The following is a 57,671-nucleotide window of genomic DNA, read 5'->3' on the forward strand; positions in this document are numbered from 1 at the left end:
ACGTTAGCGTTTGCTAAACATGTAAGAGAACAATATCCTCACATTACAATCGGAAATGTTTATCCGAACATTTGTGAATTACGAGTGTTTAAAACAGAAGAAGAAATTGAAATCATAAAAGAAGCTATTGCTGTTACTAAAGAGGGCATTTATAACGTACTGAAGCATGCAAAAGCAGATATGATGGAATATGAATTAGAAGCTCATTTTGATTTTACGCTGAAATCATCTGGTATTAAACATCATGCGTTTAATACAATTTTGGCGAGCGGTAAAAATGCTACTGTGTTGCATTATGAAGATAATGATGCAAAAGTGGGGCAAAGTGATTTAGTACTGCTCGATTTAGGTGCTCAAAAAGACTACTATAATGCTGATATTAGTTACACATTCCCAGCTAGTGGAACATTCTCTAGTCGCCAAAAACAAATATATAATATAGTGTTAAAAGCATTAAAAGAAACAACGGAACTTATTAAGCCAGGTTTAAAATTCGCTGCATTAAATGAACATACAAAAAAAGTGCTAGCAGAAGAATGTAAAGCAATTGGTTTAATTCAAGTAGACGAGGAATTAACTAAATATTATTATCATGGTGTCAGCCACTTCCTTGGTTTAGATACGCATGATGTAGGAACATATAAAGATAGAGTATTAGAAGAAGGTATGGTCATTACGATTGAACCAGGTCTATATATTGAAGAAGAATCAATTGGAATTCGTATTGAAGATGATATTCTTGTAACAAAGGATGGGTATGAAAACTTGTCAAAAGATATCATTAGAGAAGTTGAAGAGATTGAAGAGTTTATGAGAGAAAATAATGTGAATGTAAAAGAAGATGAAGTTGTTACGAAATAATAATTAGAAGAGGCGCTCAATTTTGGGTGCCTTTTTATTTTGTTCATTTTACATCTCCATATTTTCTTGAAAATCATTTTCTATAATGATTTTGAAATAGAAAAAGGAGGGATTTACCATGAAGAGATTTGTATTAACAGCAGTTATAGTCTCTGTAATATCTTTAATTACTGCATGTTCTGCGACCACAAATACAACAAATGATCATAAAAATATGAACGATAAAAAAACAACACAGACTGAAACGGCTACAAAATCATTGGAAGTTGTAAAAGGGCCAGAAGTTACTTTAGTAGCGAAAGAAGAAAAACAAAAGCTAAGTAATGGTGTTATTGTTCCAGTCTGGACATTTAATGGCTCATCCCCAGGTCCAGAAATTCGGGTGAAAAAAGGTGAAAAAGTTAAAGTGACATTAAAAAATGAATTATCTGCACCGGTATCTATTCATTGGCATGGGTATCCTGTTCCGAATAACATGGATGGAATTCCAGGCGTGACACAAGATGCGGTTGAATCAGGAAAAAGTTTCACCTACGAATTTGAAGCGAACGTACCAGGAACGTATTGGTATCATTCGCATCAAGATTCTGTAAATCAATTAGATAGAGGCTTGTATGGAGATCTTGTTGTAGAAGATACAAATGAAAAGTATGATAAAGATTACACATTAATGTTAGATGAATGGGTCACAGATAAAGAAGAAATTAATAAGCAGTTAAAAGAAATGACTAAAGGGCAAACAGAAAAAGCAGATGGTAATAGATCTAGTAAGGATAATGAAAATACGAAAAAGAATGATGATATGAAAGGCATGGATCATTCCGGTATGGACATGGGCAGTGATAAAAAAGACGCTGGTAATATGGCAGGAATGGACCATGGAAATATGAAGATGGAAGGTCATGATATGAGTATGTATGATTTATTCACAATCAACGGTAAAAGCGGGGATTTAGTGGAGCCATTAAAAGTGAGTAAAGGAGATAAAGTTCGTCTCCGCCTTGTTAATGCTGGCTATCTATCACATGATATACACGTTCACGGTCATGATATAAAAGTAATTGCGACAGATGGCCAGCCAATAAATGATCCAAAAGCTATAAAGGATAAAGTAATTTCAATCGCACCAGGGGAACGTTATGATGTTGAATTTACTGCTAACAATCCTGGGAAATGGTATGTTGAAGACCATTCAGAAAATAAAGGTGCAAAAGGAATGAAAGCTGTTATTGAATATGATGGCAACAAAGAGATGAAGGACAAAGCAAACGAAAAAGAAAAATTATTAAAATTAGACATGACGAAATATGGATCTAAAAAAATAGGAAGTTTCACGTTAGACCAGCAGTATACTACCACATATAATATGGACTTGAATACGCAAATGAATGGAAATGAAATGGTATATACAATTAACGGAAAGGTATTCCCAGATATTGACCCAATTCCAGTGAAAAAGGATGACTTAGTAAAAGTAAAATTAGTAAATCGCTCTAAAGCAGACGATCATCCGATGCATTTACACGGTCATTTCTTCCAAGTATTAAGTAAAGATGGAAAACCGATAGAAGGTTCTCCAATTGTTAAAGATACTTTGAACTTAAAACCAGGAGAAGAATATGAAGTAGCCTTTGTAGCAGACAATCCAGGTGAATGGATGTTCCACTGTCATGATTTACACCATGCTTCAGCAGGAATGGTAACAGAAGTAAAATATAAAGATTACAAATCTGATTATGTTCCAAACCCTAATATTCCAAATAAGCCAGAATAATATAAAATTCATGTAATTTATTATGATATAAAGCAGTTATCTTATTGGATAGCTGCTTTATTAATTTTGATTGCAAGTGTTAATGCATGTTTTGATCGTGCCCTGAGGAAGATGGGGGAGTATGATCTGGGAATGTCACGAATACAGTAAGAACAATTACTACGCTAATGGAAAGTAATAATAGAAACCGTCGGTGGATATAAGTAGAAAAGTTCTCTGATAACAATTGAATCATACATGACATGGTAATAGTTATGGTAAGTAAGAGGCTAATAAGAAGTATACTATGAGCTTGTTGAGTGCTTAACATTTCTGTAATCATTGCTCCCATCATACTTGCCATTAATCCAGAGAACATTCCTTCTAAGGCAGTATACAGGTGAAAACGTAGACCGACTAAAAGACAGATAAAACCACTAATCAAAATAGCAAGCAAAGTAGAATATAGTAGTTCACCTTTAAAGAGAATACCTAAATAAAAACCTATACTTAAACCGATACTCATACTAAAAGACATGATAAATACCATATACTCCATTAGGGTACCCTTACGTTTAGAAATATACGATGTAATAATAATCGAGATACAACAAAGTGTTAAGGTAGTTAATGTATAAGCAAACATCATGATACCTCCCTGTCCTATCATTCACTTCATCATATGTTCAAATGGAGAGTACTTATGCTTATATATATCTGCAAATTATCTGCACAATTTAATGAATGTAAGCAAGTAGTAATAAAGGAAAGAAAGGACGCTTGATTTTTTTTGGCGTCTTTTTTGCTTGTAAGCATGTGAAAGAAATTGTTATATAATGAGTTTCTATTGTGAAGCCATAAAGAATAAGCGTATAATATTATAGGTCTCACATTTGTGAGGCAAACCGCGAATGATAAATAAGATTGTTATTTTATCATCGTCTCTAAACATATACACAATGAAAGTAACACTGGAATACAGATAGGGAGTTAGAAGATGAAATTAATTATTGCCGAGAAACCAGATCAAGGTTTGGCTCTTGTTTCACAATTTAAATATCGCCGGAAAGATGGATATTTAGAAGTAGAAGCAAATGAGTTATTTCCAAATGGAGCGTACTGTACATGGGCAATTGGTCATTTGACGCAGTTATGTAATCCAGAACATTATCATGCTGAGTGGAAAAAATGGTCGCTCGATACATTACCGATGATTCCAGAGCGTTTTCAATTTGAAGTAACAAAGTCAAAGTATAAGCAATTTAATGTAGTGAAACAGCTGTTACATAATCCTCAGGTAACAGAAATTATACACGCAGGCGATGCTGGGCGTGAAGGGGAACTAATCGTACGAAACATTATTAATCTTTGCAACGTGCAAAAGCCGATGAAACGTCTTTGGATTTCATCTTTAACGAAGCAAGCTATTTATCAAGGGTTTAAAAACTTACTTGATGAATCAGATACGATTAATACGTATTACGAAGCATATACAAGATCTTGCGCCGACTGGGTCGTTGGTATGAATGCATCGCGTGTCTTTAGTATTTTGCTAAAGAAAAAGGGAATGAATGATGTGTTTTCCGCTGGTCGTGTACAAACACCAACATTGGCGTTAATCGTAAAGCGTGAAAAAGAAATAGAGAACTTTAAGTCAGAGCCATTTTGGGAAGTGTTCGCAACCTTTAATATAGAAGGAAAGAAGTATGAGGGGAAATGGGAGAAAGATAATGAGTCCCGCTTAAATGATCCTGATTTGGCAAATAAAATTGCAGCGTTTTGTCAAAATAAACCGGCTGTAGTAAAAGAAATGAAAACGGAGCGTAAAGAGTTTCAGCCGCCGTTTTTATTTAATTTATCAGCACTGCAAGCGACAGCGAATAAAGCCTTTAAATTTTCACCGAAAAAGACGCTAGATATAACGCAAGCACTATATCAAAAAGGGATAGTCTCTTATCCGCGTTCGGATTCTAACTATGTTACACAAGGAGAGGCAGCGACGTTCCCTGATATTTTACAGAAGTTAAGTCAGTTTGATGAATATAAAGGTTTATTGCCGGCACCAATTGAATCAATTATGAACAACAAGCGCTATGTGAATGAAAAGAAAGTTACAGATCACTACGCAATTATACCGACAGAGCAAGTGACAAATCCAAGCAAACTATCAGGTGATGAAAAGAAAATTTACGATATGATCGTAAGAAGACTTATTGCGGCGCATTATGAAGTAGCAATCTTTGACTACACAACGATTACAACGCTTGTAGACGAACGTGCGGAGTTCATTTCGAAAGGAAAACAGCAAATTCAAGAAGGTTGGCGTAAAGTTATTTTCCAAGACGATAAAGATGACGAAACGATTCTTCCAATTGTAGCTGAAGGTGAACAAGGGAAAGTTGTAAAGGTGAAAGTGAAAGAAGGAAAAACACAGCCACCGAAACGTTATACAGAAGGACAACTTATTACGTTAATGAAAACGGCCGGTAAGTATTTAGATAATGAAGAACTTGAGAAAGTATTGAAGAAAACAGAAGGTCTAGGTACAGAGGCAACTCGTGCAGGTATTATTACGATGCTGAAGGATCGTAAATATATAGATGTACAGAAAAACCAAGTGTATGCAACCGATAAAGGGAAAGTATTAATTACAGCAATCGGTGATAAAATACTAGCTTCACCAGAAATGACTGCGAAATGGGAGCAGCGCCTTGCGGAAATTGGAGAAGGTACAGCTTCACCAGCTACTTTCATGGAACAGACGAAAAAATTATCAGCTAAAATTATTGAAGACGCGGTAGAAATGTCGGAGAAGTGGGACTTCACTGGATTACATGTTGAATCGATTGAACGAAAAGGATCGAAATTTACAACAGGTAAAAAGGTTGGGAACTGTAAAAAATGTGATGGCGATGTTATTGACAAGTCCACATTTTACGGTTGTTCAAACTACAATACAACACAATGTGACTTTACCATCTCGAAGAAGATATTAAGTAAAACAATTTCGCAAAAAAACATGACAAAGCTCTTAAAAGGTGAGAAGACCGATTTAATTAAAGGCTTTAAAAAAGGCGAGAAAACGTTTGATGCGAAGTTAGAGTGGAAAGATAATAAGATTAATTTTGTGTTTGAGAATTAAGGGGTTTCAACAAATAAAAAAGTGTATTACTAAACAAAAAAGCTCTTTTCCGAGTAAAAGGTTCAGTAACAGGTTAGGGTTGAAAAAATATTGATATAAAAGAAAAAAGCATGACAATTTTATGTCATGCTTTTTTCTTTTATAATTACAGACTTTTGTGTACTAATACTAAAAAATATTTAAAATAATTGTTTGAAAAGATGGTATTAAATAGGATGTTTATATTATCTTTATCATTTCTTTTATATAAAGGAAAAATAAAAAATTAGAAAATGAAAACAAGCAATTAAGAGAACAACTGAAAGTAACTTACACCGATGTTTATAAAAAGTTATAGAGCATTTCTTTGAATGAGGAATGCTTTATATTTTTTTCTTGAAACAAAATCTGCAATAAAAATATTATTTAAATTGATAAAAATTTATTGTAAAACGATAAAAAATATATTAGAATCAAAAACAGAATAAATAAGTGAGGTGCTTTTTATGGGAAAAGTAACAACGTTATTTTTAAAAATAGTTGTTATTCTTTTAGGGGTCCCAGTTCTTGCTCTGTGCATCTTTTTGGTGCCAGAGATGGCGAATCTTGCAGTAAAATTGCTTCCACAGTTTGCTTTTATACAATATCTCGTTTTCATTGCATTTGATGCATCGGCTATACCTTTTTATTTTGCTTTGTATCAGGCTTTCAAACTCTTATGCTATATTGACAAAAATAAAGCTTTCTCTGATTTATCTGTAAAAGCTTTAAAGAAAATCAAATACTGTGCCATCATAATCAGTATTTTGCATGTGCTAGTTTGGCCGCTCTTCTATATCTTTGCAGAAGTAGAAGACGCATCAGGAGTTATCTTTGTCGGATTGGTTGTTCCTTTTGCTTCGATGGTTATCGCAGTCTTTGCGGCTGTTCTTCAAAAACTTTTACAAGATGCAATTAATATCAAATCAGAAAATGATTTAACGGTCTGAGGTGAATAACAATGGCGAACCTTTCTATATTGAAAAATGGAAAGGCAAAAGCGATTCGATTAGCCACTTTAGAGGCAATTTGTAAGGCTTTAAAATGTCAGCCTGAAGATATTTTAGAATACAAAAGTGAAGAAGACAGTTAAATATTGTGGAGGAAACTTAATATAACAATTATTAGGAGAGGTATAACTATGGACATTAACAATTTGATTATTGAAAATATTGATAAGCCTCATGAGTTGGAGAGAATGTATAGAAAAGACCCGAAAGCTTTTAAAAAGTCATTCTCACACGCATGGGAACAAAACCCTGATTCTCAGGTTCTTGGTGTTTGGTATGAAAGATTGCATTTCAAGGAGACAGCAAATACAGAAAAAACTTCCTTGCTTCAAAAAGGTTTCTTATTCATGGGTGTTTTAGCTATTCTGGCCGGGATAAGTACCAGAATCATTTTCCACTTTGTCGAACAGGAAGCAATTGCTCCAATTAACCTGGCTTTTGGTATAATGCCCTTTATTGCTGCCTATTTTGTTTACAATAATATTCCGAAAAAAAGTGTTATTTATTCCCTTGCAGCGCTGTTCCTAATTTCCGGGTTTTATCTTAATATGTTGCCATTAAATTATAAAGATAGTATTATCCTTGCTTATTTACACCTTCCCATATTTTTATGGGTATTGGTAGGTCTTGCATTTACAGGAAATGAATATTCAAAAGGCAGTACAAGGTTAGCTTATATTAAATTTAATTTGGAATATTGTATTCTCTACGCCAGCATGGCAGTTAGCGGAATGGTACTAGCAGCATTAACAATGCAGTTATTTAGGTTTGTTGACTTGAATATAGAAGACTTCTATTTTAGTAATGTTGTTTTATTTGGTGCTGCCGCTCTTGCTATTGTGGCTACATATCTGGTATCAATGAATCTTAAACTTGCTAAGAATATTACACCATATATAGCTAAAATTTTTAGTCCTCTTGTCCTGATCACATTGTTGATCTATCTTATAACGGTTATATGGGTCGGGAAAAATCCATTCTTGGACCGCAATTTCCTGATAGTCTTCAACGGAATACTCCTTGGTGTATTGGCCGTTACCATATTTTCCATTATCGAGAGCGATTCAGACAAGAAAAAGAACATTTCAGATTATATAAATTTTGCTTTAATTGTTCTTGCGCTTATCATTGACAGTGTGGCTTTGTCAGCCATCGTGTTCAGACTTTCTTCTTATGGGATTACGCCTAATAGACTTGCTGTTTTAGGAGTAAACATACTTATCTGGGCAAACCTTATTTGGATTATGCTCTCCTATATGCGTTTTCTACAAAACAAATCCGGGCCTTTAACTATCCAAGATGCCGTGACTAAGTATTTGCCAATCTACGGACTTTGGGCAGCTTTCGTTACATTTACTTTTCCTATAATTTTTAATTAGAAAGGATCTGTTAATGTAACGAAAAGTCAATCTTCTATAACGTATAAAATTTTTAGAGCCGATTGATTTATTATAATTGGTATTATTACGTTTGTAGTTTCGGTTATTTCATTTGTATTGATAAATAAGAAATAAGTGTTGTATGTAATCTTTCCATAATAAAAAACGTCCCATTTTGGGACGTTTTTTATTATGTGTATTGCTGGTTTTTCTTAATAAGCAACAACACTTGTGAAATACAAGCAAGTACGGGCAACTCAATCAACGGTCCAATAACAAGTGCAAGTGCGATAAGAGGCTCATCTGGAAAAGCGGTCACAGCAATAGCAAGTGCAACAGGCGAGTTTCTTGCTAACGTTGTTAAGCTTAGACTTACTGTATCTTTATAAGATAAATGCATGATGCGCCCGATAAATTGTCCTAGTAAAAAATTAATGATGAAGAACAATAGAACAGGAATCAGTAATAATAAAACGACATTCATATTTTGTAGTAAATATTTACCTTGTGATGCAAACATCGCTACAATTGCTAAACTTAAAAATACAATTTGAGCAGAGCTGAAAAATGGAATGATTTTATTCTCGAGTGCGTCAGCTTTTTTCATTTTATTCATAATGAATTTTGTAGCGTGTGCAAGTAAAAATGGTAAGACGATTACAATAACAATACTTTCTACTAAAACTGCAACCGCCACAGTCTTCATTACACCAGCAAATAAAAATAAATAAATTGGAAGCAGTAATACTTGTAAAATTAAATTTACGGGTAAAATTGCTGTAGAAAGTGCTACATTTCCTTTCGCTATTTCAGTAAATATTAAGTACCAATCTGTACATGGAGTAACCATCAACATTATAAATCCAACCCAAAGTGCTGGGTGGTCTGAAAGAAATAATGCACCTAATCCCCAAGCAAGGAAAGGTGTCCATAAAAAGTTAATGGTAAGGCTTGTTCCAGCAAATTTTAAATTGCGAAATCCATTTTTTATTTCTTTTAATGGGATGCTGAGGAATAATCCATATAGCATGAAAAATAAGGAGGGGACAATGAATTTGTCTGAATACGTATGTATGATATTAAATTGTCCGAGTGCGATGCCACATGTAACAGCAAAAAGAATAATAAAAGTTTGAATCTTTTCTATAGTGCTCATGAATAAATCCTTTCTATATATGAATTTTCCTCTCTAAGTTTATTATACAAGTAATAAAGATGTATTTGGTGTTCAATTGTATTTTAGTTAGTATTTTTAATTCGAGATTTTGGTTTTTATTAAAAGTTACTTGACTAAAGTAAGTGACCATATTACAATCACTTACATAAGGTAATTAAATAACGAAAAGTTGTAATAGCTTAACTTAAGGTATCTATTGGAACTTTTTCTTAGAATAAGAATTTTTATGATGATGAATAATGAATATGAAAAGAAAGATTAGGTGAAGAAAATGGGACTATTTAGCTCATTATTTGGTAAGAAAGAAGAAAATACGAATGTAGAGGAGAATAAAAAAATGTCAAAAGTATTATTTGTTAAAGCAAACGATCGTCCAGCAGAGCAAGCAATTAGTTCAAAAATGTATGAAACATTTGTAAGTACTTATAAGGAAGTAAATCCAAATACAGAAATTACGGAGTTAGATTTATTTGCATTAGATCTTCCTTATTACGGAAATATCGCTATTTCAGGTGGATATAAACGTAGTCAAGGAATGGAGTTAACAGCTGAAGAAGAGAAGGCCGTTGCTACAGTAGATCAATATTTAAATCAGTTTTTAGAAGCTGATAAAGTTGTATTTGCGTTCCCATTATGGAACTTCACAGTGCCAGCGCCTTTAGTTACTTATATTTCATATCTTTCTCAAGCTGGAAAAACATTTAAATATACAGCAAATGGTCCAGAAGGTTTAGCTGGTGATAAGAAAGTAGTTGTATTAGGTGCTCGTGGTTCAGATTACTCTTCAGAACAAATGGCTCCTATGGAAATGGCAGTTAATTATGTAACAACTGTGCTTGGATTCTGGGGAATTACAAATCCAGAGACAGTTGTAATTGAAGGACACAATCAATATCCAGATCGCTCACAACAAATTGTTGAAGAAGGTTTAGAAAACGTTAAAAAAGTAGCTGCAAAATTTTAATTTAGGATAGCAAAAGAGAAAAACCAACATGGATGACCATGTTGGTTTTTTAGTCTAGTTTCTATGTTAAAAAATGTATATTTATAAAATAAAAGAAAAGTTTGAAAATAGTATTGCAAAATATTATATATCAAACTATAATGAGTTCAAGAATAGTTGATACTTAAATTAAATATTCAGAAAATTCAATTAGTTAAAATTGGAAATGAGATAAGGAATTTTGAATGGGGGTTTTATTATGACGAATAAAGTACCGTTTTCGTTCATAGTAGTTATCGGATTAATGTTATTTGCACTATTTTTTGGAGCAGGGAATTTAATTTTCCCAGCTATGCTTGGTCAATCAGCGGGTGAGAATGTATGGATTGCAAACGCTGGATTTTTAGTAACAGGAGTAGGATTGCCATTACTTGGTGTATTAGCATTTGGAATTTCAGGTAAAGACGATTTACAGTCATTAGCAAGTCGCGCTCATCCGGTATTTGGGATTGTGTTTACAACAGTTTTATACTTAGCGATCGGTCCGTTATTTGCAATACCAAGAACAGGGAACGTTTCTTATGAAATTGGTCTTAAGCCTTTTATGCCAGAGGGATTAGGTTCTACACCTTTAATTCTTTTTACAATTATATTCTTTAGCATCACTTGTTTTTTTTCGCTAAATCCTGCGAAAATTGTCGATATTGTTGGAAAAATATTAACGCCAATTAAATTAACATTCATCGGTATTTTAGTAATCGTTGCTTTTATTCATCCGATTGGAGATATGCAAGCACCAGTTGAAGGGTATACATCACATGCATTTTTTAAAGGATTCCAAGAAGGATACTTAACAATGGACACGCTTGCATCGTTCGTATTCGGGATCATCATCATTAATGCAATTAAAGAAAAAGGTGCGAAAACGAAAACACAAATTATGGTCGTTTGTGCAAAAGCAACAATCATTGCAGCATCTATCTTAGCAATGATTTATACAGCACTTTCTTATATGGGAGCTTCAAGTGTTGCGAAGCTTGGACATTTAGAAAATGGTGGAGAAGTATTAGCGAAAGTTTCGAACTACTATTTCGGATCATATGGTGGAATATTATTAGGATTAATGATTACAGTTGCTTGTTTAACAACTAGCGTGGGACTTGTATCAGCATGTTCTTCATTTTTCCATAAGTTATTCCCACAAGTTCCTTACAAAGTAATTGCAATTACGCTATGTGTGTTTAGTGCCATTGTGGCGAATGTTGGATTAACGCAATTAATCTCAGTTTCGGTTCCTGTATTAACAGCGATTTACCCACTAGCAATCGTGTTGATTTTCTTAACATTCTTCCACTCGTTATTCAAAGGAAGAGCTGAAGTTTATCAAGTGAGTTTAATCGTAACGTTTATCATCAGCTTATTTGATGGATTAAGTGCAGCTGGAGTTAACATTGAAGTGGTAAGCCGAGTGTTCACTAAATTCCTTCCGATGCAGGAAGTAGGTTTAGGCTGGATTTTCCCAGCGATTATCGGTGGATTTATCGGATATGGTATTAGCGTTTTAAAAGTGAAAAATCAAGTTCAACCAACAGCTAGAGCAAATAAGAAAATAGGTTAAACAAAAAAAGTTATAGAACTTGTTTCTATAACTTTTTTTGTTAATATTGATAAGGATAGAAAAAATAAAGTAGTAGGGGAAATAGAATGAAAAAAACAATTGATCATATCGGAATCGCAGTTCGTGACATAGATAGTACGATACGCTTTTATGAAAAGGTTTTGTTAGGAACTTTAATAGATCGATACGTAAGTGAAGCATCCGGTGTTGAAAGTGAAGTAGCTATTCTTGAAGTAGATGGTGATAGAATTGAATTACTTGCGCCGACGAATAATACAACTTCTCCAATAGCACGATTTATAAAGCAAAAAGGTAAAGGTGTTCATCACGTTGCCTATCGTGTCGATGATTTAGATGTAGCTTTAGAAGAGTTAAAAGAACAAGGTATTCGAACGTTAGAACATACACTTCGAATTAATAAACATGGTAGACGATTAATTTACCTTAACCCAGCGGATACAGAGGGAACGATTATTGAGTATTGTGATTATCCGGAAGAGAAATAAATGAAAAGGTGTTACGTAATAACGTAACACCTTTTCATTTATGTATTTCACGCTTTCTTCACAAATGATTCACGATAACTTTTCTTCTTCGGAAACTTATATAAATATATTTTATGCTATAATAATAATCAACTTTAAAAATATAAGTAGTATCCATGAAGGTAGCTACTATTATATTGAAAGTATAGAGGTGAGAAATAAATAGAGAGTAATACGATATAGAACCTTATATTTAATCAGGTTAATATTTTATCGAAAAATAAAACTTAGAAAGTAAAAAGTAATGAAAGTGTAGTGACGAAAAAGAAAGAAGTGAAATGAGTGTGAAAGTAATAAGAAGGTTAGGGGCATGGGTATTAATAGCGTGCGTGTGTATTATATTGATACCAAAAAGCGCATCTGCTCATGCGTATGTTGTGAAATCAAACCCTACGGAAAATGAAACGTTAAAGAAAGCACCATCTGTTGTGAAAATTGAATTCGATGAGGATATACAAGTTTCACGATTTAATACATTGTTTGTAAGAGATTCCTCAGGTAAAAGAGTAGATTTAAAAGATGCTCATATAGATAAAAGTAATAAAAAATTATTAGAAGCTGGGTTAAAAGAGAATCTCAAAAATGGTCTCTACTCTGTTCAGTGGAAAGCTATTTCAGCTGATGGACATCCAATTCAAGGAGTTATTCCATTCCGTATTGGGTCAGCAGAAGCGGGAACAGATGATATAAAAGTAGAAGAGATGGGCTATGTTCCCAAAATCGATATGATTGTGGAACGCGGAATTTTATATACAAGTTTCTCACTATTTTTAGGAGTTCTATTCTTTAATCTTATTATTTATAAAGGGAAGGGAATTGAAGTTCAATCAAGGAGTAAGAAAGTAATATGGATATCATTATTTGGTATATTCATTAGTTTACTATTCAATTTACCATTGCAAGCGAAAATGAACGCTGATGTTTCATGGCTAGAAGCATTCGATCTTTTATTATTAAAAGAAACATTACAGTTATCTGTTTTTGGCTATGTATGGATCACTCAAATTGCTCTTATTAGTACGCTCATGATTGTTACATATTTTGCGATGAAACGTGAGAAGCTCTCGTCTTTTAAAGTATGGAGCATTCCACTTGTATTGTTCATTAGTTTACTTATAATGAAGGCCTTAAATAGTCACGCATATGGTTTAAAGTTTAAAGAAATTGCTATCGCTATGGATTTTCTACATTTATTTGCAGCTTCATTATGGATTGGTGGTCTGTCATCGATTATTCTTCTTTTACGTAAAGAGGATGACAAATGGACCATGTATTGGGATGCAATTAAGCGTTTTTCACCATGGGCAACAGGTGCTGTCATTGTGATATTAATAACAGGTCTTTTTAATAGTACATTTTTTATTCCAACGATCCATTCGCTATTTGATACGAAGTATGGATTAGCCTTATTAACAAAGATACTTTTATTCGTTTGCATGGGGTTATTAGGGATTTTTCATTATGTGAAAGGGAGAATGAGAGCTCAGAAAAGGTTAGGAGCTTCAGTGAAAGTAGAGTTTATTGTTGGGATTATCGTTTTCATAATCGTAGCATTTATGACAAACGTACAAACACCGCCGATGCCCCCTACTGGACCTTTTACAGAGAGTAAACAAGTAGATAATGGATATGAACTTACTTTACATGTAAGTCCTAATAAGGTAGGACAGAATACATTCCATATTAATGTAAAGGATGAGACTGGACAGCCTGTTACCGATATGGAACAAATCGTATTGACGACTGAATCATTAGATATGAATATGGGCAAAGGTTCATTTAAAGTTTCGGCAGTTTCACCGGGAGAATATGAAGCGGAAGGGATGTATATTAATATGACAGGAAACTGGAATATACATGTTCATGGATTAACAAAATCTCTGGATAGCTTCGATTTAGATTTTAAATTTATTGTAGGTGGCCGCTAGGGACTTCTTACTTATAGATAGTCAAAAAGGAGTTATAAGAAAATGAAACGTATAAAAAAATTAGGAACAACAATGATAGCAACTATAATTGCAATGGGAATTTTTTCGTTACCTGTTAGTGCTCATGTAACCGTAAAACCAGCAACTTCTGACGTTAACTCTTGGGAGACTTACACAATAAAAGTACCCGTTGAAAAAAATGTAGCAACAACAAAAATCACACTGAAAATACCGTCTGGAGTTGAGTTTCAACAGTATGAGCCAGTGTCAGGATGGAAAGTAGAAGAACAAAAAGACGCAGCTGGAAAAGTTAAAACTGTAGTATGGGAAGCAACAGGAGAGGGGATTTTACCTGGTCAGTTTCAGCGATTTACTTTCGTTGCTAAAAATCCAGATAAAGAGCAAAAAATAGCTTGGGATACATATCAACAATACAAAGACGGAGAAATTGTTGAATGGACAGGCGATGAGAAAGCTGAGAAGCCACATTCACTTACGACGATTACAAAAGGCACATCACTCACGGGAGAACATGGAGAAGTGTCTAGTGTGGAAAAGAATGAAGGTAAAAGTAATATGCAAACAATAGCAATTGTCTTATCTATTTTAGCGATTGCATCATCGGTGGGTACGTGTATTTTTGTAGTACGTCGTAAAAAGTAAGATATAAGAAAGAGCCTACAAGCAGTAGGCTCTTTCTTATATCTATTTATTTCACTTCAACTTGCTGCCCTACAGCAAGTGTTTTCGGCTTTATATTTACAAAACAAATACTCACCACAATAAATAATAGTCCAATAAATAGGCTAATTGTAATGGCCTCATGTAAGAAAATTGAACTTACAATAATAGCGATAAGAGGGATAAGGAATGTATAAGCTCCAACTTTACTCGCTTCACCAGCTCCAACAAGTGTGAAGTAAGCAAGCCACCCCATTGCAATAACGAAGAATGAAATAAAGAGTAGTACACTTACAAAAGGTATACTCCAAGCGATGTTAGACCAACTTTCAAATTCTGAACCGAATCCGATTAAGCAAAATCCACCAATAATAAGTTGAAGTGTTACCATCCAAATGGCATTAACGCGGTGTCCAGTTTTCTTAATAAATACTGTGCCGAGTGCCCAGCCGATAGCGCATCCTAAAGCAAGTAGCACACCAATAATAGAAATATGTCCAGTTAAACTACTAGAGCTAATAACCCCTACACCAATAAATCCGAGAATAAGTCCGAAAACTTTCAAGCCATACATTGATTCTTCAAGCCAAATCCATGAGAAAATGCCGAGTAAGACTGGTTGGAGAAATACGATTGCGGAGAAGAGTCCGGCGGGCATATATTGAAGTCCGACAGTTTGTAGTCCGTAAAATAAAATGATATTGAGTAAAGATGAAATAAAGTATAAATGCCAAGTTTCTTTTAAATTTAATTGTTTGTATTTTGGTAATGCGAAAATAAGTAGGATAAATCCTCCTATTAATGTTCTAATCCCTGCAAAGAGTACGGGTGGTGTGTAATGCAGAGCAAATTTAGATAACGGCCAATTGATTCCCCACATAAAAACGAGAAAGGTAAGGATTATGGCCGTCTTAGTTCGAGAAAGCTGTGTCACTGTGAGACCTCCTTGTTGTTATTCATTTCACTATGATATGATATCGACTATGATAAATAAAATGAATCTTTTTTATAAGGAGTATAAGTGATTAGTTATGACCATTACACAACTTCAAGTTTTAATTAAAACGGTTGAATTAGGGAGTTTTACGAAGGCCGCCGGGGTGTTAAATATGACGCAACCAGCTGTTAGTCATGCGATTTCAAGTATTGAGTCAGAGTTAGGAGTTACTATACTTATACGTGATAAACGAAAAGGGTTAATCGTTACGGATGTTGGAAACAGAATTCTTGTACATATTAGAGAAATCTTGAATGGTGTTGAGAAGATTGAACAAGAAGTGGCGATGGAGAAAGGGCATGAAGTTGGAACGATTCGTATAGGAAGTTTTCCAAGTGCCTCAGCGTATTTCTTACCGAAAATGATTAATATCTTTCGTGAAAAGTATCCCAATTTACAATTAGTTCTTTGTGAGGGAGCACTTAAAGAAGTTGAAGATTGGTTATTATCACGAGTTATCGATATTGGAATTGTTATTTTACCGAATAAAGATATGGAAATAGTCCCAGTAACGAAAGGGAAGATGGTTGTAGTTTTAAGGGACGATCATCCCCTTTGTAAGAAAAGTTCTATTACGATAAGTGATTTAGAGAACGAACCGATTATACTATTTAAAGGTGGATATGAACCGCCGATTATTGATATGTTCAAACAAGCAAACGTGCCACTTCGAGTTGAATATGCGGTTTCGACTGTAACAACATCTTTAAATATGATTCAAGAAGGATTAGGAATTGCAATATTAGCTGAATTATCTTTAACGAATTTACCAAAGAACGTGCAAACGCGAGAATTGGAGCCGCAAGTGTGGAGAGAGATTGCTTTAGTTGTTCCTTCATTAAAGGAAGCTTCACTTGCTGTTCAGTTATTTATTGAAGAATTTCAAGAGTTATTTGCAGAATAAGATAAGGTGTCTCATATATTGTAATGAGGCACTTTTTTTATTTACCTAAAAAAATCTATAAAAAGGATTGACTTATCTTTTTGTTGTAACTATAATGATTACATCGAGGTGGTGATAACGATGAAAATTAGTAGCCGCTTTTCTATAGCTGTTCACATTTTATCTATTTTGAAAAACAATCCATCTTCAGTTTGTACGTCGGACTATATGGCCGAAAGTGTAAATACAAATCCGGTAGTAATTCGCAAAATAATGTCTTACTTGAAACAAGCTGGATTTGTTTACGTAAATCGTGGACCAGGTGGTGCGGGATTATTAAAGGATTTACATGAAATCACATTGTTAGATGTATATCACGCAGTGAATGTAGTAGAAGAAGACAAACTATTTCATATGCACGAGAAACCAAATCCAGATTGTCCAATTGGAGCAAATATTCAAGCTGTGTTAGAAGTTATTTTAATTCAAGCACAATCCGCGATGGAAGAAGTTTTGAGAAATATTACGATGGAGCAGTTGTTTGAATCTTTGCAAGAGAAAATGAATTCGTAAAATAATATCTATATTTTTTTGTTATTATTGTAACTATATTGATTACAACTATAAAGGTAAGGTGTAAAGATATGACTGTAAAAATGAAAGTATACTCAGACTTTATATGCCCGTTTTGCTTTTTAGCAAAAGGTCCATTAGATGAAGTAGCGAAAGAGAAAGATGTAGAAATTGAATGGATGCCATTTGAATTGCGTCCAAGTCCATATTCTAAAATAGATCCTTGGAATGAGCCAGATAAATTAGGTTCATGGGATGCTTTCATACTTCCTACTGCAAAGAAATTAGGAATTGAAATGCGATTACCACGTGTTTCACCGCATCCATATACACATTTAGCTTTCGAAGGATGTCAATTTGCGAAAGAACGTGGACTTGGAAATGAGTATCATCACCGTGTATTCACAGCATTTTTCCAAGAAGAACAAAACATTGAGGATATTGATGTTTTAACGAAATTAGCGGTAGAAGTAGGGCTTCCTGAAGCTGAATTTAAAGATGCTTTAGTAACTCGTAAATATAAAGAAAAACATCAAGAAGCAATTCAACATGCATATGATGAAGCGAATATTATGGCTGTCCCAACTGTAATGATTGGAGATGAAGTCATTCAAGGGCTTGCTAGTAAAGAAACGTTACAAAGAGTAATTGATAAAGAAATCGAGAAGGATAAAACAAATTCATTTGAAGGAATGCAATGTAATACGGATGGCTATTGCTAATTCGTTTGTCATGGAGGAATCAAATTAATTTGTTTAAATAAATTATAAAACATACATTTGGAGGAATTAAAATGTCAGCAACTACAACAAATTTAAAAGAAGCAATCGTAAACCGCCGTTCAATTCGTAAAGTAACAAAAAGCGCTACAATAACAAAAGAAAAAATTGAAGAAGTTTTAAAAACGGCTTTACACGCACCAACTTCTTTCAATATGCAAAGTGGCCGTATGGTCGTATTAATGGATGGAGAGCATGAAAAGTTTTGGGATATCGTAAAAGAAACACTAAGAGCCCGCGTACCAGCAGAAAACTTTGAAGCAACTGTAGAAAGACTAAAAGGCTTCCATGCAGGTGTAGGAACAGTACTATTCTTTGAAGATCAAGCAACAGTAGAAAAAATGCAAGAAAATGCCCCATTATATAAAGAGCAGTTCCCATTCTGGTCTCATCAAGGAAATGCAATGTTACAACATACGGTATGGATGCTATTATCTGCTGAAGGAATTGGAGCATCATTACAACATTACAATCCAATCGTAGATGCTGAAGTGAAAGAAACTTGGAACATTCCAGCAGAGTGGAGCTTAGTAGGACAAATGCCATTTGGTGAACCAAATGAACAACCAGGAGAAAGAACATTCTTACCTACTGAAGATGTAGTGAAATTTTATTAAGAAATACAATATATAATGAGAAGGAAGCTGTGATTAGAAACAGCTTCCTTTTTTTGTATTGGTGTTAATTTATGTGCATTTAGGGAAGGAATATAAGAAATAATCCAGTGAGAAGGGAAGTAGAAAAATGAATGATGATAAAAAATATACAGTGGTAGGTACTGATGTTGAGGAAATAAAACGTTTAAATAAAAATTCAGGGTTAACCTATAACCAAGCGAAGGAATTGTTAGCGAAGCGAATGGAAAAAAAGCAATGATTTGATTGGAATAATTAATTGTATCATTTAGCATTTTGTCTAGAGAGAGTTAAGAAGATAACTCTCTTTTTTCAATATGAAAATTTAATAGTGAGCAACTTGTAGATTGGAGGGAACAACATAAAAAAATGGGTAAAGGTAACGTTGTCTATCGCAGGAGGGATTGTCCTATTGGCATGTGCCGGAGGATATACGTATATAAAAATTATTTTCCAAAGGAACCTGAGCGAATTGTATATGATGAAGAACGAGTGTTAAAACCGATACATAATCAGCTTCAAGGAGTCAACATAGATAATGTAAAGATAAAAGCAAAAGAAGTTGTGAATGCCACTGTAGATGAGCTTCAAAAATGGTCGAGGATGGGAAATTATCATATGAAGAATTAACGAGTATTTATCTCTTTAGAATACAGGAACATGATCAAAATGGAATAGCATTAAATGCTGTTACAGAGATTAATCCTAATGCGATGGAGGAAGCACGAAAGTTAGATAAAGAGAGAGCGTTAAATAAGAAATCGAACTTATATGGAATTCCTGTCATCGTAAAAGATAATGTACAAACGGAAAAAGAAACGGCAACATTATTTAATTCAATGGTAGGTTATGACGAAAAAGATACTATGACAGAAAAAACGAAAGATAAAGATAGAATTGATAAAGTAGTTTTTAGAAAAGTATTAGACAAAAAAATCCGACAATAAAAAAGAAAAAAAGGATTCTTCCCAATTAGTAAGAAAGATTGTCTATAGAAGCTCATAAAATGTAATAGTATTACAATGAATAAGTGTGTGTTGTAATATATCCAATTCCATCCATTGAAGGGGGAGGTTAATTCTTAATGAATGAAGTGAAAAATTTCTTTCGAAGTAGAGGGTTTCAACGGTTTCTCGTTTTAATAATATTAGCACTTGTATTATATGGATTAAAAAGTATGATCAATTTAATCCTAATTACGTTTATACTGACATTTTTAATGGATCGGTTTCAACGCTTTATTTCAAAAAAATTGAAAGTGAATAGGAAGGTCGTTATTGCTTGTTTGTATATAATATTAGTGACATTTATTGTCACAACATTGTATAAGTATTTACCGGTACTAACGATACAAATTTCACAATTAATTTATCAATTTAAATTGTTTTTTCAACATCCACCTGATAATGAGATGATTAGATACGTACTTTCAGCAATTAATGAAATGGAAGTATCAAAATATATTGAACAAGGTGTGGATGTCATTTATCAATCAATAGCAAACATAGGAAAGGTAAGTTTGCAAATATTATTGTCTCTTATTTTAAGCTTATTTTTCTTATTAGAAAAAGAGCGAATTATTTCATTCACGTCCAAATTTAAAGATAGTAAATTAAAGATTTTTTATGAGGAGATTGCATATTTCGGCGAAAGATTTGCAAGATCGTTTGGAAAGGTGATTGAAGCACAGTTTTTAATTGCGGTTGTAAATGGTGTTCTCACTGTAATCGCACTTGTCATTTTAGGATTTCCGCAGCTTCTTGTATTAGCTGTCATGGTCTTTCTACTCGGTTTGATTCCAGTTGCTGGTGTTATTATTTCCTTGTTTCCACTTTGTATAATTGCCTATAACGTCGGTGGGGTTATGTATGTTGTATACATACTAGTATTCATTACAGTAATCCATGCTCTTGAAAGTTATTTTTTAAATCCAAAATTTATGTCTGCAAAAACGAATTTGCCTGTTTTTTATACATTTATGATTCTTATCTTTTCAGAGCATTTCCTCGGAATATGGGGGCTTATTATCGGGATTCCAATCTTTATCTTTTTATTAGATATACTTGACGTAACTAATGATGAACCGATTAAAGATAATAAATGATAGAAAATGTAACCGATGTTTTCTCTTGGTGAAAACATCGGTTATTTTTTCTTTGGAAATAGTGTTTTTAAGAGTATTAAGGATGTTACAGCTAGTAAGGAGGGTTCCAATCGGCCAAGAATCATCCATGAAATCACTCCTTTCTGCCATGGAGAATAGTAACGTTTATATTGAGGGGAAATAAAAAGCAATCCAATATAAGTTGGATTGCTTTTTTTACTAGATATTTGATTAAAGTACAGGAGCCAGTGTTTCTTTTAATACTTGAACAGAATGATCGAATTTTAATTCTTCTTCTTCACTTAATTCAACTTCTAAAATTTCACGAACACCGCCGCGGTTTAAGACAGCAGGTACGCCGATATAAACGTCTTGTTGGCCGTATTGACCTTCAAGATATGCTGATACAGTTAATACGCTGTTTTCATTGTTCAAGATTGCTTTCGTAACACGCAGCAGTGACATACCAATGCCGTAGTATGTAGCACCTTTTCGTTCAATAATGTGGTAAGCTGCGTCACGAACATTTATAAAGATTTCATCTAAATCTTTTTGGTTATATGTGTTGTCTTTTTCAAGAAGTGTTTCTAGTTTTTGAATACCAACTGATACGTGACTCCAAACTGGAAGTTCTGTATCACCGTGCTCTCCAATAATATAAGCGTGAATGTTATGAGGGCCAATATCGAAGTACTCACCTAACATATAGCGGAAACGAGCAGAATCAAGTGTTGTACCAGAACCGATTACTCGTTCTTTCGGTAAACCAGATTCTTTCCAAGTTACGTAAGTTAAAATATCTACAGGGTTAGTTGCGATTAAGAAGATGCCATCAAATCCGCTGTCCATAATGCTACGAACAATTTGTTTGAAGATTTTAGCGTTTTTCTCGACTAAATCTAAGCGTGTTTCACCTGGCTTTTGTGGTAATCCAGCTGTAATTACAACAAGATCTGCGTCTTTACAATCTTCATAACTACCTTTCCAAACTTTTGTTGGAGCTGGTGCGAAAGGTACGGCATGGCTTAAGTCCATTGCTTCTCCTTCTGCTTTTGCTTCATTTACATCAACTAAAACAAATTCTTCAGCGACAGCTTGGTTAATCATACAGTAAGCATAGCTACATCCTACTGCTCCTGTTCCTACTAATACAACGCGGTTAATACCTTTTTTCATTTCAAAATTCCTCGCTATTTCGTTAATTTTATTACGTAAGATAATACGTCTTACTTCTATAGTTTCGTATCTATTTTATTACATTTTATAAAAGATATTCAAGTAATTGAAAATATATCCGTCCAATTACTTGACCGAAACATAGGAACCCTGCTAAACGAATATAATTCAGTAAAATCCTTCATAAAAGGGGAATTGGCATGGGGAATCCATTATCGATGGAAAAAATGCTTCAAATTATCCATGAGGGGCTTGCCAAAACAAATAACCCCAAAAGGATTACAATTGCTGGTGCGGGGATATCTGGATTAGTTGCAGCATCTTTATTAAAAGAAGCTGGGCACGAGGTAACGATTATAGAAGCAAATAACAGAATAGGCGGCAGGGTGTATACAATTCGTAAGCCATTTAGCACAGGATTATATTTTAACGCAGGCCCTATGCGTATTCCGGAGACTCATGATTTAACTTTAGCTTACATTCGTAAATTTAAACTAAAGTTAAATCTTTTTATTAATAAAACTTCTTCAGATATAATCTATACGAATAATATTAGAACGAGATTGAATGTGTTTGAAAATGATCCAAGTGTACTCGGATATCCAGTTTTAGAAACAGAAAGAGGGAAAACGGCAGAAGAATTAATATTAGTGGTATTAGAACCGATACTTAATTATATTAAGAAAGATCCTAATAAAAACTGGATTATTGTTGAAAAAAAGTATAAAACATATTCACTCGGTTCTTTTTTAACCGAGTATTATTCTGATGGAGCAATAGATATGATCGGTGTACTTCTTGATATGGAAGCATATATGGGAATGTCTTTAATTGAAGTATTACGGGAAATGATTTTTTTTACTTCAACGACAAAATATTATGAGATAACGGGCGGGATGGATGCATTACCAAATTCATTTTTACAACAGCTAAAGGATAATATTTTCATGTCATATAAAGTAGAAAAAATAATACAAGAAGATAATAAAGTGATGATGCAAGTAAACCGTGAAAAAACGTTAGAGCGATTTATAATAACGGGTGATATTGCCATTGTCACAATTCCATTTTCAGCTTTGCGCTTTGTAGAAGTCCAGCCGTATCATTTATTCTCTTATTTTAAAAGGCGGGCAATTCGTGAATTGAATTATATTGCAGCGACTAAAATTGCGATAGAGTTCAAAAGTAGATTTTGGGAAAGAGCGGGGCAGTGTGGTGGGAAATCAATTACAGATTTACCTATACGCTTTACATATTATCCGAGTTATGGCATTCATACACCAGGGGCAGCTATCGTTTTAGCAAGTTATACGTGGGCAGATGAGGCGTTAACATGGGATAGTCTCTCGAATAGAGAACGTATTCGTTATGCATTAAAAAATTTAGCGCAAATATATGGTACCGTGGTTTATAGTGAGTTTGTAACAGGTGCTTCTTTTAGTTGGAGTCAAAATCCGTATTCTTGCGGAGCATTTACAGCTTTTGAGCCAGGACAAGAGCTTGAACTGTTTCCATATATTACACCAACAGCTGGAAGAGTGCATTTTTCAGGAGAACATACGACGTTAACACATGGATGGATGCAAGGGGCAATCGAGTCCGGAATTAGAGTTGCTCATGAAGTGAATGAAAATGAAACGATAATCTAGCAGTTTTGTTTACAAATAGTTATTCTTTTAATAAAATGATAAATATAAATCGTAATAATTACGCTTTGAAGAAATTTGAAGTAGGGAAATGGATGGTCGGTCATATGAGTAAAGTAGAAATCCATATATTAGGTGGTTTTTTAGGTAGTGGAAAATCAACGTTACTGCAAAACCTATTATTAGCAGAAAAGAAGAAAAATCGAAAAGTTGCTGTTTTAATGAATGAAATAGGTGAATACTCGGTAGATACAGATATTATTGGAAAAGAGAATGTGTTAAGAGAACTTCTAAAAGGATGTATTTGTTGTACGTTAAAAGAAGAGCTTGAAATACAATTACATTCACTATATCAACAAGAAAGACCGGATGTAATTTATATAGAAACAACAGGTGTCGCACATCCAATTGAAGTGTTAGATGCATGTGTATCACCAATTCTAGCACCTTTCCTTGAAGTGAAATCTATAGTAGTCGTATTAGATGCAGTGAGATGGTTAAATCGAAGTGTATTAAGTGCAAATGTACAACAACTATTACATGAGCAATTGAAATATGGAAGCCATATACTCATTAATAAATCAGATTTATTAACAGAGGAAGATAAGAACAAAGTATTTGAAGACGTAAAAGCAATCAATAATCATGCGAAATTGTATGAAACAAAGTATTGCAATATATCTTTGAATGATATAGAAGAAGCTGAATTTGGAAGTAATGAAGAGCATGAAACATTACATGTAAAACAGCATTTGCATATACAAACGATGACATATCAATTTACGAAATCAATCGATCAAGATAAATTATATGAATGGCTTTCAAATTTACCTGATGGCATTTATCGTGTGAAAGGTTTCGTGAAATTCCATGGGGATAAATACCCACACTTATTACAATATTCATTTGGGGTACCAACTTTATTAGAACAGGATTTTGGTTTCCCGACAAACTTGGTGATAATAGGGGAAGGGCTAGATAAGAAACAATTGGTTGAAGGGTTAGAGAAAGTAGAAAATAATTAAGTAGTTGATCTATCAATGTTTTTATGTAAGCTGCAAATAATCGACTTAAGGAATTAAGTTAATTATTTGTAGCTTTTTTCGTGATGATTACTGTAATGAAACAGTAATTTCATTTGAACAACGGAATATATATTGATTGTATGTCCGTTTCCATTTAATAGGAAGGTGATTATAGATTTATGCCGAATGTAGAGGTTACTACAAGAGTTTTCCATTATCAATTTTAAAGTCATAATTACGGACAGGGGAATTTGGCGTGTTTGATTCTAACAGAAAGTAAAGTATGGGGAGGATCACAATGTCGATGAAAAAACGTAAATGGCTAAGAACGGTGGTTACTGGCTGTGTTTTAGGGTCGCTATTAGTAACAGCAGCTTGTTCAGGAAAGAAAACAAGTACAGAAGATGAAAAAACGATTAAGGTAGGGGTTCTTGCTTCATTAACAGGTCCGCTAGAATCGTATGGAAAACAAACGGTAAATGGATTTGAATTAGGGTTAGACTATGCAACAGGTGGAACAGGGAAAGTGGAAGGGAAGAAGATTAAGTTTGTTGTAGAAGATACAGAAACGAAAGCTGATGTAGCAGTTAAGAAGGCTACAAAATTATTAGAAGAAGAGAAAGTTGATTTTTTAGTCGGGTCATCTAGTTCAAGTGATACATTAGCAGTTTTACCACTAGCTGAAGAGTATAAAAAGATTATGGTTGTAGAACCGGCAGTTGCTGATAGTATTACCGGGAAGAACTGGAATAAATATATTTTTAGAACAGGAAGAAACTCTTCACAAGATGCAATTGCAGGGGCTGCCTCAATCGCTAAAAAAGATGTGAAGATTGCGACGTTTGCTCCAGATAATGCTTTCGGTCGTGAAGGAATTGCTGCATTTAAAGCTGGTGCGAAGAAGTTAGGTGCAAATATTGTAAACGAGCAATACGCGGATACGAACTCAACGGATTTCACTGCAAATATTCAAAATATTATAAGCTCAAAACCAGATTATTTATTTATCGTTTGGGCAGGTGCGAATTCTCCATGGAAACAGTTGAAAGATATGAATGTGGAAGCGCAAGGTATTAAAATTTCTACTGGTGCACCTGATATACCAGCATTAAAAACGATGGATGCGTTAATAGGGATGCAAGGATTTTCTGTTTATTATCACACACTTCCTAAAAATAAGGTGAACGATTGGTTAGTAGAAGAACATAAAAAACGTTTTAATGGTGCTGTTCCAGATTTATTTACAGCGGGAGGAATGTCCGCGGCGATTTCTATCGTCGAAGCTTTAAAGAAAACGAAGGGCGATACGGATGTAGATACACTTATTAAGAAAATGGAAGGAATGGAATTTGATACACCGAAAGGCAAGATGAAATTTAGAGAGAAAGATCATCAAGCATTACAAACTCTGTATTCTATAACGTTGAAAAAGCAAGAGGGTGTTGATTATCCTGTACCAGTGCTAGAGAGAGAATTAACGATGAAAGAAACAGAACCATCAGTTCAAAATAAATAAACTGAATTTTCAGTTCTATTTGTATAAAGAGGGAATCCCCTCTTTATACTCATTTCTTTTAAAAGTTTAAACACAATCGCTTTTAAGGGAGGAATCTTGTGACACATTTGTTAGAGACGAAAAATCTTTGTGTATCTTTTGGTGAACATCATGTTATTAAGGATGTTAATGTAACGGTACAAAAAGGAAAGCTCATTTCAATTATTGGGCCGAATGGTGCTGGAAAGACCACTTTATTCAATTTATTAAGTGGGCAAATTTCTCCGACGAAAGGTGAAGTTTATTTTAAAGGGCAGGATATTACAAAGCTATCAATTTCAGATCGAACGCGCTTAGGAATTGGTCGTTCTTTTCAGTTGACGAATATTTTTCCAGAGCTAACAGTGCTTGAAAATGTGCGTTTAAGTGTTCAATCATTCGTTCAAGATTATTATAGTTTCTTTCCGAATTCAGCTAAGTTAAAGCAGCAAACTGGAGAGGCGAGACGTCTTTTAAAAACCGTACTACTTCACGAGAAAGGGGACGTATTGGCAAAAGATTTAGCTCACGGGGAAAAAAGAAAGTTAGAGCTTGCTATGTTGTTAGCGTTAAAGACAGATGTATTACTACTTGATGAGCCGACGGCAGGTATTTCAGTTGAGGAAGTTCCGGCTATATTACAAGTAATCGAAAATATTAAAAAGAATCCAGAGAGCACAATTGTACTTATTGAACACAAAATGGATATGGTGCTAGGTTTATCAGATCATCTTATCGTTTTATTTCATGGTGAGTTATTGGCTGAAGGATTACCGGAAGAGATGATGAAAGATGAACGTGTACAAAGTGCTTATTTAGGGGGATTATACAGTGGCACTATTACAAGTGAATAATATTGAGACGTATTTAGATCAGTTTCATATTTTACAAGGAGTATCCCTCTCGGTTGAGAAAGGGACGATTACTGTATTGTTTGGAAGAAATGGAGCTGGAAAAACAACAACATTGCGCTCAGTTATGGGATTTCACCGGATAGCAAATGGAGAAGTTTATTATGATAGTACAAAAGTAAATGGACTATCTACACATTTAATTTCAAGAAAAGGTATAGGCTATGTGCCGGAAAATCAAGGGATTTTTCATGATTTAACGGTAGAAGAGACATTCGTACTTGCTAAGGGGAAAAACAGGGAAGAAGCGGAAGAGAAGCTAGAATGGATGCTTGAACTTTTTCCAGACTTAAAGCAATTTTGGTATAAAAAAAGCGGACTTTTAAGCGGGGGACAAAAACAAATGCTGGCGATTTCAAGAGCATTTATCAATAGTGATGGACTATTGCTTATTGATGAGCCGAGTAAAGGGCTGTCTCCAATTATGATAGAAAAATTAATGGTAGCAATTTTGAAAATGAAGGAGAAAACGACTGTTTTACTTGTTGAACAAAATTTCATGATGGCTAGTCAAATCGGTGATTACTTCTACATTATGGATAATGGGCGTATTGTGCATAACGGTTTCATGGAGGAACTGCGAGAGGATAAGGAAACATGTCATAAATATTTAGGTATTTCTTAACATTGATACGGGGGGATAGAACGTGGATGTGCTAATTAACTTATTTGTAAACGGCGTTTCGACAGGGATGCTTATTTTTTTATTAGCGTCTGGTCTATCACTTATTTTCGGTTTAATGAGCGTACTGAATTTTGCACATGGCGGTTTATTTGCATGGGGAGCATTTACAGGCGTTTGGTTATTCAATGTGACAGGGAGTTATTTATTAGCGCTAATTGGAGCAGTCGCTATGGGGATGTTTCTCGGTTTCATTTTAGAAAGATTTCTTATTAGGCCAGTGTATGGAAACCATGTTCGGCAGCTTCTCGTTACGCTCGGAGGAATGCTCGTTCTTAGCGAGTGCATCAAAATATTTTGGGGACCAAATCCCATTGGGGCAAAATTACCGTTATGGTTACAAGGAAGTTTTACATTTGGAGGCGTTATACTAATTAAATATCGCCTATTCGTCATTTTAGTTGGGATACTAATTTACATTGCTTTACTATTACTGCTGAAAAAAACAAAGATAGGACTAATGATTCGCGCGGGTGTAATGGATAAAGAGATGGTTCAGGCCCTTGGTATTAACGTAAAAGCGATATTCTCGTTTGTCTTTTTATTAGGAGCGGGGATGGCTGCGTTAGGTGGTTTCCTACTTGCACCATATTCAGGCGTTATTTTCGCTGAGATGGGCATGCAGTACGCAATTTTAGCTTTTATAGTAGTTATCATTGGAGGATTAGGTAGTGTACAAGGTTCGGCGATAGCTTCTTTAATGGTCGGTTTAGCCGGAGCTTTTACAGCGTATTTTATCCCAGATTTATCGCTTGCAATCAATATGTTAATGTTACTATTTTTCTTGATAGTGAAGCCAACGGGGCTCGTTGGTGAAAAGGGGTGAAGTGGTGAACAGCATATCGGATCGAATCAAAGTATACTTTGGATTATTTATGCTCATTTGTTTAAGTGTATTTCCGTTCGTAAATGATTCACGGAGCTTGTTAATTTTGTTCACTCAAATCTTCATCTTTGCTATTTTCGCTATGAGTTTTGATGTGCTGCTTGGATATACAGGTATTGTTTCATTTGGTCATTGCATGTTCTTTGGTATAGGAGCATATGGGGTAGCACTATTATTTGATCGGCAAGGAATATCGATAACGAACTTTTTTATAGGAATAGCAGCCGCTGTAATTATTTCAGCTATTGTAAGCTATATAATCGGTTTGCTTTCGTTACGTTTGAAAAGTCATTTTTATGCAATGTTAACGCTCGCTATTTCCCAATTGTTTTTTGTACTTGCTGAAAAATGGCGTTCACTGACTCATGGAGGAGATGGATTTACATTTGGTGTACCAGATATATTCCGTGATCGTTTTACGTATTATTACGTAACACTTATATGTTTAATTGCTATTCTTATTTTGTTACGATTGTTCACAAAATCTTCTATTGGAAAAGTATTAAAGGCAATTTCACAAAATGAACAACGTGTTGAAGCACTTGGGTATAAAGTTCTTCATTATAAAATTATCGCGAGTGTAGTGGCAGGGATAGTAGCTGCGATTAGCGGAGGATTATTCGTTATCACATTGCGTTTTGTAAATACGACGGTATTTTCAATTGATATGACGCTAAATGCATTATTGATGACAATGATCGGAGGAGTTGGAACGTTAATCGGAGCCATTGCTGGAGCTGGGATTATTGAATCACTGAAATATTATTTATCAGAACTAGCGACTGAGTATCCGATTTTTGAACGATGGACGATTATTCTTGGTTTGTTGTATATTATCGTGCTTCTAGTTTTTCCGAAAGGATTGGTTGGAACGTTTAAGAAGTTGAAGAATTTAAAAAGAAGTAAGAAGGAGAAAAGCACCGGGGTGGAGCAGAACGTGTAAAGTCTAATGAAATGTATGGATAATGAGGCAAGTCTCCAAGATGAAAAGGGATGTCCGAGTAGTTGAACTTTTTAACTAGGTAACATCTCTTTTTATTTTGTTGAGCTGTACGATAATAAATGAAATTATATCGTCGATTTTTCGAATATATCGACCACAACTCGAAATATATAAGCGATTCGACAAGGGATATCGATTTGCCGAAAAAATATAACGAGTATAACGGCCTTATTTGTTAAATAGTTCACCTGGAATCTCTTTTTCTAAGTCTTGAGCTGTAAAGAAGTTAATAGATAATTTTTCAATCGCCACATCTTCAATTGGTGCTAATTTATCATTTTTAATCGGTAAAAAAGCTATACCATTTCCTTCAGCAATAAATTCTTCAATAAGTGAATAAGAGTCTAACTGTTGAAGTTGACGCTGAGATAGATTGTTTTCTTTTAGAAATTGTATTGTCCGATTTCTAAAGGGGCACTTCGTATCGTTACTAACGAAAAATAGTTCCTTTGAATAGTCGACTTTACACTTTTCTTTTGCTTTTAATAAGCTAATAGAAATTGTTGTACTGAATACTTTGTTAAAGGTTGAATCTAGATTATCCTCATAAGTTATGACCATATCAACTTTTTGTAACAGTTTTTGGAGATGGCTACTACTTTCTATATATACTTGATAATTTCTGAAATTTTCTTTAATACGTACACTCAAATAACTAGCTAAAATAGATTGTGACGTCGCTATTCGGTAAGAAGTGTTCGTTTTAATTTCATTTTTAGCTTCCTCTAATAAATTCAATATTTTATTCGTATAATCTAACAAAATGTCACCTGAAGGTAGCAGTGAAATCCCCTTGTTATCTCTATGTAATAAAGGTGTTTCTAATTCTTGTTCTAATTTTTTGATTCGCTCAGTTACATTTGGTTGCACATAACCTAACTCTTTAGCAGCTTTACTAATAGAGCCTTCATTAGCTACAGTTTTAAATATGATAAGATCATTTATTTCCATTCATTTCAACCCCTTATTTGGTATCATTATAAATGATACCAAGCATAATTTATACCTATTTTACACCGATCCAATATCGATTTATCATTATGTATATAATATCGAAAGTGAGTGATAAACATGATTGGGATGCAATATAAGGTCATTTTGCCAAAAGATTATGATATGGGGATAATTAGACAAAGGGTAAAAAATAATGGATATAAAACAGACGATTTTCAAGACCTAAATTTTAAAGCATATTTAATTACTGAAGCAGGGGAAAATGAAAATTTATTAAATTGTTACGCTCCATTATATATATGGAATAACCATGAAGGGATGAATAGATTTATCTTTGATGGTTATTACGACAATATTTTAGACTCATTTGGATGGCAACAAATTAATATTGGTGTTCCTTTAGTTGTTAATCTAAGTGATGATTTTCAGGAGAGTAGATATGTTGTTGAATATGCAGGAAGTATCTCTCAAAGTAAATCTTTGATTGGGACTCAATTTAATACTGTGCATCAAAATGCGCAAGATACAGAAAAGAATTTAGGGAATATATTAGTTTATAATCCAGATAAATGGGGATATAGTCAATTTAGTTTTTATGAAGAGAAGCCTGAAATTAATGCAATGAACGGTATTACAATTTATGAGATTTTACACATCTCACGATAAAGATTATAAAAATGATTGTACGGAAAAACTCCATTGTAAGAGAGGTTCTTTCTGCTGTATATCAGAGTGAAGAAAATATATGTAATTTTCACTTGCATTACTATCACTTGAGTGGTAAAGTGATAGTGAGATTAACGATAGGAAGTGATAAAACATGCGTGAAAATACGATAGGATCGTTAATCTGGTTACGATTAATACGATTTACGAACCAAAGTAATCAGATGTCAAATGAGTTTTTGAAACGTTTTGATTTGACGACAGCTCAATTTGATGTACTTATGCAAATACGAATTTATCAACCACTTACACAAATGGAGTTAGCGGAGAAGGTTACCGTTACACAAGGTGGTATTTCTCGAATGTTAACACGCCTTGAAAAAGAAGGATATATTGTACGAAAACAAGAATGGAAAACGAAAACGATTAGCCTTACTGATAAGGGTGAAGCGGTATTAGAAAGAGCATTACCAGAGCAACTTGCATTTCAATCATCATTTTTTGATGATGTATTGAATGAGGAAGAACAGAAAATACTATACGAGTTAATGACAAAAGTTCATAAGCATAGTGAAAAAAAAGAATTACCACACGAGTAATTTTTTTTACACCATCAATTGACTAATCAAGTGATGGTTAGAGGAGGAAATATTATGTATACAATTCCAGGACATCACCACATTTCGATGGTGACAAAAAATGCACAAGTGAATAATGACTTTTATCAAAATGTGTTAGGGCTACGCCGGGTGAAAAAGACAGTAAATCAAGATAATCCATTTATGTATCATTTGTTTTATGGTGATTTAACAGGTAGTGCAGGAACTGAATTATCATTTTTTGAAATACCGAATGTAGGTAGAACAGTTCGTGGTACAAATGCAATCACACAAATAGGTTTACTCGTACCTTCGTCAGAGAGTCTTACATTTTGGAAGGAACGTTTTGAATCATTCCAAGTGACTCATGGAGAAATTACAACATACGCGGGCCGAGATGCTCTGCACTTTGAAGATCCGGACGGTTTACGCTTAGTGCTACTAAATAATAAAAGTGAAGAAGTGCCTGAATATTGGACTGCATGGGATGAATCTTCTGTAGAGAAAAATCATCGTATTTTAGGTATGGGAACAGTTGAAATGACAGTGCGCAGTTTAAATAAATTATCAAAAACATTAACAGATTTGTTTGGTTATAAAGAAGTATCTCGTTCAGACGATGAGGGGATTTATCAATCTATCGCTGGCAAATCTTTTGGAGAAATTTTGGTGAAACAGCAAGAGGGAGAGAGCGAAAGACCTGGCAAAGGAAGTATTCATCATTTAGCTATTCGTGTGAAAAATGATGAAGAACTGAGTTATTGGAATGAAGCAGTGAAAGATAAAGGGTTTCAATCAACAGGGATTATTGATCGTTTTTATTTTAAAAGCTTATATTTCCGTGAATCAAATGGAATTTTATTTGAGATTGCGACGGATGGACCAGGATTTACTGTAGATTCAGCAGTTGAAGAATTAGGAAAAGGGCTTGATTTACCACCATTTTTAGAAGAGAGAAGAAAAGAAATAGAAGAGAAGTTAGCACCACTTAATTAAAAGGGAGAGAGCAACTATGGAAAAATATCGAATTGATACAAGTAAAGGAATTGAATTTGGACTATATTCAATTGGGGATCATATTTTAAATCCGCATAATGGTTCGAAAGTTAGTGCGGAAAAGCGAATCCATGAATTAATTGAAACAAGTAAATTGGCGGATGAAGCAGGACTTGATGTGTTTGCTGTCGGTGAAAGTCATCAAGCACATTTTACAACGCAAGCTCATACAGTTATTTTAGGGGCTATTGCACAAGCTACGAAAAACATTAAGATTGCGAGTTCTGCGACAGTATTAAGTACGTCAGATCCGGTTCGTGTATATGAAGACTTTGCCACAATTGATTTAATTTCTAATGGTCGTGCTGAAATCGTTGCTGGTCGTGGATCTCGTATTGGAGGATATAGTTTACTTGGTTACGATGTAAATGGTTATGAAGAATTATTTGAAGAGAAGATGGATCTTTTATTAAAAATAAATAAAGAAGAAAGTGTAACATGGAAGGGGCAGTTTAGAACGCCACTTGAGCATGCGGTAATTATACCGAGAGCTAAAAATAACAATATGCCAATTTGGCGTGCTGTTGGGGGACCACCTGCTAGTGCAATTAAGGCAGGACACGCTGGCGTACCAATGATGCTTACGACACTTGGTGGTCCAGCAGTTAATTTTAAAGTTTCAGTTGATGCATATCGTGAAGCTGCTGAACAAAGTGGTTTTGATCCAGCGACATTGCCAATTGCGACTACAAGTTTATTTTATACAGCAGAAAATTCACAAGATGCCCTTAGTGAATATTATCCTCATATTAATGCTGGTATGCTTGCACTACGTGGTGGCGGGTATCCAAAACAACAATTTACAAATGCAGTAGATTACCGTGACGCGTTAATGATAGGTAGCCCGCAACAAATAATTGAAAAAATGCTTTACCAATATGAATTATTTGGACAGCAACGTTTTATGGCACAAATTGATTTTGGCGGTGTACCATTTGATAAGATTGAGAAAAACATTGAATTGATTGCTACTGAAATTATGCCGGCTGTTAGAAGATATACAACGAAATAATGATAAAAGTACCGAGAATATAATCTATTCTCGGTACTTTTTTATATTTATCCCACTATTTAGCGGCCACCCGATTGGCGTGAGCTAATATTCAATGCGGGATGGATAAATTCAAACTGAATACAATTTGAAAAAATGACAAAAAAACGAACTTTTTGTCTAGGGAAAGGGAAGTTTTTTTCTATTTGTGAATAACAATATTATTCGTTTGAATTTTGAAAATGCATTTTTCTCTTGACAAAAATTAAGTGTTTTCTGAGAGTGGTTTCGAGGACGTTTTTTTATAAGAAAGTCAAGTGTATGAAGAGAAAAACGTAATTTCTATTGATAAATGAGTTTGTTTTATGTTTGAAAAATACGTTTTTATAATATGAAAAATTTAATTCAAAAAAATTACAAATGACATATTTCAGACAAAATGATGTCAATAATACGTCAAAAATCAGCTGAATTTATTATGTGAGTATATTATACAATTCGATTAACGAATAAAACACTACAGAAATAGTGAAAAGGTAAATCGTGTAAAAAAGTTCTTTTGTAATTATCAAAAAAACTGACAATTTATATTTTCAAAAAGTACATAAACGAATTTATCTTTTGTATTTCCAAATGATTGGATTGTTCATTATGAAGTGAATTCATACAATTCAATCGATATTACGATATAAAAACTATGAAGGAAGTGAGTTTAGCATGGATACGCTCGAATTGGCACGAATACAATTTGCATCTACAACGATTTTCCATTACTTTTTCGTTCCGCTGTCTATTGGCTTAGCTTTTATCATCGCGTTAATGCAAACGTTATATGTGGTAAAGGGACAAGAAGTTTATAAGAAGATGACAAAGTTTTGGACACAAATATTCCTTGTTAACTTCGCAGTAGGAGTTGTAACAGGTATTTTACAAGAATTTCAGTTTGGTATGAACTGGTCAACGTATTCACGTTTTGTTGGTGATGTTTTCGGACCATCACTTGCAATTGAAGGTTTATTAGCATTTTTCATTGAGTCTACATTCCTAGGTTTATGGGTATTCGGTGAGGATAAACTTCCTAAGCGAATTCACCTTTTATGTATTTGGCTCCTTTCAATTGGAACAATGTTATCAGCATTTTGGATTTTAACTGCAAATGCATTTATGCAAGCTCCTGTAGGATATGAAATGGCAGCAGATGGGCGTGCACAAATGAATGATTTCTTGGCGATTATTCAAAATCCACAATTATGGGTGCAATTCCCACATACAATTACAGCGGCACTTGCAACAGGTGCATTCTTTATTGCTGGTGTCAGTGCATGGAAAATTACAAAACAACAAGAGACTGAGGTGTTTAAGAAGTCTTTCCGAGTTTCTATCGTTGTTGGAACGATTTCAACAGCATTGGTATTATTCTTCGGTCATGCACAAGCGCAAAATTTAATTAAGACACATCCGATGAAAATGGCTGCAGCTGAAGCATTATGGAATACGAGTGAGGACCCAGCACCATTTACAGTATTTGCGAAAATTGATACAGAGAAGAAAGAAAATTCGTTTGAAATTCAAATTCCTTACATGCTAAGTCTATTGTCATACGATAAATTTAGTGGTCAAGTAGAAGGAATGAATCAAATTCAAAAGCAATATGAAGAAAAATATGGACCTGGAGATTATATTCCGCCAGTACACACAATGTTTTGGAGTTTTAGAGCGATGGTAATGAGTGGAACGTTCATGTTGCTTCTTGGAGCATACGGATGGTTCTTATCAAGAAAAGATCGCTTAACTGAAAAACCTTGGTATTTAAAAATAATGGTATATGCAATTGCACTACCGTTTATCGGTAATACAGTAGGGTGGATTATGACTGAAATGGGACGTCAACCTTGGGTTGTCTTCGGTGTTATGAAAACAAAAGATGCTGTATCTCCAAACGTTACATTTGGAGAAGTATTATTCTCTCTTATTTCATTCACATCACTATATTTAATTATCGGAGGAATTACTATTTACTTATTCGTTCGTATCATTAAAGGTCATGCGAATAAGAAAGCGAAAAAGGATTATCAAAGCCATGATCCATTTGATAAGGAGGAAGATTATGTTATCTCTTAATGAATTGTGGTTTGTAGTTATCTCAATCTTATTTGTAGGCTTCTTTGTACTTGAAGGTTTCGATTTCGGTGTAGGTATAGTTTCAAGATTTTTAGGAAAGAACGATTTAGAAAAAAGAATTTACTTAAATACAATTGGGCCATTTTGGCACGCGAATGAAGTGTGGCTTGTTTGTGCTGGTGGCGCTATGTTCGCGGCATTCCCGCACTGGTATGCAACTCTATTTAGTGGGTTTTACATTCCTTTTGTATTTATGCTTCTTGCTTTAATTATAAGAGGTGTTTCCTTTAAATTCCGTGCGAAAATAGAGAATCATAAATGGAAAGGTTTTTGGGATTGGGGCATGTTTATTGGAAGTCTGCTACCGCCTATCCTTTGGGGAGTTGCAATTGCAAACTTTATGGTAGGTGTACCAATTGATGAAAGTAAAAATGTTGTAGGTGGATTCATGAAGTTACTTCATCCATTTGCGTTACTTGGAGGAGTAATGTTTCTTCTTCTATGTATTGTTCATGGTTTACAATTTCTTACTATACGTACAACAGGAAAACTGCGAGAACGTGCACGTATTGCCGCAACAAAAATCGCACCTATTACATTAATAATTCTTCTTGTTTTTGCAGGTGTAGGGTTATGGAAAACAGATATTTTCGTTGCACATGGTTCAGAGTGGATAATGGTTCCGATTGGAGCTTTCGTAGCGTTATTTGTATCTACGTTATTAAATAAGAGAAGAAGAGATGGTTGGGCTTTCTTTATGACGAGTTTAACAATCATTTTATTAAGTGCGAGTGTGTTTATCGGCATGTTCCCGCGTGTCATGATTAGTTCATTAGGAGCGGCGAATGATTTGACAATTTATAATGCGGCATCAGGGCCTTATGCATTAAAATTAATGAGTTATTTTGCACTTGCTATTTTACCGTTTGTTATTGGTAGTCAAATATGGAGTTTCTATGTATTTAGACAACCTGTTAAGTCAGAAAAAGATTTGGAGTACTAATGAAAAGAAAAAGAGGACTTCCATCGTATCCTGGTAGCCGAGTTTTATATGTAGCATTAAGTTTTATTAGTGTTTTAGAGGCGTGTAGTATTATTGCACAGACAGTCTTTTTAGCACGAGCGATTACCTTTTTATTTCATGGAGAAACAGTGCAAGCTGTACTAAATGAAGTTGTTTATTTTGGAATCACGTTTGCAGCTCGTCAAATATTAGTGCGAACATCACAAATATTGGTTGAGCGTTTCGCTGAAAAAACGGGATTGGCATTACGTAAACAGTTAATAGAAGCATATTTTACATTAGGACCGAGATTTGTCCAAACGAACGGGACCGGTCATCTGGTTACCTTATCGATTGAAGGGATAGAGAAATTCAAAACATATATTGAATTAACGATCCCTCGAATGATTCGAAGTTGTATCGTTCCGGCGCTTGTTGTTTTATATGTTTTTACACTAGATATAGAGTCAGGAATCATTTTAGTTGTAACGATTCCGATCGTTATTATATTTATGATTCTATTAGGATTAGCAGCGCAGAAAATGGCTGATAACCAATATGATACGTATCGTGTTCTTTCAAATCACTTTGTAGATACACTAAAAGGATTAGAAACATTAAAGTATTTAGGGAAAAGTCAGGAGCATGAAGGCAAAATTGAAAAAGTAAGTAAAAGATATAGAAAAGCAACACTTCGCACTTTGCGAGTTGCTTTTCTTTCTTCTTTTGCACTAGATTTCTTTACGAGTTTATCAATTGCCTTTGTAGCAGTAGGTTTAGGTATTCGTTTAATAGACGGATCGATTCTTTTATTGCCGGCTCTTACTATTCTAATTTTAGCTCCCGAATATTTTTTACCAATTAAGCAAGTTGGAGCGAACTATCATGCTACATTAGATGGACAAATAGCAATGGAGCAAATTGAAGAAATCGTAAAACAACAAAAAGCTATGGAACCGAAAGAATCAAATGTAGATATAGCGTGGAATTCTTTGAGCAGCATGAAATTACAAAATATAAAAGTTAATAATGAAGAATCTGAAAAGGCCATATTAGAAGAGGTTCATTTCAATTGGAAAGGGAACGGTGCGATTGGCATTATTGGCGAAAGTGGAGCAGGGAAATCAACGTTAATAGATGTGTTAGCAGGATTCTTACATCCGTCCGATGGAAATATGATTATAAATGGTGTGGAAATTGATACATCTACTCGTGATAGTTGGCAAAAAAACATTGCTTATATTCCGCAACAACCTTATATTTTTCCACTTTCATTAAAAGATAATATTTGTTTCTATGAAACAAATATTACTGATGAAGAAGTTGAGAGAGTTATAGATGAGGTAGGTCTTCGTTCACTTGTTGCATCGCTTCCGGATGGGATGCACGAAAGAATTGGGGAAGGTGGACGTATGCTAAGTGGCGGACAGGAACAACGTGTTGCGATGGCACGTGCACTTTTGAGCAATAAACCAATCATTTTATTAGATGAGCCTACGGCACATCTTGATATTGAAACTGAATTTGAAATAAAACAAGCGATGTTACGTCTGTTTAAAGGTAAGTTAGTATTTCTTGCAACACATCGTTTGCATTGGATGAAACAGATGGATCATATTGTTATTTTAAATAAAGGCAAGATAATAGAAAGTGGAACATATGAAGAGCTTTTAGATAAAGAGTCATTACATTTTCATGGGAAAGGGAGGAGAGAGAGATGAGTAACTGGATTAGACCTTATATAAAGAAAAATAAAGGTAGGATGACTTTGACTATTTTCCTCGGGCTTCTTGGAGTTAGTTCAGGTGCGATGTTACTTTTCATTTCAGGTTATTTAATTTCTAAATCTGCTCTCAGACCAGAAAATGTAATGGCTGTATATGTTCCAATCGTTGCAACGCGTGCGTTTAGTATAGGGCAAGCTGTCTTTCATTATGTTGAGCGTTTAGTTGGGCATGATGTCGTCCTTCGTATATTAGAAAAAATGAGGACAAAACTATATAAAATTGTAGAACCGCAGGCGTTATTTTTTCGCTCGCGATTTCAAACTGGTGATGTATTAGGTGTATTGTCTGAGGATATAGAGCATTTACAAAACCTATATTTGCGTACGATATTCCCTAGTATATTAGCACTAGTTGTATATAGCATCTTCGTTCTTGTTATCGGTGCATTTGACGTAGTATTTGCACTTATCGCAGGGTGTATGTTAGCTGTTATCGTTTTTCTTATTCCGTTCGTATCGCTACTCTTGATGAAACGACATCATGTTACTTTGAAACGAGGAAGAAATCGTTTGTATCAGCAACTGACAGATGCTGTATTTGGGTTATCTGATTGGCAGGCAAGTGGTAGAAAAGATGAATTTATTAATGAGTATGTAGCGCAAAATGCTCAGTTGTTAAAGACAGAGAAAAGAGTGAAACGCTGGTACCATATTCGAGACAGTATCATTCATTTAATAGTAGGTATTGTCGTCATTTCAATGATTATGTGGACTGGAAATCAATCTGCAAGTGAACAGATTGCCCCTACAGTTATCGCAGCCTTCGTATTAATGACATTATCTGTGACAAATGTGCTTATTCCTGTATCGGATGCTATCGATCGAATTCCATCATATGTAGAATCTGCTCATAGGCTTAATAGCGTAGAAAGTGATAGCGTTCTGCAAGATGGAAATGAGTTACCTGGAGATAAAGATTTCGTTGCACAAAAACATATAGATATTGAACTGAATAATATATCGTATAATTATCCGAATAGTAATGAACCTGTATTAAAAGATGTATCATTACACATAAAGGCAGGAAAGAAAATTGCTATTTTAGGTAGAAGTGGAACAGGGAAATCTACTTTATTAAAATTGTTAACTGGTGCGCTACGTCCGGTGAATGGCCAAGTTCTATTGAATGGTGAACAAGCTCATACGAACCTTTTGTCAAAATATATTTCTGTATTAAACCAAAAACCACATTTATTCGATACGACTATTGGAAATAATGTGCGAATTGGTAAACCAGATGCTACTGATGAAGAGATATGGAAGGCTCTAGAGAAAGCACAACTAGCTTCACATATTGCTTCTCTTCCTGATGGATTACAAACAAAAATGCATGAAATGGGTATGAGATTTTCTGGCGGGGAGAGGCAAAGGGTAGCTTTTGCAAGAACTCTTATGCAAGAAGCACCAATCATTGTACTTGATGAGCCGACTATCGGTTTAGATCCTAAAACGGAATTGTCTTTAATAGAAACGATGTTTTCTGCAACTGAAGAAAAGACAGTTATATGGATCACCCATCATTTAGTAGGGATTGAACATGTCGATGAAGTTATTTTCCTTGATGATGGTCAAATCGCTATGCAAGGTAGTCATGAACAGTTACTGAAAGAAAATGAGAAATATCGTAGGTTATACGAGCTTGATAAAGGTATATAAGAGTGAAATGCAAAAAAACACAAATTCTTGATAGTTCAAGGTTTGTGTTTTTTTACGCGTATTCGTGGCATCGTTGTAAATGATGTAGTAGTGAGATGAGTATGTAATGATTAAAGTTTAGCTTTATATTGTGAGAAAGGGTGTTTAAAACCTATCCATTCAAGGCAATACTTGAGCCATAGTGAATGGATTGTTGGAAGGCGTGATTATATGTTTGAAGAAGATGGTATCATTTTAATTATGGAACCTGCTGATGAACGGAATTTGAGGAGATTTATTTTTACAATACCGAAGTCAGTGTATGAAAAAAAGGAGATTTTATTACATTACGGAACACCTTTAGGACAAGGATATACCGACATTATAGAAGATATTATTAGTGTACATATAGAAATAGATATTGTAACGGTAATAGGGCATGTAAGAGGATAAAGTGGTGGAGGGTGTTTCCCGCACCAATCGGGATTTTACACGCGGTTGATGCAGGATAGATGAGTGATGAGCCCCCGAAAACAGATATACTTAAAATAAGTATGTCTGTTTTTATATTTAAATGAAGGTAGTCACGAGGTAGAAATGTAAAAAAATTATATATCGTACGAAATACACGTTGAAAAGGAGAAAAATGATTTCTCTAGAATGTATAAGAAGAAAACTATGTGTTTATAAATGTATAAAAGTATGACAAGTATTTAGGAGGTAAAAATGAAGTTTACAAAAGCAATCTTACTTTCAATTGTAGTTTCAATTGGTTTAATGGGATGCTCGCTAGTAGAGGAAGGGAAGAACTCCATAGATTATGCTCAAAAGGCGACAGACTATGTGAATAAAATAAGTGCATTTGCAAATGAAGCACCAGCATTAGCTGAAAAAGCTATTAATGATGGGGAAGCTCGAAAAGAATTGGAAACGAAACTTAGTGAAATTAAACAAGATATACCAGCTTTTAATGAATTAACACCACCAGATGTAGCGAAGGATCTTCACCAGCAAATTGTCGGATATAATGAAAAGTTAAATACATTAATTGATGCCTCTATGAAAAAGGTAGAGGAAGGGAAAATAGATGTAGAGCAATTTAAAAACTCTGAGCTCATGCAGACGATAAAACAAGTTCGTGATTTGAAAGATAAAATTCAAAACTTAGGGCAATAATAAAAAGATCCGTTTGTAATAAACGGATCTTTTTATTATTGTATACAATAAACGATTACACCAACGACGATAATAATGTTGCCGATGATTTTTCGTTTTGTTATTTTTTCCCCTAAGAAATACCAGCCAAAAATTAATATGATGATGTAACTTAAAGATTCTAATGCAGATGCTTGTTTTAATGCTAACCCCTTTAAGGCAATCACGTTTAATCCGGCATTAATTACAAATAAAGAGTAGCCAATGATGACATAAGGATTCACATATTCTTTTATTCTAGAATCATATTGTTGTAAAGTAGCCTTTTTTAATAAAATTTGTGAGTAATTGGCTAAAATTATCCCGAAAATCAATAATAACATATAACTATTCATCTTTTGTCACCACCACAATTCCGACGATAATAATAGCTGCACCAAGTAAATGATTCCACAGTATCGTATCTCCAAATAGGAAGACTGACCAAAGCATTGACCATAGTATAATAATCCCGCGGTGTGAATATGCTTTTGATATTTCAAAATGCTTAATTACTTGTTGCCAAAGAATTGCATATCCAAATAAAAGTACAACGAGCCCGAAATAAGCAATGAAAAATGAGATTGAAGCAATAGGGAATTGCGCAGCCCATTTCATGTAAACCATAATGATAGAATATATCAAGAAGGCTACATGTAGAAATACATAGTTTTTAATAGTAGGTTTCATATATTCACTCTCTTTTACGTATAAGTACATATATTTAAAATGGAAGTATATAATCAATAGCTTCTTATTCATATAGAATGCATATTGAAATAGTCTTTGTTGATTCTTTCACATTCCAAAATATATAGTATCATGTCTTCTAATGTAAAACAATAGAAGGCAATACGTAGCTTTCGTTTTGAAGAGAATAGAGGTAGTGTACTTTAGATTTTCCACTGTTCTATAATTTGTATCGTTTTATTTGTTGCATCCATCTCCACTTGAATACCTATTGGCATAGTAATCATTGGATGAGTATGACAACAATCAAAATCCGCTAGAATAGGAATTTTTTGATTTTGTAGTACTTCTAATAGTATTTCATAGGGTTTTCGATTTGTACCACAATCATCGAATTGCTCGTGTTTTCCAAGAATGATACCTGAAACTTTATCAAATACGCCGTTAATCTTCAGTAATGAAAAACTTCTTTCAATTGTAGCTGCATCTTTTGAACTATCTTCAATAAATAGAATGTCACCTTCTTGAATATGTGGCATGTACGGGCTACCCCAAATGCCTTGTATTGTGTTTAAGTTCCCACCAATAATACGTCCAGTAGCTTTTCCGCCAATTACTGAAATCCAATTGTTCGGTCGAAGTTCTTTTTCCTTCGTTTTTTCTTCCCAATTAATAAATTCATCTGACCAAAATAACGGCTGGTTTATGTTGTAAGGAAGAGGTTGATCAGTTATTAAAGTTTCCGCAAAATATTTGTACGTGTAATCTACGAAAGGCTCAAATTCACCAAAAGAAGGAACAAGTGCTGGACCATAAAATGTAGGGATTCCTGTTTTTGCATAAATTCCTAGTAATAACGCTGTTGCGTCGGAGTGGCCAATCATTATTTTAGGGCTCATTTGAAAAGCAGCATAATCAATATAGGGTAATAATGAATTAGAATTCATGCCCCCAATTGTCGAAATAATACAGGAGATGTTAGGGTTTCTAATCAAATTATTTAGCTCCTCAGCACGCTCTTGAATACTTCCGGAACGATAAAAATCATATTGACCTGTTAGTGAGCCTTCTAGTATGCGAAATCCTTTCTGGTGTAAGTATAATTTCGCACGCTCAAACCTTTTTGGAGAAGTATATGTTATTGGTGAAGAGGGGGAGTAGATCCCAATTGTATCACCGTATTTTAATGTTTTTGGAAGTATCATTTGTAGAAATCCTTTCTATTTATAATGTTTTTGTCTCGTGTTATTATTGAATATTCTTAAATTTAATTATTTTTAGTGTAGCATATATGAAAGGTATTCAAATAATAATTGCTATAGATGAATAATTATGCTATTTAATCTTGACGATATAAAGTAATTGTTGTTATGGTTAAATGTGAATGTATTAAAGGTTTGCTAAAGGAGTTTTGAAATGAAGCGGTTAGAATGGGGAAAGGTAACAATCCTACTAGTAATTATTTTGGGTATATGTTGGTTCTTTTTCCAAGGAGCTCAAAAGAGTGGAACCAATATAGAGGGTCAGCCTTTACAAGTGGCAGAGCTACCCAAAACAGGACTATCTGAAAAAGTAGTTCCACAAAAGTACATCCCACCGGAAATTGATGCAAAAGCAGCTATGATTATCGATGCGAGTGATGGAGATATTATTTATCAATATAATGAAAATGAAGCTTTTGCGCCAGCTAGTATGTCTAAGATGATGACGGCGTATCTTCTTTTAGAGAGTATACATAATGGGAAAGTTCGCTGGGAAGATCCAGTGAAAATAAGTGCGAAAGCGGCACAAACAGAGGGCGCGAAAATTCCAGTGCAAGTTAATGACACATTAACTGTTAATGATTTATACCATGCGTTAATGATTGAGTCGGCTAATAATTCGGCTGTCGCTTTAGCAGAACATATAGCTCAGACAGAAAAAAACTTCGTCCAACAAATGAATGAAAAAGCGAAGCAGTTAGAAATGTCAGATAAAGCAAAATTCGCGAATGCTTCCGGATTGCAGGAGCCTGATGGAAGTGAAACAAAAATGACAGCAGCTGACGTAGCTAAATTAGCGTATCATCTTATAAAAGATTATCCAGAGATATTAGAAGTGACGCACTTAAGTCAAAGTCAGTTAGCATTTAATAATATTAATGTTAAAACCACAAATGAAATGTTAAACAAGAATAATAAAGGTTTATATATAGAAGGAATGGACGGACTGAAAACAGGATTTACAGATAGCGCAGGGTATTGTTTTACAGGTACTGCAAAACAAGGTGATAGTCGTATTATTACAGTTGTCATGGGCACAAAAGGTAAAACAAAACGTTTTACAGAAACACAAAAGCTAATGTCCTATGCGTTTCAATTGGTTAATTAAGTGAAGGAATAATGTAGGTCGCTATATAAAAAATACAAACAGCTTATTTGAATCCTGATTTGGATGACGATAAGCTGTTTTTTTGTTTTTTGAAGTATAGGAAGTGAAAAATTAAGGGATATCATTTGAGTTTGTTTTTGTTTGTTGATAATATTAAGTTAAGAACTTATTATTGATAAGTTTAAGGGGCATTATATGCTTCGTACATATGATACTGCCTCAAATAAAATTTGGAGGGAATTGTGATGGCAAAAGATTTTTACTCAGCAATTGAAGACAGAAGATCTATTTATGCGATAAGTAAAGAGCAAGTAGTTTCTGATGAAAGAATTCAAGAAGTGATTTATCATGCTGTGAAACATACACCTTCGGCTTTTAATTCTCAAAGTGCAAGAGTTGTTGTATTACTAGGTGAACAACACGACAAATTATGGGATGTTACGAAAGAAACGTTACGGAAAATTGTACCTGAAAATAATTTCGCCCCTACTGAAGAGAAAATGAATGCATTTAAAAGTGGCTATGGAACAGTTTTATATTTCGAAGATAGTAAAGTAGTAGAAAGTTTGCAAGAGAACTTTGCGTTATACAAAGACAATTTCCCTACATGGTCTCAACAATCTTCAGGAATGTTGCAATTTGCGATTTGGACAGCATTAGAAATTGAAGGTTTTGGTGCTACATTACAACATTACAATCCGTTAGTTGATGATGAAGTAAGAAAAGAATGGGATGTACCAGAAAGCTGGAAGTTAATTGCGCAAATGCCATTTGGTAAACCAGTGGTCTCTGCAGGGGATAAGGAATCACAGCCATTAGAAACTCGTGTGAAAGTTTACAAATAAAATAAAATGAAAAATAGAAGGTGAACAGAGAGATAATCTGTTCACCTTCTTATACATGGTATGAGCTTGTATGCTGAATTGTTTTCATCTGCTCTTTTAATTCGTATTTCTTTGTTTCAATAGTTGTTACCTTTTTAAATGTTGTAAATGATAATAATCGCGTAAGAGCATAGTATAGTTCGATATTATTATTTATGTGATCGTCTATAATTTTTTCCACGAATGTAACTCCTCTTTTTATGTGACTATACATATTTTATCAATTAATCCCTAATGATTCCATAGTTAGTAAAAAAAACAAATAGTCAATTGTGTTTTTGGAATTGGAATGCTCACAAGTGGGACGGGATTTTTGTGTGTGAAATCTTACAAATTATCACTTTGTTTAAAATCATAGATAATATAGAAAATTAATTTTCTTAAAATATTATACTATTGATAAACGAAGTATTTTTTGTCATGATAAGAATATGCCTCATGAAAAGAACTTTCTAGAAAACCATTGTGTATTTACATTAGATTAATGAAATTTTTATGTTTGATATAAAGTGTGAATTTTATATTAAAATAACTAATAAGGTATTGGATTTTGATGTAATACATAAGAAATTTGAAAAAATCGTTGCAAAAACACACTGTTTAATGGTAAAGTTCACATGAAGTTCACACGGAATTCACTTCATTCGTTTAAAATGAACGACGTGTGAAAAATAAAACTCTTGCTAAAAAATGGAACTGGATGAATATTTTACTTTGATAATATTGTAAAGTATTAAGTTTATAGTTTTTCTCAAGAGGATAGTAGGGAAAGGAAGTAAAGACAACTTATGAAAAAAGTAATCGCAGGTTTAGCAGCAGCGTCTGTAGCAGGCGTAGCAGTTCCTGGAATGGATTCTGCTCATGCACAAGTTTCAAATGATGCGCTAAAAGAAATTAATGGACAAGCTCAAACACAAACTCAAACGACTGTAACTGAAACAAAAAATGTAGAAACAACTTCTGAATTAAAATACACAGTAACAGCTGATGTATTAAATGTACGTTCAGGCGCTGGTACAGGACATAACGTTATTTCTAAAGTAAAAGAAGGTCAAGTACTACAAGTAATCGGACAAGAAAACGGTTGGTTCAAAGTTAATGTAAATGGTCAAACAGGTTATGTAAGTGGGGACTTCGTAACAACTGGTGGCAATAAAGGAACTACTGTTCAACAAGGAACAGGTACTTATACAGTAAACGTTTCTTCACTAAACGTACGTACAGGCCCAAGCGCGTCTCATACTGTTTTAGGTTCTGTAAACAAAGGTAAAACAGTTCAAGTTGTAGGTGAAGTTCAAGATTGGTTTAAAATTAACTTCAATGGTGGAACTGGATACGTAAGTAAAGACTTCGTAACAAAAGGTGGTTCAGCTGTATCTAACGAAACACAGCAACCAACTACAAACAACAATACTACTACAGTTCAAACTGGTGGTTCATATGTTGTTAACACAGGTGCTTTAAAAGTACGTACAGGTCCAGCTACATATAACCCTGTAATTGGTGGGGTAACAAACGGTACAGTATTAAACGTTACTGGTGCTGAAAATGGTTGGTATAAAATTAACCATAACGGCCGCACTGGTTACGTAAGTGCAGACTTTGTTAAGTTTGTAAAAGGCGGAGTGAACAATGTAGTTACTGGTGGTAACCAAGGTACGAACCAAGGACAAAACCAAGTACAAAAACCAACAGCGCCAACGGGTGGAGATACATCTTCAATCGCTGGATTCGCTAGATCTTTAAATGGTTCACCATACAGAACTGCTGGTACAACACCTGCTGGTTTTGACTGCAGTGGATTCATTCACTACGTATTAAATCAAACTGGTCATTCAGGTGCTCGTCAAACAGTTGCTGGATACTGGAGCTCTAAAACAAAAACTAGCAATCCACAACCAGGTGATTTAGTATACTTCCAAAATACTTATAAATCAGGTCCTTCTCACATGGGCGTTTACTTAGGAAATGGACAGTTTATCAGTGCAGAAACTGACGCAACTGGTGTACGCATTAGCTCTGTAAGCAACTCTTACTGGAGTAAGCACCTATTAGGTTACACAAAAGCATACTAAGAAAAAGTATTTTTTATACTTTTTGTATAGAGAAAAGGCTTTCCAGGGAAACTTGGGAAGCCTTTTTCATAGTTATATAAACTAGAAATATAGAGTAGCATTTATTTCAAATTTCCATGCAAAAATTTAGCATATAAATCATGGAAGTAGTTGGGGCGAAATAAGTTTGCTGCATGTCCAGCCAACGGGATCTCTTTATATAAAACGTTAGGAAGAATGGACTTTAAATCAAAGAGACAAGATTTATAGAGATGATCATGTTCTCCCATTACCCATAATATAGGATGGGGAAGTGCTTTTAATTTAGATTTCAAGTCGAATTCTAAGCGATGTCGTAATGACTCAGCAATAATGGATGAGTGTAATTGTAATCCGAAACGATAATAAATATTTCGTGAAATAACAGCGAACGGATTTGCTTTTAATATCCCACTTGGAAAAATAGTATTAGCATATTGAGAAAGCCAAGTAGAATATTCATCTCCTCGCTTCTCCCAAAACTTTTGAAATACGTTATATAAAAGGGAAGGATTGTTATAATGTCCACCAATATGACAAATGCTTAATACCTTTTCTGGGTGCATTTGCGCAAATGTCGTAGAGATATAACAGCCATAGCTTAGGGCGCAAATATGAGCCTCTTTAATACCCTCTTTTTCATACAAGTTCAATAATTGATTTACGAGCCGCTGCAATGAAAATTCAATAGCTTCTCCTTTATCTTCACCGTGACCTAATAAGTCATAAGTTATAATGTTGTAGGAAGAAGAAAATCGTTTATGCTCTTTTTTGAAGGCGCGGCGATTTCCAACTAATCCATGAATAAAAATGATTGTTTCCTTTTCGGAATGTGTATTTGTTTGCAAAAAGGATACCCCTTTCGATGCTGGAGATTTATATAGTATTTTAAATTAGCTAATTGATAAAATTAGTTATATATTTTCTATGCGTAGTCTATAATTCGCATAGAATAATAATAAGTACCTGGTAATAATATCAGATATTTATACTTGTTGTAAAGATGAGTTTATATGTATATTTTGTAAAAATAGAAAAAGTGTGTTTACATTCAGTTTACATTTATAGCGTATTCTAGTTTTAGAAATAATAGTTTTGTTTATAACGAGGAGATGAAAGACAATGGAAGTTAGGAATACAGAAAAGAAAAAAGGGAATTGGAGGCAGTTTTTACGTCTCATTCAAGATACAAATCCACCGAAAAGCATTCTTATTTTCGCTTTATTAATGAGCTTGCTTTCTACTGGAGCGAGTTTGTTTATTCCAATGTTAACAAAAGGTTTAGTCGATAATTTTTCAATTTCATCAATTAGTACGGGACAAATTATTGGATTAGTTGCATTCTTTATTATGCAAACAATTGCTGCAGGGTTGTCTATTTATTTACTGAATTATATCGGGCAAAAAATTGTGGCTGGACTTAGGGAGCGATTATGGAAAAAGGTACTTATCTTACCAGTGTCTTATTATGATCAAAACAGAACGGGAGATACAATTAGTCGTATGACAAATGATACAGGTGTTGTTAAAACATTAATTGCTGAGCATTTGTCAAACTTATTAACAGGCGGTATCTCAATTATTGGATCATTAATTGTATTATTTGTTTTAGACTGGAAAATGACGATTTTACTTTTAACGGTTATTCCGTTATCGGTACTAATTTTAGTTCCACTTGGACGAAAAATGTATAAGATTTCAAAAGCACTTCAAGATGAAACGGCTTCTTTTACTAGTGTATTAACACAAGTACTATCAGAAATTCGCTTAGTGAAATCTTCAAATACAGAAAAAAGAGAATATGAAACTGGTAATAAAGGTATCGAAAAGCTATTGCAATTTGGTTTGAAAGAAGGAAAAGTGCAAGCTTTAATTTCACCAGTTATGTCGTTTGTATTAATGGCATTACTTGTTATTATCGTAGGCTACGGTGGAATGCGAGTTTCTAGTGGTGCATTAACAACAGGTGAACTTGTAGCGTTTATTTTATATTTAGTTCAAATTATAATGCCAATGAGTCAGTTATCTATGTTCTTTACGCAATTCCAAAAGGCGATTGGTGCAACTGAAAGAATTAATACAATTTTAGAGTATGAAGTAGAAGACCATGAAACTGGTGTGAAAGTTACAAATGCAAAGCAGCCGATAGTGATTGAAAATGTTCATTTCGAGTATAACGAAGAAGAGAAAGTCTTGAAAAATATCGATTTCACGATTGAATCCGGAAAAGTAACGGCAATTGTAGGGCCAAGTGGTAGCGGGAAAACAACTTTATTCTCATTGTTAGAACGTTTTTATGAGCCAACGAAAGGTGTTATTAAATTAGGGGAAGAACCAATTACAGCATATTCATTACAGTCATGGCGACGTCAAATTGGTTACGTTTCACAAGATAGTCCGTTAATTGATGGAACGATTCGTGATAATATTTGTTACGGTGTTGAAGGTGAAGTGACTGATAAAGAAATCGAAAAAGTAGCAGCGATGGCGTATGTTGATGCATTTATTCATGATTTACCAAACGGGTATGCAACAGAAGTGGGAGAGCGTGGTGTGAAACTTTCTGGAGGACAAAGACAACGAATTGCGATTGCTCGAGCACTGCTTCGAGATCCGCAAATTTTAATGTTAGATGAAGCGACTTCAAGTCTTGATAGTAAATCGGAATCGGTTGTTCAGAAGGCTTTAAATAACTTAATGAAAGGTAGAACGACTTTAGTTATTGCGCATAGACTTTCTACTGTAGTAGATGCAGATAAAATTATCTTTATTGAAAAAGGGAATTTGACAGGTAGTGGATCTCATGACGAATTATTACGAACGCATGACATGTACCGTGAATTTGCAACGCAGCAGTTGAAAATTAAAGAAGGTGCATTATAGAATGAAAACAATCAGTGAGGGTGAACTTCACTGATTGTTGATTTTAGAGAGTTGTAAAAAGTATGTTAAGCAGAAAGGATTTGATTCCTTGATACCTAAAATATTAATTGTAGATGACGATCCGCATATTAGAGAACTCGTTTCTGTATTTATAGAACGAGAAGGTTTTCAAACATATGAGGCAGTTGATGGACTGGATGCTCTAAAAAAAATAGAAGAAGTAAAAGTTGATATGGTAATCCTTGATATAATGATGCCAAATATGGATGGGTATGATTTATGTTATGAATTAAGAAAATACTATGATATGCCGATTCTTATGCTAACTGCTAAAGGTGAAACATCTCAAAAAGTAAAAGGATTTCACCTCGGAACAGATGATTATCTTGTGAAACCATTTGATCCGTTAGAATTAGTTGTAAGAGTTAAGGCATTATTGAAACGTTACCAAATTACAGTATCGCAAACTATTCAAGTGGGGAATGTACTTTTAAATCGTAAAACATTTGAAGTTACAGTTGGAGAACAAACGGTGACGCTACCGCTAAAAGAATTTGAGTTGCTCTTTACATTAGGATCTAAAGCGGGAAGAACTTGTTCACGAGAGCAATTAATAGAAGGCGTATGGGGATATGATTTTGAAGGGAATGAACGCACGCTAGACGTTCATATTAATCGGTTGCGTGAAAAGTTTCAAGAAGAGTTATCGAAGTTTAATATAAGGACGATAAGGGGCTTAGGGTATCGCTTAGAGGTAAGTAAATGAGACAAAGAGAAAGAATGAGTAAGATGAAGATGTTAAAAGTAATGGGGGCGATAGTAGCGCTCTTTACTTTTCTTACTATAATTTGGTCAATAGCTTTTTTTGTATCGTCTAGTGTAATGAAAGCTTTTGAAATAAACGTATCGCCTTTTATTACTTTTCTAATTAGTGATATGGTCGGCTTTGTATTTATTGTTCTTATTTGGGTATTGATCGGAGTATTAATGAGACCGAAGCGTGAGGCGATGATTTGGACGATCATTGAACCGATACAAAAAATTGCAAAAGGAGATTTCTCCGTAAAAATACGAAATGAAGAAAAGTATGATGGAGAAATTGGAGTGCTTGTAAAAAGTATTAACGATATGACAGATGAGCTAAATACAATGGAGAAAATGAGACAAGAGTTTGTATCAAATGTTTCTCACGAAATACAGTCACCATTAACATCTATAAAAGGATTTGCTCGGGCACTACAAGATGATAATCTTACTGATGAAAAAAGGAAGCATTATCTTACCATTATTGAAACTGAAACAACGAGATTATCTAAATTGAGTCAAAATTTATTAAAGTTAACACTTTTAGAATCAGAAGAGTATTCACCAGAAAGAGTTACCTATCGATTAGATCAACAGTTGAAACAGATTGTGTTAAATAGTGAGCCGCTCTGGGATGAAAAAGGAATTGAGTTGGAACTTGATTTAGAGAAAGTTCTTTTCACTGCAGACCAGGAAAGTATGAGTCAAGTATGGATTAACCTAATTCATAATAGCATTAAATTCACGACAAATGGTGGCACGATTACAATTCAGTTAAAAGAACATGAGAAATTAGTAGAAGTACGTATTCATGATACGGGAATTGGTATTTCAGAAGAACAAAAACAACATATATTTGAACGGTTTTTTAAAGCTGATTCTTCACGAAATCGAGCGTATGGAGGAAGCGGTTTAGGATTAGCGATAGTAAAAAAAGTAGTCGATCTACATCAAGGAGAAATAAAGGTTGAGAGCATAGAAGGACATGGTGCGGAATTTATTGTACGTATTCCTAATCATGAAGAAAAGTAGTGCTAGGGGTGTTCCTTTAGCACTACTTTTCTTTAAAGGTACATTTATTATTACTATAGTTACCTATAAGTAACCTACGCACATGAAAGTGCATCATTGCCTTTTTACATAAACATAGATACACTTTTAATATAATAAATAACTGAGAAGAGTAAGGAGTGTTATACTTGGCAGAATTATTACAAGGGAAAAATGCTTTAATTACAGGAGCAGGTAGAGGGATTGGTCGCGCTGTAGCGATCGCATTAGCGAAAGAAGGCGTGAATGTAGGTCTTTTAGCTCGTTCAGAAGAAAATTTAAAAGCAGTTGCGAAGGAAGTGGAAGCAGAAGGCGTAAAAGCTGTTATTGCGACTGCAGATGTATCTTCATATGAAGAGGTAACTACTGCAATTGAAACGTTAAAAAACGGTTTAGGATCTATCGATATTTTAATTAATAATGCAGGTATTTCTAAGTTTGGTAAATTTTTAGAATTAGACGTTGCTGATTGGGAAAAAATCATTCAAGTAAACTTAATGGGTGTATACTATGCAACTCGTGCAGCTTTACCAAGCATGATTGAACAACAATCTGGTGATATTATTAATATTTCATCTACAGCAGGGCAAAAAGGTGCACCTGTAACGAGTGCATATAGTGCTTCTAAATTTGGTGTTCTTGGTTTAACAGAATCGTTAGCGATGGAAGTCCGTAAACATAACATTCGTGTAACAGCTTTAACACCAAGTACAGTAGCAACTGATATGGCGGTAGATTTAGGATTAACTGATGGAAATCCTGATAAAGTAATGCAAGCGGAAGATATTGCAGAATTTATCGTAGCACAGCTGAAATTAAATAAACGTACATTTATTAAATCTGCTGGACTTTGGTCTACTAATCCGTAAGTGCTAAATTTAAAAACAGAGAAGGGACATCTATTCGTAAAGGAGTGGATGTCCCTTCTTTATTTTTGTATATAAAACAGAATTTTCGGTATAATCATAAGTGAATGGTAGAAAAGCATTAAAAACTTGAATGAGAAGTTATTGACAATACAAGTAGTGATCCCCGTGTACAAGGGATACATCGTTTCTATGAGATAATAGCTACTGAGTCACGTGTAAGTGCTACAGCGCTTCAAACTGTCGGAAGTAAAGGGTATGATGGATTTGTAATGGCAGTCATAAAAGAGTGATGTAAGGAGGTAAAAGGGATGAAAAAGAAGTTTCAAAAATTATAACGTGTATCGTGTGCAACACAGTTAGCCCGTGGACCTCCAACATACATAACAATATAAGTTTATATATAAAATTGGAGGTTAGGAATAGATGAGAACTGAAAAAGAAATGCTAGACTTAATTATAAATACAGCAAAAGAAGATGAGAGAATTCGAGCTGTCATCATGAATGGATCACGTGTAAATCCAAATGTGAAAAAAGATTGTTTTCAAGACTATGATATTATTTATGTTGTGAAAGAAATACAGTCTTTTACGTGTGATCATAGTTGGATTAAACGATTTGGAGAAATAATGATTGTGCAAATGCCTGAAGAAATGTCATTAGTTCCAGCTGATGAAGATGGAAAGTTTCCGTATTTAATGCAGTTTACGGATGGGAATCGGATTGATTTAACGCTAGTTCCATTTGATTTGATAAATAAGTTCGTTGGACAAGATAGTTTAAGTAAATTACTACTGGATAAAGACGATTGTATTGGAGAATTTCCACCAACAAGCGATAAAGATTATGTTATAAAAAAGCCTTCAGAAAAAGAATTTTTAGATTGCTGTAATGAGTTTTGGTGGTGCAGTACAAATGTGGCAAAGGGGCTATGGAGAGAAGAGCTTTCTTACGTGAAAGGAATGCTTGATGGCCCTGTGCGAGATATGCTTATTGTTATGCTAGAATGGCATATTGGGATGAAAACAAGCTTTACAGTTAATACAGGGAAGTTTGGAAAGCATTTCGAACAGTATTTTGAAAAAGATATGTGGGAGCAATTTAAAAAGACATTTTCAAATGCAGAATATGAAAACATATGGGAGTCATTCTTTATAATGGGAGATCTGTTTAGAGAAGTTGCGAATGAGATTGCTAACGCTTATGGATATCAATACCCGCAAGGTGATGATGACAAGGTGACAAGTTATTTAAAACATGTGAGAAAATTACCGAGAGATAGTAAAGTAATTTATTAATTATATTGAGTAATAGGACTGTCCTAATAATGGACAGTCTTATTTTTGTATATTGATAAGAAATTCTCTAACAAAGTATATATACGCGACATATGAAATTTTAGGGAGGTTTTTATCATGTATTATTTTTATTCACCAGAAATGTTCGTTCCATTTCAATGGGGACTAGAACGAGATATTTCGTATGCTTATATGCCATATAACTCATTTTATTATGGAGACTATATAAGCGCAGTACCATACGAATTAAATGTTCCTCAAAATTATCAACTCCAAATGAAAGAGGAGGATCGGGGATCATGGACACCGTTTTCATGGGTCGAAAAATATGCGTATGCATTTTCAGGACCATACAATAAAGCGGAAGTAGCTCTTACATTTGATGATGGACCAGATTTAGTATTTACACCAAAAATATTAGATAAGTTAAAAAAACATAATGTGAAAGCAACCTTTTTCCTACTCGGTGAAAATGCAGAAAGGTATCCGAATGTAGTAAAGCGTATCGCTAATGAAGGGCATGTAATTGGTAATCATACGTGTAATCATCCGAATTTAGCGAAGGTAAATGAGGCTGAGTACCATAATCAAATTATAAAAACGGAAGAAATATTAAGTCGTTTAGCTGGTTATGCTCCTAAATTTATACGTCCACCGTATGGTGAAATACTTGAAAATCAATTGAAATGGGCAACGGAGCAAAATTTTATGATTGTGCAGTGGAGTGTTGATACAGTTGATTGGAAAGGTGTAAGTGCTGACACAATCACAAATAATGTGTTAGGAAATTCATTTCCTGGTAGTGTAATACTTCAGCATTCAACTCCAGGTGGGAATTTGCAGGGATCTGTAGATGCGCTAGACAAAATCATTCCGCAGTTAAAAACGAAAGGAGCACGTTTTGTAACACTTCCAAGTATGTTCCAAACATCGAAGGAAAGAAAATAAATATGTTAGTAATTGGAAATTACAGGATTATACCGTATAATGAACGTGTAAGTTAGGAGGGGATATAATTGATGTATGCACTAGTAAACATAGGAATGAGCATATTGATTGGTGTTATATTTATACTTGCCGCACTTATTCTTCAAAAGAATCCACCGACAGATATAAACGCAGCATACGGTTACCGGACGAAACGATCTATGAAAAATAAGGAATTATGGGATGCGGGTAATCAATATAGTGCAGAAGTGATGAAACAAAATGGATTCATTATGATGTTGATAGGAAGTATTATTAGTATCCTGTTTAGATATCCCCATACAACTTTAGTGATTTTGATTGTTATGCTATTGTTGATTATTCACTTATTTATGCGAGTAGAGAAAAGATTAAAGACACTTGAACAATAATGAAAAATAAAATAGGACTTCGGGCAATATAAGCTGGGAGTCCTATTTTATTTACAAACTATTATTTTTTAGCAATTCCTGTCCTTGCTCTACAACAAATTCATAGTATTCAAGTTCATAAGGATAGATATCTTCAAATGTTATCGTTATCGGTTTCCTGTTTAAAACAGAAATAGCCGTTAAAGATGAAATATCTCTTTTTAATAGTTGTAGAAAAGAAGTTGCATGTACTTTCATCACATCATCTACTTCTTCACCTGGTGCAAATGGAAGTGGTTTTATTACATTGTGAAAATACATATGACAAAACTCACGATCAATAAGGTTTGAAATTTCATAATCTATTTTAAAGATGCCTTTGTATGCTAAATCAGTAGTTTGAAAGGAAAGTCCCAATTCTTCTTCAATTTCACGTAGGCCGCCAATTTGTACATCTTCATCATGCATAATGTGTCCAGCTGATGTAATATCCCATATACCCGGTGCCTCTTTTTTATTTTTAGAGCGTAATTGAAAATATAAAAACATATCTTCAGCATCTTTTTCTACAAACCAGCAATGAAATGTTTCGTGCCAATCGCCGTCACGATGCACTTCATCACGTAATTTCTTTCCAAGTGTATTTCTTTCAGGATCAAATATCGTTAACCACTCTGTCATTTTAATTCCCCTTTCTGCAAATTTTATTATACAATATTTGTATTGAATTTTGGGAAAATAAAGAAAAAGGGGTGGGTATAAGTGAGGATTGAAAGTAAAGAAATAAAATCGATTATTTCTACAGAGGAAGAATTACGACAAATATTGGGGCAACCTAGTGAACGCGCTTTGAAAAAAGTTATATCATCACTTGATCATCATTGCGTAGATTTTCTATCTAAATCTCCTTTTCTAGTATTGTCTACTGCAAATAAATTCGGAGAGTGTGATGCTTCGCCGAGAGGAGATGCACCTGGATTTGTATACATCCTAAATAAAAATAAAATTATCATTCCTGAAAGACCGGGTAATCGTCGTATAGACTCTATTTTAAATATTATTTCGAATCCGCACGTAGGATTAATCTTTTTTATCCCTGGTCTTGGAGAGTCACTGAGAATAAACGGCCGTGCTTACGTTACAAGTGATGAAGAAATATTAAAAGAAATGCAGGCGAATGGACGTAATCCTTTACTTGGAATTGTTGTTGAAATAGAAGAATGCTATATTCATTGCGCAAAAGCTTTTATTCGTTCAAAAATGTGGGATCCAGAATCGTGGTTAAATAAAAAAGAGCTACCTTCAGCAGTGAAAATGTTACTTGAGCATGCGAAAGTGAATGCTTCAGAAGAGGAAGTTGCACGTTCTTTAGAAGAAAGTTATACGAAAAGATTGTATTAAAAATTTCTTTATCAATATAGTTTTAGCAAGAGGGGGGATCTTCGCGTTTTAGAATGAGATTTTCATATGTGAACGGCTGGTTTATAAGTTGGGAAGTTGTA

56 protein-coding genes and 3 pseudogenes (1 of these 59 cut by a window edge) are annotated in these 57,671 nt (G+C 34.3%); 48 read left to right on the forward strand and 11 right to left on the reverse strand.

Features of this window, described 5'->3' with window-relative positions; all coding sequences use genetic code 11:
* Nucleotides 1-861 carry the 3' portion of an aminopeptidase P family protein gene (locus MR109_RS10130; RefSeq protein ID WP_242271965.1) on the forward strand. 423 nt of this gene lie to the left of the window's left edge, so only the last 861 of its 1,284 coding nucleotides appear in the window; its start codon lies beyond the left edge, outside the window; its stop codon occupies nucleotides 859-861.
* A 118-nt stretch (nucleotides 862-979) separates the two neighbouring features.
* Nucleotides 980-2,635 carry a multicopper oxidase family protein gene (locus MR109_RS10135; protein ID WP_242271967.1) on the forward strand — a complete coding sequence of 552 codons (1,656 nt, stop codon included), beginning with the start codon at nucleotides 980-982 and terminating at the stop codon, nucleotides 2,633-2,635.
* A 79-nt stretch (nucleotides 2,636-2,714) separates the two neighbouring features.
* Here the strand turns inward: MR109_RS10135 and MR109_RS10140 are convergent, their stop codons facing one another.
* Nucleotides 2,715-3,260, reverse strand: coding sequence for a hypothetical protein (locus MR109_RS10140; protein WP_242271969.1), 546 nt, complete (start codon nucleotides 3,258-3,260; stop codon nucleotides 2,715-2,717).
* 351 nt (nucleotides 3,261-3,611) lie between these two features.
* Here MR109_RS10140 and topB point away from each other — a divergent pair, with 351 nt between their 5' ends.
* The 5 genes and pseudogenes from topB (at nucleotide 3,612) to MR109_RS10165 (ending at nucleotide 8,163) form a co-directional block, all read left to right on the forward strand.
* Entirely contained in the window at nucleotides 3,612-5,756 is a 2,145-nt protein-coding gene (topB, locus tag MR109_RS10145; RefSeq protein ID WP_242271970.1) for a DNA topoisomerase III, read from the forward strand.
* A gap of 250 nt (nucleotides 5,757-6,006) precedes the next feature.
* Nucleotides 6,007-6,093, forward strand: a pseudogene (locus tag MR109_RS10150) (DUF6262 family protein); the annotation flags it as partial.
* 148 nt (nucleotides 6,094-6,241) lie between these two features.
* Entirely contained in the window at nucleotides 6,242-6,724 is a 483-nt protein-coding gene (locus MR109_RS10155) for a DUF2975 domain-containing protein (protein ID WP_242271971.1), read from the forward strand.
* 11 nt (nucleotides 6,725-6,735) lie between these two features.
* Complete coding sequence (locus tag MR109_RS10160; protein ID WP_082147879.1) at nucleotides 6,736-6,867, forward strand: helix-turn-helix domain-containing protein; 132 nt, start codon at nucleotides 6,736-6,738, stop codon at nucleotides 6,865-6,867.
* A gap of 48 nt (nucleotides 6,868-6,915) precedes the next feature.
* On the forward strand, nucleotides 6,916-8,163 hold the full coding sequence (locus MR109_RS10165) for a DUF4153 domain-containing protein (protein ID WP_242271972.1): 1,248 nt from the start codon (nucleotides 6,916-6,918) through the stop codon (nucleotides 8,161-8,163).
* Nucleotides 8,164-8,353: 190 nt separating this feature from the next.
* On the opposite strand, the gene MR109_RS10170 is transcribed toward MR109_RS10165, so the two are convergent.
* A complete protein-coding gene (locus MR109_RS10170; RefSeq protein ID WP_242271973.1) occupies nucleotides 8,354-9,319 on the reverse strand; it encodes an arsenic resistance protein in 966 nt (321 codons plus the stop codon).
* Between the two features lie 292 nt (nucleotides 9,320-9,611).
* Here MR109_RS10170 and MR109_RS10175 point away from each other — a divergent pair, with 292 nt between their 5' ends.
* The 5 genes from MR109_RS10175 (at nucleotide 9,612) to MR109_RS10195 (ending at nucleotide 15,037) form a co-directional block, all read left to right on the forward strand.
* Nucleotides 9,612-10,304 carry an FMN-dependent NADH-azoreductase gene (locus tag MR109_RS10175; protein ID WP_242271974.1) on the forward strand — a complete coding sequence of 231 codons (693 nt, stop codon included), beginning with the start codon at nucleotides 9,612-9,614 and terminating at the stop codon, nucleotides 10,302-10,304.
* A 238-nt stretch (nucleotides 10,305-10,542) separates the two neighbouring features.
* Nucleotides 10,543-11,901, forward strand: coding sequence for a branched-chain amino acid transport system II carrier protein (brnQ, locus tag MR109_RS10180; protein WP_048372796.1), 1,359 nt, complete (start codon nucleotides 10,543-10,545; stop codon nucleotides 11,899-11,901).
* Nucleotides 11,902-11,987: 86 nt separating this feature from the next.
* The gene (locus MR109_RS10185; RefSeq protein ID WP_242271975.1) at nucleotides 11,988-12,407 is read left to right on the forward strand and encodes a VOC family protein; all 420 of its coding nucleotides are present in this window, start codon (nucleotides 11,988-11,990) and stop codon (nucleotides 12,405-12,407) included.
* Between the two features lie 317 nt (nucleotides 12,408-12,724).
* A complete protein-coding gene (locus MR109_RS10190; protein WP_242271977.1) occupies nucleotides 12,725-14,374 on the forward strand; it encodes a copper resistance CopC/CopD family protein in 1,650 nt (549 codons plus the stop codon).
* A gap of 42 nt (nucleotides 14,375-14,416) precedes the next feature.
* The gene (locus MR109_RS10195) at nucleotides 14,417-15,037 is read left to right on the forward strand and encodes a YcnI family copper-binding membrane protein (RefSeq protein WP_242271978.1); all 621 of its coding nucleotides are present in this window, start codon (nucleotides 14,417-14,419) and stop codon (nucleotides 15,035-15,037) included.
* A gap of 46 nt (nucleotides 15,038-15,083) precedes the next feature.
* On the opposite strand, the gene MR109_RS10200 is transcribed toward MR109_RS10195, so the two are convergent.
* Nucleotides 15,084-15,989 (reverse strand): DMT family transporter, encoded by a 906-nt coding sequence (locus MR109_RS10200; protein ID WP_025150032.1) that lies wholly within the window; start codon nucleotides 15,987-15,989, stop codon nucleotides 15,084-15,086.
* Nucleotides 15,990-16,086: 97 nt separating this feature from the next.
* Here MR109_RS10200 and MR109_RS10205 point away from each other — a divergent pair, with 97 nt between their 5' ends.
* From MR109_RS10205 to MR109_RS10230, 7 genes and pseudogenes are all read left to right on the forward strand, one after another.
* Nucleotides 16,087-16,956, forward strand: coding sequence for a LysR family transcriptional regulator (locus MR109_RS10205; RefSeq protein ID WP_242271979.1), 870 nt, complete (start codon nucleotides 16,087-16,089; stop codon nucleotides 16,954-16,956).
* Nucleotides 16,957-17,076: 120 nt separating this feature from the next.
* On the forward strand, nucleotides 17,077-17,508 hold the full coding sequence (locus MR109_RS10210; RefSeq protein WP_242271980.1) for an Rrf2 family transcriptional regulator: 432 nt from the start codon (nucleotides 17,077-17,079) through the stop codon (nucleotides 17,506-17,508).
* 71 nt (nucleotides 17,509-17,579) lie between these two features.
* Nucleotides 17,580-18,230, forward strand: a complete 651-nt coding sequence (locus MR109_RS10215) for a DsbA family oxidoreductase (RefSeq protein ID WP_025150030.1) — start codon at nucleotides 17,580-17,582, stop codon at nucleotides 18,228-18,230.
* Between the two features lie 71 nt (nucleotides 18,231-18,301).
* On the forward strand, nucleotides 18,302-18,904 hold the full coding sequence (locus MR109_RS10220) for a nitroreductase family protein (RefSeq protein WP_071720632.1): 603 nt from the start codon (nucleotides 18,302-18,304) through the stop codon (nucleotides 18,902-18,904).
* A gap of 127 nt (nucleotides 18,905-19,031) precedes the next feature.
* Entirely contained in the window at nucleotides 19,032-19,163 is a 132-nt protein-coding gene (locus MR109_RS30045) for a hypothetical protein (protein WP_277930987.1), read from the forward strand.
* Between the two features lie 120 nt (nucleotides 19,164-19,283).
* Nucleotides 19,284-19,812: pseudogene (locus tag MR109_RS10225) on the forward strand (amidase family protein); the annotation flags it as partial.
* Nucleotides 19,813-20,006: 194 nt separating this feature from the next.
* Nucleotides 20,007-21,026: an AI-2E family transporter gene (locus MR109_RS10230; RefSeq protein WP_002171425.1), complete on the forward strand. Its 1,020-nt coding sequence runs from the start codon at nucleotides 20,007-20,009 to the stop codon at nucleotides 21,024-21,026.
* Between the two features lie 231 nt (nucleotides 21,027-21,257).
* Here MR109_RS10230 and MR109_RS10235 read toward each other — a convergent pair whose 3' ends face one another.
* Nucleotides 21,258-22,202, reverse strand: a complete 945-nt coding sequence (locus MR109_RS10235) for an L-lactate dehydrogenase (protein ID WP_002171426.1) — start codon at nucleotides 22,200-22,202, stop codon at nucleotides 21,258-21,260.
* A gap of 200 nt (nucleotides 22,203-22,402) precedes the next feature.
* Between MR109_RS10235 and MR109_RS10240 the strand changes: the two genes are divergently transcribed.
* The 7 genes from MR109_RS10240 to MR109_RS10270 all read left to right on the forward strand — a co-directional run bounded on the left by MR109_RS10240 (nucleotide 22,403) and on the right by MR109_RS10270 (nucleotide 29,829).
* A complete protein-coding gene (locus MR109_RS10240; RefSeq protein WP_242271981.1) occupies nucleotides 22,403-23,851 on the forward strand; it encodes a flavin monoamine oxidase family protein in 1,449 nt (482 codons plus the stop codon).
* Nucleotides 23,852-23,955: 104 nt separating this feature from the next.
* On the forward strand, nucleotides 23,956-24,873 hold the full coding sequence (locus MR109_RS10245) for a CobW family GTP-binding protein (RefSeq protein ID WP_098473209.1): 918 nt from the start codon (nucleotides 23,956-23,958) through the stop codon (nucleotides 24,871-24,873).
* Nucleotides 24,874-25,171: 298 nt separating this feature from the next.
* Nucleotides 25,172-26,389 (forward strand): substrate-binding domain-containing protein, encoded by a 1,218-nt coding sequence (locus tag MR109_RS10250; RefSeq protein WP_242271982.1) that lies wholly within the window; start codon nucleotides 25,172-25,174, stop codon nucleotides 26,387-26,389.
* A 98-nt stretch (nucleotides 26,390-26,487) separates the two neighbouring features.
* The gene (locus MR109_RS10255) at nucleotides 26,488-27,261 is read left to right on the forward strand and encodes an ABC transporter ATP-binding protein (RefSeq protein ID WP_025150019.1); all 774 of its coding nucleotides are present in this window, start codon (nucleotides 26,488-26,490) and stop codon (nucleotides 27,259-27,261) included.
* Nucleotides 27,239-27,943, forward strand: coding sequence for a branched-chain amino acid ABC transporter ATP-binding protein (locus MR109_RS10260; RefSeq protein WP_242271983.1), 705 nt, complete (start codon nucleotides 27,239-27,241; stop codon nucleotides 27,941-27,943). Before MR109_RS10255 ends, MR109_RS10260 begins: the two co-directional genes overlap by 23 nt.
* A gap of 22 nt (nucleotides 27,944-27,965) precedes the next feature.
* A complete protein-coding gene (locus MR109_RS10265; protein ID WP_242271984.1) occupies nucleotides 27,966-28,826 on the forward strand; it encodes a branched-chain amino acid ABC transporter permease in 861 nt (286 codons plus the stop codon).
* Nucleotides 28,827-28,875: 49 nt separating this feature from the next.
* Nucleotides 28,876-29,829: a branched-chain amino acid ABC transporter permease gene (locus MR109_RS10270; RefSeq protein WP_242272028.1), complete on the forward strand. Its 954-nt coding sequence runs from the start codon at nucleotides 28,876-28,878 to the stop codon at nucleotides 29,827-29,829.
* Nucleotides 29,830-30,057: 228 nt separating this feature from the next.
* On the opposite strand, the gene MR109_RS10275 is transcribed toward MR109_RS10270, so the two are convergent.
* A complete protein-coding gene (locus tag MR109_RS10275; protein ID WP_242271985.1) occupies nucleotides 30,058-30,840 on the reverse strand; it encodes a LysR family transcriptional regulator in 783 nt (260 codons plus the stop codon).
* Between the two features lie 120 nt (nucleotides 30,841-30,960).
* Here MR109_RS10275 and MR109_RS10280 point away from each other — a divergent pair, with 120 nt between their 5' ends.
* The 10 genes from MR109_RS10280 to MR109_RS10325 all read left to right on the forward strand — a co-directional run bounded on the left by MR109_RS10280 (nucleotide 30,961) and on the right by MR109_RS10325 (nucleotide 41,875).
* Nucleotides 30,961-31,509, forward strand: a complete 549-nt coding sequence (locus MR109_RS10280) for a DUF4865 family protein (protein ID WP_242271987.1) — start codon at nucleotides 30,961-30,963, stop codon at nucleotides 31,507-31,509.
* A 154-nt stretch (nucleotides 31,510-31,663) separates the two neighbouring features.
* Nucleotides 31,664-32,107: a MarR family winged helix-turn-helix transcriptional regulator gene (locus tag MR109_RS10285; RefSeq protein ID WP_242271991.1), complete on the forward strand. Its 444-nt coding sequence runs from the start codon at nucleotides 31,664-31,666 to the stop codon at nucleotides 32,105-32,107.
* Nucleotides 32,108-32,161: 54 nt separating this feature from the next.
* A complete protein-coding gene (locus tag MR109_RS10290; protein ID WP_242271993.1) occupies nucleotides 32,162-33,103 on the forward strand; it encodes a ring-cleaving dioxygenase in 942 nt (313 codons plus the stop codon).
* 16 nt (nucleotides 33,104-33,119) lie between these two features.
* Nucleotides 33,120-34,175 carry an LLM class flavin-dependent oxidoreductase gene (locus MR109_RS10295; protein WP_242271995.1) on the forward strand — a complete coding sequence of 352 codons (1,056 nt, stop codon included), beginning with the start codon at nucleotides 33,120-33,122 and terminating at the stop codon, nucleotides 34,173-34,175.
* A gap of 696 nt (nucleotides 34,176-34,871) precedes the next feature.
* The gene (gene cydA / locus MR109_RS10300; protein ID WP_002171439.1) at nucleotides 34,872-36,275 is read left to right on the forward strand and encodes a cytochrome ubiquinol oxidase subunit I; all 1,404 of its coding nucleotides are present in this window, start codon (nucleotides 34,872-34,874) and stop codon (nucleotides 36,273-36,275) included.
* Nucleotides 36,262-37,278, forward strand: coding sequence for a cytochrome d ubiquinol oxidase subunit II (gene cydB / locus MR109_RS10305; RefSeq protein ID WP_025150009.1), 1,017 nt, complete (start codon nucleotides 36,262-36,264; stop codon nucleotides 37,276-37,278). The genes cydA and cydB overlap by 14 nt, the downstream gene beginning before the upstream one ends.
* Nucleotides 37,278-38,999 carry a thiol reductant ABC exporter subunit CydD gene (gene cydD / locus MR109_RS10310; RefSeq protein WP_242271997.1) on the forward strand — a complete coding sequence of 574 codons (1,722 nt, stop codon included), beginning with the start codon at nucleotides 37,278-37,280 and terminating at the stop codon, nucleotides 38,997-38,999. The genes cydB and cydD overlap by 1 nt, the downstream gene beginning before the upstream one ends.
* On the forward strand, nucleotides 38,996-40,720 hold the full coding sequence (cydC, locus tag MR109_RS10315; protein WP_242272000.1) for a thiol reductant ABC exporter subunit CydC: 1,725 nt from the start codon (nucleotides 38,996-38,998) through the stop codon (nucleotides 40,718-40,720). Before cydD ends, cydC begins: the two co-directional genes overlap by 4 nt.
* A 210-nt stretch (nucleotides 40,721-40,930) precedes the next feature.
* Nucleotides 40,931-41,152, forward strand: a complete 222-nt coding sequence (locus MR109_RS10320; RefSeq protein ID WP_002171443.1) for a hypothetical protein — start codon at nucleotides 40,931-40,933, stop codon at nucleotides 41,150-41,152.
* Nucleotides 41,153-41,425: 273 nt separating this feature from the next.
* The gene (locus tag MR109_RS10325) at nucleotides 41,426-41,875 is read left to right on the forward strand and encodes a DUF6376 family protein (protein WP_242272002.1); all 450 of its coding nucleotides are present in this window, start codon (nucleotides 41,426-41,428) and stop codon (nucleotides 41,873-41,875) included.
* A gap of 35 nt (nucleotides 41,876-41,910) precedes the next feature.
* On the opposite strand, the gene MR109_RS10330 is transcribed toward MR109_RS10325, so the two are convergent.
* The 3 genes from MR109_RS10330 to MR109_RS10340 all read right to left on the reverse strand — a co-directional run bounded on the left by MR109_RS10330 (nucleotide 41,911) and on the right by MR109_RS10340 (nucleotide 43,788).
* Nucleotides 41,911-42,249, reverse strand: coding sequence for an EamA family transporter (locus MR109_RS10330; RefSeq protein ID WP_025150005.1), 339 nt, complete (start codon nucleotides 42,247-42,249; stop codon nucleotides 41,911-41,913).
* Nucleotides 42,242-42,583 (reverse strand): EamA family transporter, encoded by a 342-nt coding sequence (locus tag MR109_RS10335; protein WP_025150004.1) that lies wholly within the window; start codon nucleotides 42,581-42,583, stop codon nucleotides 42,242-42,244. The genes MR109_RS10330 and MR109_RS10335 overlap by 8 nt, the downstream gene beginning before the upstream one ends.
* Nucleotides 42,584-42,786: 203 nt before the next feature.
* On the reverse strand, nucleotides 42,787-43,788 hold the full coding sequence (locus MR109_RS10340; protein WP_242272004.1) for a S66 family peptidase: 1,002 nt from the start codon (nucleotides 43,786-43,788) through the stop codon (nucleotides 42,787-42,789).
* 211 nt (nucleotides 43,789-43,999) lie between these two features.
* On the opposite strand from MR109_RS10340, the gene MR109_RS10345 reads away from it, so the two are divergent.
* On the forward strand, nucleotides 44,000-44,953 hold the full coding sequence (locus MR109_RS10345; protein ID WP_242272006.1) for a D-alanyl-D-alanine carboxypeptidase family protein: 954 nt from the start codon (nucleotides 44,000-44,002) through the stop codon (nucleotides 44,951-44,953).
* A gap of 245 nt (nucleotides 44,954-45,198) precedes the next feature.
* Nucleotides 45,199-45,798, forward strand: coding sequence for a nitroreductase family protein (locus MR109_RS10350; RefSeq protein WP_002171451.1), 600 nt, complete (start codon nucleotides 45,199-45,201; stop codon nucleotides 45,796-45,798).
* 49 nt (nucleotides 45,799-45,847) lie between these two features.
* Here the strand turns inward: MR109_RS10350 and MR109_RS10355 are convergent, their stop codons facing one another.
* Complete coding sequence (locus MR109_RS10355) at nucleotides 45,848-46,018, reverse strand: hypothetical protein (protein WP_002171452.1); 171 nt, start codon at nucleotides 46,016-46,018, stop codon at nucleotides 45,848-45,850.
* Nucleotides 46,019-46,625: 607 nt separating this feature from the next.
* Here MR109_RS10355 and entFM point away from each other — a divergent pair.
* Entirely contained in the window at nucleotides 46,626-47,912 is a 1,287-nt protein-coding gene (gene entFM / locus MR109_RS10360) for an enterotoxin EntFM (RefSeq protein ID WP_098473167.1), read from the forward strand.
* Nucleotides 47,913-48,013: 101 nt separating this feature from the next.
* Here the strand turns inward: entFM and MR109_RS10365 are convergent, their stop codons facing one another.
* Entirely contained in the window at nucleotides 48,014-48,778 is a 765-nt protein-coding gene (locus MR109_RS10365; RefSeq protein WP_002171454.1) for an alpha/beta fold hydrolase, read from the reverse strand.
* 274 nt (nucleotides 48,779-49,052) lie between these two features.
* Here MR109_RS10365 and MR109_RS10370 point away from each other — a divergent pair, with 274 nt between their 5' ends.
* From MR109_RS10370 to MR109_RS10405, 8 genes and pseudogenes are all read left to right on the forward strand, one after another.
* Nucleotides 49,053-50,813, forward strand: a complete 1,761-nt coding sequence (locus MR109_RS10370) for an ABC transporter ATP-binding protein (protein ID WP_242272008.1) — start codon at nucleotides 49,053-49,055, stop codon at nucleotides 50,811-50,813.
* A gap of 88 nt (nucleotides 50,814-50,901) precedes the next feature.
* Entirely contained in the window at nucleotides 50,902-51,579 is a 678-nt protein-coding gene (gene hitR, locus MR109_RS10375; RefSeq protein WP_098473170.1) for an envelope stress response regulator transcription factor HitR, read from the forward strand.
* Entirely contained in the window at nucleotides 51,576-52,649 is a 1,074-nt protein-coding gene (hitS, locus tag MR109_RS10380) for an envelope stress sensor histidine kinase HitS (RefSeq protein WP_242272009.1), read from the forward strand. Before hitR ends, hitS begins: the two co-directional genes overlap by 4 nt.
* 167 nt (nucleotides 52,650-52,816) lie before the next feature.
* The gene (locus MR109_RS10385; protein ID WP_000818985.1) at nucleotides 52,817-53,536 is read left to right on the forward strand and encodes a 3-ketoacyl-ACP reductase; all 720 of its coding nucleotides are present in this window, start codon (nucleotides 52,817-52,819) and stop codon (nucleotides 53,534-53,536) included.
* A 134-nt stretch (nucleotides 53,537-53,670) separates the two neighbouring features.
* Nucleotides 53,671-53,826: pseudogene (locus MR109_RS10390) on the forward strand (O-methyltransferase); the annotation flags it as partial.
* A 133-nt stretch (nucleotides 53,827-53,959) separates the two neighbouring features.
* Complete coding sequence (locus MR109_RS10395; RefSeq protein ID WP_242272011.1) at nucleotides 53,960-54,832, forward strand: aminoglycoside 6-adenylyltransferase; 873 nt, start codon at nucleotides 53,960-53,962, stop codon at nucleotides 54,830-54,832.
* 117 nt (nucleotides 54,833-54,949) lie between these two features.
* On the forward strand, nucleotides 54,950-55,780 hold the full coding sequence (locus MR109_RS10400; RefSeq protein ID WP_242272013.1) for a peptidoglycan-N-acetylglucosamine deacetylase: 831 nt from the start codon (nucleotides 54,950-54,952) through the stop codon (nucleotides 55,778-55,780).
* A 71-nt stretch (nucleotides 55,781-55,851) separates the two neighbouring features.
* A complete protein-coding gene (locus MR109_RS10405; RefSeq protein WP_141548701.1) occupies nucleotides 55,852-56,190 on the forward strand; it encodes an SdpI family protein in 339 nt (112 codons plus the stop codon).
* Between the two features lie 51 nt (nucleotides 56,191-56,241).
* Here MR109_RS10405 and MR109_RS10410 read toward each other — a convergent pair whose 3' ends face one another.
* On the reverse strand, nucleotides 56,242-56,850 hold the full coding sequence (locus MR109_RS10410) for an NUDIX hydrolase (protein ID WP_071720591.1): 609 nt from the start codon (nucleotides 56,848-56,850) through the stop codon (nucleotides 56,242-56,244).
* 81 nt (nucleotides 56,851-56,931) lie between these two features.
* Here MR109_RS10410 and MR109_RS10415 point away from each other — a divergent pair, with 81 nt between their 5' ends.
* Nucleotides 56,932-57,570, forward strand: coding sequence for a pyridoxamine 5'-phosphate oxidase family protein (locus tag MR109_RS10415; RefSeq protein WP_242272015.1), 639 nt, complete (start codon nucleotides 56,932-56,934; stop codon nucleotides 57,568-57,570).
* Nucleotides 57,571-57,671: the final 101 nt, after the last annotated feature.

The organism is Bacillus cereus group sp. BfR-BA-01310 (assembly GCF_022664325.1).
Taxonomy (GTDB): domain Bacteria; phylum Bacillota; class Bacilli; order Bacillales; family Bacillaceae_G; genus Bacillus_A; species Bacillus_A paramycoides.

Bases quoted from the DNA above. Each gene is read 5' to 3' on its own strand.
- MR109_RS10135 (WP_242271967.1), top strand. From the start codon at position 980: ATGAAGAGATTTGTATTAACAGCAGTTATAGTCTCTGTAATATCTTTA.
- MR109_RS10140 (WP_242271969.1), bottom strand. From the start codon at position 3,260: ATGTTTGCTTATACATTAACTACCTTAACACTTTGTTGTATCTCGATT.
- topB (WP_242271970.1), top strand. From the start codon at position 3,612: ATGAAATTAATTATTGCCGAGAAACCAGATCAAGGTTTGGCTCTTGTT.
- MR109_RS10155 (WP_242271971.1), top strand. From the start codon at position 6,242: ATGGGAAAAGTAACAACGTTATTTTTAAAAATAGTTGTTATTCTTTTA.
- MR109_RS10160 (WP_082147879.1), top strand. From the start codon at position 6,736: ATGGCGAACCTTTCTATATTGAAAAATGGAAAGGCAAAAGCGATTCGA.
- MR109_RS10165 (WP_242271972.1), top strand. From the start codon at position 6,916: ATGGACATTAACAATTTGATTATTGAAAATATTGATAAGCCTCATGAG.
- MR109_RS10170 (WP_242271973.1), bottom strand. From the start codon at position 9,319: ATGAGCACTATAGAAAAGATTCAAACTTTTATTATTCTTTTTGCTGTT.
- MR109_RS10175 (WP_242271974.1), top strand. From the start codon at position 9,612: ATGGGACTATTTAGCTCATTATTTGGTAAGAAAGAAGAAAATACGAAT.
- brnQ (WP_048372796.1), top strand. From the start codon at position 10,543: ATGACGAATAAAGTACCGTTTTCGTTCATAGTAGTTATCGGATTAATG.
- MR109_RS10185 (WP_242271975.1), top strand. From the start codon at position 11,988: ATGAAAAAAACAATTGATCATATCGGAATCGCAGTTCGTGACATAGAT.
- MR109_RS10190 (WP_242271977.1), top strand. From the start codon at position 12,725: ATGAGTGTGAAAGTAATAAGAAGGTTAGGGGCATGGGTATTAATAGCG.
- MR109_RS10195 (WP_242271978.1), top strand. From the start codon at position 14,417: ATGAAACGTATAAAAAAATTAGGAACAACAATGATAGCAACTATAATT.
- MR109_RS10205 (WP_242271979.1), top strand. From the start codon at position 16,087: ATGACCATTACACAACTTCAAGTTTTAATTAAAACGGTTGAATTAGGG.
- MR109_RS10210 (WP_242271980.1), top strand. From the start codon at position 17,077: ATGAAAATTAGTAGCCGCTTTTCTATAGCTGTTCACATTTTATCTATT.
- MR109_RS10215 (WP_025150030.1), top strand. From the start codon at position 17,580: ATGACTGTAAAAATGAAAGTATACTCAGACTTTATATGCCCGTTTTGC.
- MR109_RS10220 (WP_071720632.1), top strand. From the start codon at position 18,302: ATGTCAGCAACTACAACAAATTTAAAAGAAGCAATCGTAAACCGCCGT.
- MR109_RS30045 (WP_277930987.1), top strand. From the start codon at position 19,032: ATGAATGATGATAAAAAATATACAGTGGTAGGTACTGATGTTGAGGAA.
- MR109_RS10230 (WP_002171425.1), top strand. From the start codon at position 20,007: ATGAATGAAGTGAAAAATTTCTTTCGAAGTAGAGGGTTTCAACGGTTT.
- MR109_RS10235 (WP_002171426.1), bottom strand. From the start codon at position 22,202: ATGAAAAAAGGTATTAACCGCGTTGTATTAGTAGGAACAGGAGCAGTA.
- MR109_RS10240 (WP_242271981.1), top strand. From the start codon at position 22,403: ATGGGGAATCCATTATCGATGGAAAAAATGCTTCAAATTATCCATGAG.
- MR109_RS10245 (WP_098473209.1), top strand. From the start codon at position 23,956: ATGAGTAAAGTAGAAATCCATATATTAGGTGGTTTTTTAGGTAGTGGA.
- MR109_RS10250 (WP_242271982.1), top strand. From the start codon at position 25,172: ATGTCGATGAAAAAACGTAAATGGCTAAGAACGGTGGTTACTGGCTGT.
- MR109_RS10270 (WP_242272028.1), top strand. From the start codon at position 28,876: ATGCTCATTTGTTTAAGTGTATTTCCGTTCGTAAATGATTCACGGAGC.
- MR109_RS10275 (WP_242271985.1), bottom strand. From the start codon at position 30,840: ATGGAAATAAATGATCTTATCATATTTAAAACTGTAGCTAATGAAGGC.
- MR109_RS10280 (WP_242271987.1), top strand. From the start codon at position 30,961: ATGATTGGGATGCAATATAAGGTCATTTTGCCAAAAGATTATGATATG.
- MR109_RS10285 (WP_242271991.1), top strand. From the start codon at position 31,664: ATGCGTGAAAATACGATAGGATCGTTAATCTGGTTACGATTAATACGA.
- MR109_RS10290 (WP_242271993.1), top strand. From the start codon at position 32,162: ATGTATACAATTCCAGGACATCACCACATTTCGATGGTGACAAAAAAT.
- MR109_RS10295 (WP_242271995.1), top strand. From the start codon at position 33,120: ATGGAAAAATATCGAATTGATACAAGTAAAGGAATTGAATTTGGACTA.
- cydA (WP_002171439.1), top strand. From the start codon at position 34,872: ATGGATACGCTCGAATTGGCACGAATACAATTTGCATCTACAACGATT.
- cydB (WP_025150009.1), top strand. From the start codon at position 36,262: ATGTTATCTCTTAATGAATTGTGGTTTGTAGTTATCTCAATCTTATTT.
- cydD (WP_242271997.1), top strand. From the start codon at position 37,278: ATGAAAAGAAAAAGAGGACTTCCATCGTATCCTGGTAGCCGAGTTTTA.
- cydC (WP_242272000.1), top strand. From the start codon at position 38,996: ATGAGTAACTGGATTAGACCTTATATAAAGAAAAATAAAGGTAGGATG.
- MR109_RS10320 (WP_002171443.1), top strand. From the start codon at position 40,931: ATGTTTGAAGAAGATGGTATCATTTTAATTATGGAACCTGCTGATGAA.
- MR109_RS10325 (WP_242272002.1), top strand. From the start codon at position 41,426: ATGAAGTTTACAAAAGCAATCTTACTTTCAATTGTAGTTTCAATTGGT.
- MR109_RS10330 (WP_025150005.1), bottom strand. From the start codon at position 42,249: ATGAATAGTTATATGTTATTATTGATTTTCGGGATAATTTTAGCCAAT.
- MR109_RS10335 (WP_025150004.1), bottom strand. From the start codon at position 42,583: ATGAAACCTACTATTAAAAACTATGTATTTCTACATGTAGCCTTCTTG.
- MR109_RS10340 (WP_242272004.1), bottom strand. From the start codon at position 43,788: ATGATACTTCCAAAAACATTAAAATACGGTGATACAATTGGGATCTAC.
- MR109_RS10345 (WP_242272006.1), top strand. From the start codon at position 44,000: ATGAAGCGGTTAGAATGGGGAAAGGTAACAATCCTACTAGTAATTATT.
- MR109_RS10350 (WP_002171451.1), top strand. From the start codon at position 45,199: ATGGCAAAAGATTTTTACTCAGCAATTGAAGACAGAAGATCTATTTAT.
- entFM (WP_098473167.1), top strand. From the start codon at position 46,626: ATGAAAAAAGTAATCGCAGGTTTAGCAGCAGCGTCTGTAGCAGGCGTA.
- MR109_RS10370 (WP_242272008.1), top strand. From the start codon at position 49,053: ATGGAAGTTAGGAATACAGAAAAGAAAAAAGGGAATTGGAGGCAGTTT.
- hitS (WP_242272009.1), top strand. From the start codon at position 51,576: ATGAGACAAAGAGAAAGAATGAGTAAGATGAAGATGTTAAAAGTAATG.
- MR109_RS10395 (WP_242272011.1), top strand. From the start codon at position 53,960: ATGAGAACTGAAAAAGAAATGCTAGACTTAATTATAAATACAGCAAAA.
- MR109_RS10400 (WP_242272013.1), top strand. From the start codon at position 54,950: ATGTATTATTTTTATTCACCAGAAATGTTCGTTCCATTTCAATGGGGA.
- MR109_RS10405 (WP_141548701.1), top strand. From the start codon at position 55,852: ATGTATGCACTAGTAAACATAGGAATGAGCATATTGATTGGTGTTATA.
- MR109_RS10410 (WP_071720591.1), bottom strand. From the start codon at position 56,850: ATGACAGAGTGGTTAACGATATTTGATCCTGAAAGAAATACACTTGGA.